Here is a 57,671-nt window from a genome sequence, read left to right as displayed (position 1 = left end):
AGGTTGATCGAAAGCGGCGCCGTTGGCATCAGCAAGGCGTGCAGGCTGGTGGTTCGATTGATGCAAACCAGCACAGCAGGCGGATCAACCGTCAAAGAGGTGATTGAAGTAGCAGCAATCCCTACCGGCCCGTCATCCCCCTTTGCCACCACGATCGAAACCGAAGCAGCCAAGCGCCGCATCGCTGCCCTAAACAAGACAGGGAGTTCCTCAGGGATTAAGGGGTAGCCATCAGCCACGCAGAAACTCGAGCGAATGGCGATTAAATTCTTCAGCCCGCTCTACCTGTACCCAGTGACCGACATGGTTGAAGGTCATCGTACGAACGTCACAACCTTGGTCAAGGAAATGGCGCGCTCCGCTTTCGGGACAAAATTCGTCCTGTAGTCCCCACATCACCAAAATGGGTTGCTTCAGTTCGCCGAGATGCGGGCCGAGATTGGGTGTACGCATCCGCGCCAAAACATCCTTGGGCTGGGTGCGCGCAACAGCGAAACGTTCCTCGACCAAGGCGTCTGGAATTTGGCTTGCAAAATTCGGGTGGACGAGGTTCGATACCAGCCGCTTCTGCTCCTCCAGATTGAAGTCAGGGCTACCAAAGCCGCTTACCATCTTCGCGATCCCGGGCATCGTGAAATAGCTCGCCTGCTCTTCGATGCAGCCAGGCGCCATCAGCACCAGTCGTTCGGTAAATTCGGGATGGTCGAGAGTCATCTGTATGGCAATGCCCCCACCCAGCGAATTGCCGACAAGGCTGGCCTTTTCAATGCCATGTGCGCGCAATGCCTCATAAACGGTGTCGGTAAAAAGTTGCAGCGTATAGTCGATGCCCTCCGGCTTCGACGAAGCGCCATAGCCGATCAGGTCTGGCAGGATAACGCGATATCCTGCCTCTACAAAGGCTGGCCAGTTACCCCTGAAATTGGATGCCCCGGAGGCTCCGGGGCCGCTGCCGTGCAAGAACACGACAACGGGCCCCTCCCCCGCATCGGCGATCCGGAGGTCGTAGCCCCCCGCTACTGAATAGGTCGCCAATGATAAATCGGTCATAGGGTTGCGGCTCTCACAAGAATGTGAATGAGGGCTCTTCGCCCAGAAGCGTACCGATCACATCAGCCGTCCGGTTCGCGGGATCAATGGCGACATGCGCCCGTCCGGCGTGCAGATCGAACCATGGCTGGATGATTTCTCTCGTCATATAGATGGCACGTCCGCCCAGCAGTTTGACAATATCGTCCACCAAGTCGGCGAGGCGGCGAACGACGTTGCTCGACTGATAGGTGAAGAAGGCTCGCTTCTGCATCGGGATCGGTTCGCCACGTTCGGCATAGCCCATCAATTCATCAAACGTCAGGCGCAGCGTAGTTTCCATCTCGCTCTTTTCCGAAATGGCCCGTGCCAATGCCGCATGCAGGATGGGGTCGGCCTTTGACGCCTTGCCGGTATTGGTAGAAACACGATCCTGCATGATCGCCATCCCGGCATTGATCGCCGCCTGCGCACCGCCAAAGGCTGCCGTCGAAACCGAGCGAGTGAAGACCTGCGCCCAAGGCAATGTGTAGAGCGGACCATCATTGGCTGCCTGCCCCGGATTTTGACACAGGAAACCGTCTACTGCGCGGTGGGTGCGATATTCGGGAACGAAAACATCATCAACGATGATGTCATGGCTTCCCGTGCCCTGAAGCCCAAACACATGCCAGGCATCTTCGCCAATGGTGTAGTCACTGCGCGGCAAAAGGAATGTGCGCATGTCGGGAGGACCGGATCCGGGTACATCATTCGGCCAAACCAGCGCTCCCAGCAACACCCATCCGCAATGCACTGAACCGGTTGAAAAACCCCAATGGCCCGAAAGCCGAAAACCGCCCTCAACCGTCTTCACCTGGCCAACCGGCTGATAGGTGGAGGCAACCAGCATAGAGGAATCTTCACCCCAGACTTCAGCTTGCGCTTCATCGTGAAACAGCGCCAATTCATAAGGATGGCAACCCAAAACGCCATACATCCAGCCAGTCGACATGCAGCCTTCCGCCAAGGCCTTCTGCACCTCGAAAAACACATTGGGGTGCATCTCGTAGCCCCCCCATCTTTTGGGCTGGAGGATACGGAAGAAACCGGCAGCCTTCATTTCGGCAATCGACTCTTTGGGCACGTTGCGTTCGCTGGTGCATTGCCGAGCCCGTTGCTTCAAAGTCGGAATCATTGCCTTGGCGCACGCGATCAATTCATCAGCTGTCGGCGCGACTCCAGAACGTTCCTGCATGGCTATGACGGAGGCCATCCGCTTTTCTCCCGCAAAAAGTCGACTCAAACCATATCGAGCTTCGACATTCGTAATTTTTTTTGCCATTCAATACGCAAATCGTCAATTGAAATCCGCTTTCGCTTTCGATACGAGTAAAAATGTCATGGCAGTTGTAATGAAATCGAGGATTGAGCTTTCGGGCAAAACCGCAATAGTGACCGGCGGCACACGGGGCCTTGGCCGCGACATTGCTGCACGCCTCGCCGAATCTGGTTGCAGTGTTTTTATATGCAGTCGCAACGCGCCTGAATCCTTGCCCGACGGGGTTACTTTTGAAAGTTGCGACATTCGCGACGCTGACCAGGCAAAGGCATTTGTGGACAAGGTCGCGGCTAAAACAGGTCGTATTGACATCCTCGTAAACAATGCAGGTGGTTCACCACCGCATGAGGCTTCCACAGCGTCGTCCCGATTCGCGGAAGCAATCGTCCGGCTAAATATGCTCGGCCCGCTCTATATGTCGCAAGCTGCCTATCCCTACATGGCCAAGGCCGGTTCGGGCAGTATCGTAAACATTGCCAGCGTTTCGGGTGCGCGCCCGTCCCCCGGCACAGCGATTTACGGCGCTGCAAAAGCCGGCCTCATAAATCTTACTCAAAGTCTCGCACAGGAATGGGGCAAGGAAGGAATTCGCGTCAACGCGATCATTGCCGGCCTGATGACGACCGAAAATGCGGAAGCAACTTATGGCGATGCGGAAGCGCAAGCCAAAGTGGGTGCATCGATGCCACTCGGGCGGATGGGTATCGGGGACGATCTTGCTGGTGCAGTGCTGTGGCTAGTTTCTGATCTTGCTCAATGGGTCAGCGGTGCCCGCCTGCAAGTCGACGGTGGCGGTGAACGTCCATATTTTCTTGATCTAGTGAAAGGAGCCTAAGCGATGGGGGTTAAGGCGCTTGGCTATGTGGTAATAGAAACTGCAAAGCCCGATAAATGGGATCATTTCCTGACACAGGTAGCAGGTGTGATGCGGGCAGCTGACGCTATCGATGGCGCAGCGCAGTATCGTATCGATCAGCGGCCATTCCGCTTCAGGATTGAGCATTCCAAACGCGATTGGTTCAAAGCCGCAGGTTATGAAGTGGCCGATGCTGCTGCACTAGAAAAACTTGCCGACCAGATCGCAGGCGCGGGGCGGAGCATTGAGCACTTCAGCGAAATAGATCGTGCATCGCGTGCGGTGACCAACGGTTTCCGTACCAACGACCCTGCCGGCAATGGACTTGAGTTTTACCATGGAGAATCACACACCGATGCACCCTTTGTATCGCCCATAGGTGTACCAGGCTTTGTGACTGGCGATATGGGCATGGGACATGCCGTATTCAGCGCACCTAATTTCGACGAAGTGCTGTCATTCTATCGCGATGTAGTGGGTTTCCACGAAACCGACATGCCGGCCTTCCATCTGATGGGACCAGAAGCGCCGCCCATGCATTTCGCTTTCCTCCATGCCGACAATGGCCGCCATCACAGCATAGCTTTTGGCGAGGGCCCCGTGCCGCCATCGGGCGCGGTGCACGTCATGCTCGAATATCCAAATCTGGTCGAAGTCGGCAAAGCGCATGATCGAATGAAACAATTTGGCTATGCAGAGTCAGCTTCGATCGGGCAGCATTTCAACGACGAAACTGTTGGCTTTTATGTGCAAACGCCATCGGGTTTCGATCTCGAAATCGGCTGCGACAGTCTGGTGATCGATCCAGCTAACTGGAACGTCACAAAACATGAGGGCATCAGCATTTGGGGCCATGAGTGGGCTTGGCAAAAGGCCATGAAAGAAACCCAAGCCGAGGCTGCAGAGTGATGCTCGATAAACGCATGACACCAGCAGAGATTGTCGGCGAGCTTCGCGACGGGATGACGCTGGGTATTGGCGGCTGGGGACCGCGGCGCAAGCCGATGGCTTTGGTGCGCGAAATCCTGCGATCTGACCTGAAGGATCTGACCATCGCAGCCTATGGCGGTGCCGATGTCGGCATGCTGTGCGCGGCGGGGAAGGTCAAGAAACTGGTTTTCGCTTTCGTTTCGCTCGACGCCATTCCGCTTGAGCCCTGGTTCCGAAAGGCCCGTGAAGCCGGGCAGATCGAGGTTCTCGAAGTCGATGAAGGCATGTTCCAATGGGGGCTGAAGGCCGCCGCATTTGGGCTGCCCTTCCTGCCGACCCGTGTCGGCCTTGGCACCGATCTGGCTGAGTTGGGCGATCTTAAAACAGTGCAATCGCCCTATGAAGGCGGCGAAACGCTTATCGCTATGCCTGCATTGAAACTCGATGCTGCCCTGCTTCACGTCAACCGTTCCGACTGGCGCGGCAATGTCCAGTTGTTCGGTGCTGACGTTTATTATGACGAATGGTTCGCCAAGGCAGCTGCGAAAACTTACGTCAGTTGCGAAGAATTGGTCGATAAGATGGAAGACCATTATCCCGAACAGGCACAGGCGAATGTCTTCGAACGCTGCTTTGTCTCCGGCGTGGTAGAAATCGCAGGCGGCGCGCATCCCAGCTCGATGCCTCCGCTCTATGGTCCAGACATGAAGGCGTTCAAGGCCTATGCCGACAGCGCACGCGAACCCGGCAACTGGGCCAAGGTGTCGGACCGTTTCGTCGGCGCGGATGAGGCCAGCTATCTTGCAAGTATCGGCGGAAAGGAAGCGGTCATGCAAACCCCGCTGGCGATTTACTGATGGTTACGCTCGCTGAACTCTGCATCGTCGCCTGCTCGGAAGCGTTTCGTGGCAATGGCGAAGTGATTGCCACAGGCGTTGGCCCTGTGCCGCGTCTTGCAGCCAGCTTAGCCAAACTGACGCATAGCCCCGAATTGATGATGACCGATGGCGAGGCCTATCTGGTTGAGGATCCGGTGCCGTTGGGGCCGCGCGGCTATGATGATCGCAAGGCGGCAGGTCACCTGCCTTTTTCGCGCTTCTTCGACAGTGCGGTGTGGACCGGTCGCCGCCATGCGATGGTTACGCCAACACAGATCGACCGTTTCGGGCAGATCAACTTGTCGCAGCTGGGAGGCACGCACAAACATCCCAAGACGCAGATGCTGGGCGTGCGCGGCTTTCCGGGCAACACCATCTACCATCCCAACAGCTTCTTCTTCCCGGCGCACGGCCCGCGCGTGTTTGTTGAGGGCGAAGTCGATATGGTCTCGGGTGTCGGCTATAACCCGGCCAAGCGCATCGCAGGTGGCAATTATACGGGCGTCGACCTGCGGCTGATCGTCACCAATTTGTGCGTCATGGATTTTGGCGGCCGGGGCAATGCGGTACGTGTTGTCTCGCTGCATCCGGGCGTGACGTTCGATGAGGTGCAGGCGGCAACAGGCTTCGCTCTCGAAAAGGGCGAACTGGCAGAAACGGCCATGCCGACCGACGAACAGCTCGCTATCATCAACCGGCTTGACCCGCACAACATCCGTGGCAGCGTGATCAAGGATAATCCGCCAGCAAAGAGGAGTGCGGCATGAGCGATCTGGTTGAACCTAAAAAGGTTGAGATCACCTACGAAACCAACGAACCGATCCAGTATGAAGTGGTCGACGGTGTCGCATGGATCATGATGAACCGGCCATCGTTCAACAATGCCCAAAATGGCCAGATGACCTATGCGCTCGATGATGCATTCCAGCGCGCAGTCAACGACGATGCGGTTCGGGCAATTGTGCTGGGCGGAAATGGCAAGCATTTCTCGGCCGGCCACGATATCGGCACACCGGGGCGCGATCTTCACAAGGAATTCGAAAACCGCCTGATGATCCCGCCGCACACCAACAAGCCGGCGGCCGAACTGCTCTATACCCGCGAACAGGAACAGTATCTGGGCATGTGCCGCCGCTGGCGTGATGTTCCCAAGCCGACTATCGCGATGGTGCAGGGTGCATGTATTGCAGGCGGGCTGATGCTGGCGTGGATTTGCGATCTGATTGTCGCCAGCGAGGATGCCTTTTTCCAAGATCCCGTGGTGCCGTTGATGGGCATTCCGGGCGTCGAATATTTCGCCCACGCCTATGAACTGCCTCCACGGGTGGCAAAGGAATTCCTGCTGCTCGGCGAACGCATGCCTGCCGCACGCGCCGAACGCTTTGGCATGGTCAACAAGGTGGTGCCGCGCGACCAACTGAAAGAAGCGACCGCGGCATGGGCTAATAAGTTGGCGGGTGGCTCGCGCCTCGGCAACTGGCTGACCAAACAAGCGGTCAATCATGTCGAGGAACTGCGCGGCAAACGCAGCGCTATGGACGCCGTTTTCCACATGCACCATTTTGCCCACGCGCAGAACGATCTTGTCACCGGCGATTCAATCGGCGGTGTCAGCGGCAAATCGGCCGCTGCAGCGAACAAAAAAGCGGGATAGTTTCTGTTGCTCAAAACCCCGCTCACCGAGGCACTTGGCTGCCGCGTACCCGTTATCCAGACCGCGATGGGCTGGATCGCGACGCCGCAGCTTGTGGCGGCAACCAGCAATGCGGGCGCGTTTGGATTTCTGGCAGCAGCGGTAATGTCGCCGAAGGAAACGGCGGAGGAAATTGCCAAACTGCGCGACATGACGCCGCATCCCTTTGGGGTGAATTTCCATAGTTTCCAGCCGGGCGCGGCGGAAATTGTCGAGATTATCCTCGCCAACAAGGATCGCGTCCGTGCAGTCAGTTTCGGGCGTGGCCCCGATGCCAAGATGATCGGCCGGTTCAAGGATGCGGGCATCCTCTGTATCCCCACCGTCGGCGCGGTAAAGCATGCGCAGAAAATGGCCGAGTTGGGCTGCGACATGGTGACCGTGCAGGGCGGCGAAGGCGGCGGACATACCGGTAGCGTGCCGACCACTGTGCTGCTGCCGCAGGTGCTGGACGCAGTTAAGATTCCGGTCGTGGCGGCGGGCGGCTTTGCCGACGGGCGCGGACTGGCGGCGGCGCTGGCCTATGGCGCGTGCGGCATTGCGATGGGGACACGCTTCATGATGACGTCGGACAGCCCCGTCCCCACCGGCCCCAAATCCGCTTATGTCAAGGCGGGCACGGGCGACATTATTGTTTCGACCAAGGTAGACGGCATCCCGCAGCGGATGATCCTCAATCCTTTGCTCAAACGCATCGAAGGATCGGGCAAGACTGCAATGTGGGCGCGCGCCATCGAAGCGGGGCTGGAAATGAAACGGCAGACGGGCATGGGCTGGGGCGATGTTCTGCGCACCGCCAAGGGCATGACCAGCCATGGCGAAATGCCACTGGCGCAAGCAATGATGGCCGCAGCCGCGCCGATGATGATCCAACGCGCGGTTGTTTCGGGCGACGCAGAAAATGGCCTGATGGCAACCGGCATGGTCGCCGGCCGACTGACTGACCTGCCAAGCTGCCAGCAACTGGTCGATAGCATCATGGCCGAAGCCGAAGTCCGGCTTTCGGCGCTAACCGTATATAAGGCTTGAGGAGCAACCCATGCCCATCACCTGCACGATCAAAGACAAGATCGCCGAAATCGTCTTCGACGTTCCGCCCGTCAACGCCTTTGATAGCGACACGTGGATGTCGATCCCGCAGATTATCACAGAGGCGGGCCGCAACCCGGAGGTCAATTGCATCCTCATTCGCGCAGAGGGCCGCGGCTTTTGCGGCGGCGTTGATATCAAGGAAATGCAGGCGCATCCGGAACGGATCACCATCCTCAACCGTGGCAATTATCTGACCTTCAAGGCAATCCGTGATGCCGAGGTGCCAGTGGTCAGCGCGGTGCACAAATTCGTTATAGGCGGCGGCATCGGAATTTGCGGCGCGTCGGACACGATCATCGCAGCCGACGATGCCTATTTCAGCCTGCCCGAGGTTGATCGTGGCGCGATGGGCGGAGCATCACATCTCTCGCGCATGCTGCCTTTGCACAAAGTGCGCGCTGCTTTTTTCACCGGCGGGAACATCCCCGCCGAGGAGGCCTATCGCCCCGGGGCCGGCGAAAAGATTGTGCCGCGTGCGGATCTGGAAGCCGAAGCCCGCGCATTCTGTGCAGTCATTGCATCCAAGTCGCGCAAAGCGCTCGTCATTGCGAAGGAAGCCTTAAACGGCCTCGAACCGCGCGATGTCGATCGCGGCTATCGCTGGGAACAGGGCTTCACCCTCGAAATGTATATGCACGAAGACAGCCAGAAATCGCGCGACGCCTTTGTAGAAACAGGCAAAGCGGCCGAATTCTAATGCATCTCCATTACACCCCAGAACAGGAGGCTTTCCGTGCCGAGGTGCGAGCGTGGATGGAGGCGCATGTTCCCAAGGAACCGCTGGTCACGCTGGAATGCAAGGAAGGCTTTGACCAGCATGTCGAGTGGGAACGCACCCTTGCCAGCGGCAATTGGGGCATGGTCACCTGGCCCGAGGCCTATGGCGGGCGCGGGCTCGACCTGATCCAGTGGCTGATTTTCGAGGAAGAATATTTCCGCGCAGGCGGACCCAATCGCGCCAACCAGAATGGTATCTTCTTGCTTGGCCCGACAATCATGGAATTCGGCACTGAGGAGCAGAAGAAGCGTTTTCTGACCCCCATGGCTAAGGGCGAAGTCATCTGGGCGCAGGCCTGGTCCGAACCCGGTGCGGGCAGCGACATGGCGGCAATTTCGTCGAAGGCCATTCGGGATGGTGACCATTATGTCATCACCGGACAGAAGACCTGGAGCAGCCGTGCGGCCTTTGCCGATTGGGGCTTTGGCATTTTCCGCACCGACCCCGAAAGCAAGCGGCACAAGGGGCTGACCTTCATCCTGTTCGATCTTAACACGCCCGGCATCACCCGCCGCCCGATCCGGCAGCTGCACGGCGATACCGGCTTTGCAGAACTGTTCTTCGACGAGGTTCGCGTACCGGTGGAAAACTGTCTCGCCGGTGAAGGCGAAGGCTGGAATGTCGCGATGGCGACCGCCGGCTTTGAACGCGGCTTGATGCTGCGATCTCCCGGCCGGTTTCAGGTGACGGCGAAGCGGCTGGTCGAGCTGTACCGCAAGCATGAGGCAGAAGCCGCACCCTCCGCACGCGAAGCGGTGCTGCAGGCTTGGATGGCTGCGCAGGCCTATGCCTATAACACCTATGCCGTTGCCGCGAAGATCATGGCGGGCGGCAAGATCGGCGCCGAAGCAAGCCTCAACAAGATTTTCTGGTCAGAGCTTGATCGATCGATGCACCGCACCGCGATGCAATTGCTGGGTGCGCATGCGGAATTGAAACGCTTCGATAATGGCAGCGTCAACCAATGGCTTGAGGGCTATATCTTCTCGCTCTCGGGACCGATCTACGCAGGCTCGAACGAGGTACAGCGCAACATCACGGCGGAGCGGTTGCTCGGCCTGCCAAGGGTGGGAGCAGGCTGATGGATTTCCGTTTCACCGAAGATCAATTGACCCTGACCGAGAGCGTCCGCGATTATCTTGCCGGAACGCACGGACCCGAAGTGCTGCGGCGCCTGGATGCCGCCACAGAACAAGGAAACGCGCCGCGCGATCCCGCGATCTGGCAGGGCTTGGTCGATATGGGGCTGACTGCGCTTCTGGTGCCAGAAGAGCATGGTGGCCTTGGACTTGGTCTTGTTGATGCGGCCTTGATTGCTGCGGAATGCGGGCGCGCCTGTCTGGCCGAACCGCTGGTCGATACGGCCTTTGTGGGTGTGCCGTGGCTGCTCGCACAGGGCAAGTCCGACCAACTGGCAGCTATTGCGGCTGGCGAGGTGAAGTTACCGCTGCCCCATGCGATCAACCCATGGACCGCCGATGGTGAGGGTGCGGCTGTGCAAAGCGTCGATCCGCTACGCGTGCTCACCCAAGGTAGCGGCCCCGATGATCCGCACCTTTTAAATCTTGGCGCTTTAATGAGCACCGCCCAATTGGTCGGTCTGGCCGACGCGATGCTTGCCCAAGCAACCGAATATGCCAAAATCCGCACCCAGTTTGGCCAACCCATTGGCGCTTTTCAGGCGATCAAGCATCAGCTTGCGAGCTGTGCGGTCGCGATTGAATTCGCCAAGCCCGTCGTCTGGCGCGCTGCTGCGGCGATGCAGGATGGTATCGCATCCGCACCGATCCATGTCAGCCATGCCAAGGTCGCCGCAACCGATGCCGCGATGCAGACCGCCGAAACCGCGATCCAGGTGCATGGTGCGATGGGCTATACCTACGAGGTCGATCTCCATTTCTGGATGAAACGCAGCTGGGCGCTTGCCGGTGCATGGGGATCGCGTGCTTTCCACTTGAAACGGGTTGATGAGGCGGTGCTGAGCGGCACGCTGGAGATTGGCCCGCAATCCACTTTTGCATAAGGAATAGAAATGGCTGAAGCCTATATTATCGATGCAGTACGAACTCCGATAGGACGCAAGAAGGGTAGCCTCGCAGAAATCCACCCTGCCGATCTGGGCGCGGCTCCAATTAAGGCGCTGGTCGAACGAACCGGAATTGACGCAGGCGCCGTCGACGATGTCGTTTGGGGCTGCTGCGATACCATCGGGCCGCAAGCAGGTGATATCGGGCGCACCGTCTGGCTCGTCGCTGGACTGCCGCAACATGTGCCGGGGACAACGATTGACCGGCAATGTGGATCCAGCCAACAGGCCGTGCATTTCGCGGCACAGGGTGTGATGTCAGGTACACAGGATCTGGTTGTCGCGGGTGGTTCGCAGGCGATGAATGCGATTCCCATTTCGGCAGCGATGCTTGCGGCGGAACCTTATGGCTTTTCCAACCCGTTCAACACCTCACCCGGATGGGTTGCACGCTATGGCGATGGTATCCTTAACCAGATCAATTCGGCCGAGATGATCGCCAACAAATGGGGCATCAGTCGCGAAGCGATGGAGGAATTCGCCCTCGCCTCGCATCAACGCGCACAGGCCGCTTGGGACAATGGCTGGTTCGACCGGGAAGTTTCGCCGCTTGCTGGCCTTGAGAAAGACGAAACGATCCGCCCCCAGACTACGCTCGAAGGGTTGGCTTCTTTGAAGACTGTGCAGGAAGGTGGCGTCATTACGGCGGGTGTCGCCAGCCAGAACTGCGATGGCGCCGCCGCGCTGCTGATCGCCAGCGAGCAGGCGGTGAAGGACCACGGCCTGAAGCCGCGCGCCCGCATCCACCACATCTCGGTCCGCGCCGACGATCCGGTCTGGATGTTGACCGCCCCGATCCCCGCCACCCAGCACGCGCTGAAGAAGGCCGGGATGACCGTGGCCGACATCGACCTGTTCGAATGCAACGAGGCCTTCGCCTCGGTCCCGCTGGCCTGGATGAAGGAACTCGGCATTCCGCACGAGAAGGTCAATGTGCGCGGCGGGGCCATCGCGCTCGGCCATCCGCTCGGCGGCACCGGGGCGCGGCTGATGACGACGCTGCTCAATGCGCTGGAGGCTACCGGCGGCCGCTATGGCCTGCAGACCATGTGCGAAGGCGGCGGCCAGGCCAACGTCACGATTATCGAGAGGCTGTAATGGGTATCTGCGAAGGACGGACCGTCATCATCACCGGCGCCGCGCGCGGCCTGGGCCGGGCCTATGCCCTGGCTTTTTCTGCCGAGGGCGCCAACGTGGTGGTCAACGACATTGGTACTTCGCTGAACGGCGAAGGGCGCGACACCTCGGCGGCTGACGCGGTGGTGGAAGAGATCCGCGCCGCCGGGGGCCAGGCGATCGCCAACTACGAGGACATCACCGACTGGGACGCGGCCAAGCGGATCGTCGATGCCGCGCTCGACGCCTTCGGCGACCTGCACGTGGTGGTGAACAATGCCGGGATCGTGCGCGACCGGATGTTCGTTTCCGCCACACTGGAGGAATGGGACGCGACCATGCATGTCCACCTGCGTGGGCATTTCTGCCTGTCGCGCCATGCGGTCAACTATTGGCGCGAAAAGCAGAAGGGCGGGGCCAATCCCGATGCCCGGATCATCAACACTTCGTCCGGTGCAGGGCTGCAGGGCAGCATCGCCCAGGCCGCCTATTCGACCGCCAAGGGCGGGATCGCCGCGCTGACGCTGGTCCAGGCGGCAGAGCTGGGCCGCTATGGCGTTACGGCCAACGCCCTCGCCCCTTCGGCCCGCACCCGGATGACCGAGCAGGCCTTCGCCGACAAGATGGCGACCGAAGGCCAGGCCTTCGACGTGATGGACCCGGCCAATATCGCCCCGACCGTGGTCTGGCTGGGCAGCGCCGAGAGCGCCGACGTGACCGGCTGCGTCTTCGAACTCGAAGGCGGCAAGATCATGCTGGAAGATGGCTGGCGCGAAGGTCCGGTGGTGGACAAGGGCGCGCAGTGGGCCCCGGCCGAAGTCGGCCCGGTGGTGGAGCAACTGCTGGCGCAGCGCGTCCCGCCGCGTAAGGTCTGGGGGACCGCATAATGGAATTCGTCTTCACCGAAGAACAGGCGATGATCGGCGAGACGGCCCGCGCCTTCTTTGCCGAAAACGCGACGAGCGAGCGCACCCGCAAGGCCATGGCCGCCACGGGGCAAGACGCCGGGATCGACCGCGAGCTGTGGACCGCCTTCTGCCAGGAACTGGGCCTGTCCGGCATCGGCATCCCGGAAAGCGCGGGCGGAGCGGGCCTTGGCCTGGTCGAGCTGGCGATCATTGCCGAAGCGGCCGGCGCCCAGGTCGCTGCACTGCCGATGCTCGGCTCGCTCGCCCTCTCGGCCCAGGCGCTTGCCGCCGGGGGCAGCGCCGAGCAGCAGGCGGCACATCTGCCCGGCCTGCTCTCGGGCGCAGTCATCGCCGGTTACGTCCACGATGCGGGCATCACGGCAAATGGCTCCAGCCTGACCGGCAGCGCAGGTTTTGCGGCCCATGGCAGTTCGGCGCAGCTTTTCGTCGTGACCAGCAACACAGGGGCATGGCTGGTTCCGGCCGATGCACCGTGCGTGACGGTCACGCCGCTGACGACCATGGACCAGACCCGGCCCTATGCCCGCGTAACGCTGGCGGCCGCGCAGGGTGAGCCGCTGGCCGATCCCGCCGCCGCGATTGCCGCCGCGCACCGCGCCGGGTTCGTCGCGGTTGCCGCCGAGGCGCTGGGCGGGGCCCAGGCTGCGCTTGATCGCACGGTGGCCTATGCCCGCGAGCGCGTGCAGTTCGGGCGGCCGATCGGTTCGTTCCAGGCCTACAAGCACCGCCTGGCCGACCTGATGATCGAGATCGAGCAGGCCCGCTCGGCGGTCTACTGGGCGGCCTGCGCGGTGGATGAGGGTTCGGAGGAGGCTGCGCTTGCAGTCCATGCCGCCAAGAGCTTTGCCGCCGACACCTTCTTCCTGTGCGCCGGGAACATGATCCAGCTGCACGGCGGGATCGGCTTCACCTGGGAACACGATGCCCACCTCTATTTCAAGCGCGCCCGCGCGATCCAGTCGATGCTGGGCAGCGGCGAATGGCACCGCGAGCAGGTGGCCACGATGATCCTGGGAGAAGTGGCATGAAGCTGGGTTTCTCGGCTGCGGATGAACTGTTCCGCCAGGAATGCGCCGATTGGCTCAATGCCGAGATGGCCGGCGAGTTCCGTGACATCAAGGGCATCACCAAGCTGACCGCCAGCCCCGAACGCCGCAAGGAATGGGAACAGCGGCTGGGTGAGGCCAAGTGGGGCTGCATCGGCTGGCCGGAACAATGGGGCGGACGCAACGCCACCCTCGCGCAGCAGGTGATCTTTGCCGAGGAATACGCCCGCGCGGGCGTGCCGGGCCGGGTCAATCACATCGGCATCGAACTGGCCGGGCCGACCATCCTGGCCTTCGGCAGTGAAGAGCAGAAGCGCCGCTTCCTGCCCGATATCGCCGCCGGCAAGACGATCTTCTGCCAGGGTTTTTCCGAGCCCGGCGCTGGATCGGACCTCGCCTCGGTGCGCACCAAGGGGCGGCTGGAGAACGGGGCGTGGATCGTCAACGGCCAGAAAATCTGGACCAGCCTGGCGCACATTTCCGACTGGATCTTCGTCGTCACCCGCACCGAGGAGGGATCGAAAGGCCCCAAGGGCCTGACTTTCCTGATGATGGAAATCGACCAGCCAGGGATCGAGATCCGCGGCATCAAGCAGATCAACGGCGATGCCGAATTCAACGAGACCTTCTTCACCGATGCGCGCTGCCCGGCCGACAGCATGATCGGCGCGGTGGGCGATGGCTGGAAGATCGCGATGGGCCTGCTGGCCTTCGAACGCGGGGTTTCCACCCTGGGCCAGCAGATGGCCTTCCGCAACGAGCTGGACGAGCTGATCGCCGCTGCCAAGGCCAACAGTGCGGCCAGCAACCCGCTGATCCGCCAGCGGATCGCCAAGGCGGAAATCGGCCTGCGGCTGATGCGTTACGGCGCGCTGCGGATGCTGTCGAACACCGATCATTCGAAGATCGACGGGGCTGCCCTCACCTACAAGATCCAGTGGGCGACCTGGCGCCGCAATCTGGGCGAACTGGCGATGGACGTGCTGGGCCAGGCGGGCGAAGTGACCGAGGGCAGCGAGTACGAGTGGGATACCCTCCCTAACCTGTTTCTCTACAGCCGCGCCGACACGATCTATGGCGGAACCAACCAGATCCAGCGCAACCTGATTGCCGAACGCGGCCTGGGCCTGCCGCGCGAACCGCGGGGTGACGTGTAATGGCTGCTCCAATCCCGCCCTATCCGCAGGGCCGCAACCTGCTGACCGGCAAGACCGTGGTGGTGACTGCTGCCGCTGGCACCGGCATCGGCTTTTCCGCCGCCAAGCGCGCGGTGGAAGAAGGCGCGACCGTCCTGATGAGCGACTTTCACGAGCGGCGGCTGGGTGAAGCAGCCGACCGGATTGCCGCCGAGTGTGGGCAGCGCCCCGCCACCTTCGTCTGCGACGTGACCAGCCAGGACCAGGTCGATGCGCTCCATGCAGCGGCCCTGGCCGAGCTGGGCCATGTCGACGTGCTGATCAACAATGCGGGCCTTGGCGGCGAAGTCGACGTGGTCGACATGAGCGATGAGCAGTGGTTCCGCGTGCTCGACGTGACGCTCAACTCGGTGTTCCGGATGAGCCGGGCCTTCCTGCCGGCGATGTATGCCCGCAAGGCGGGGGTGATCGTCAACAATGCCTCGGTTCTGGGCTGGCGCGCCCAGAAGGGGCAGGCGCACTATGCGGCGGCCAAGGCCGGGGTGATGGCCTTCACCCGCTGTTCGGCGGTCGAGGCGGCCGAGCATGGCGTGCGGATCAACGCCGTTGCCCCCAGCATCGCGATGCATGCCTTCCTCGCCAAGGTAACCACCGACGAACTGCTGGCCGAACTGTCGAGCCGCGAAGCCTTCGGTCGGCCCGCCGAGGTCTGGGAAGTGGCCAACGTGATGATCTTCCTCGCCTCCGACCTGTCCTCCTACATGACCGGCGAAGTCGTCTCGGTCTCCAGCCAGCGGGCCTGACCATGGCGAAGATCTACCACTCCCCACGCGACCTGATCGGCCAGGAAGGGACGCGGCTTGGCCCGACCGAATGGCTAACCATCGATCAGGATCGGGTCAACGGATTTGCTGACGTCACCGGCGATCATCAATGGATCCATGTCAATGTCGAACGCGCCAAAGACGGCCCCTTTGGCGGCACGATCGCGCACGGTTATCTGACGATGAGCCTTGTCAATTTCTTCCTGCCGCAGTTGATAGAGGTGCGCGGATTCGCCCATGCGGTGAATGTCGGTGCCGACAGGCTGCGCTTCCTGGCACCCGTGAAAGTTGGCAGCCGCATTCGCGGTGTCGGCGAGATTGTGGGCGTTGAAGAAGTAAAGGGCGCGATCCAGTCGGTCGTACGCGTCACCGTCGAGATCGAAGGCAGCGAAAAACCTGCCTGCGTCGTCGATACCATCAGCCGCTATTTTCCGGAGACCTGACCATGCCCACCACCGAACAGAAACTCGCCGCCGTCCACGGCTATGTCGATGCCTTTGTCAAAGGCGATGCCGAAGCCGTGGTGGCGCTGTTCGATGCAAATGCCACCGTTGAGGATCCGGTAGGCACACCCATTAAGCGAGGACATGATGAAATTCGCGCCTTTTATGCAGGTTCGATGGCGACTGGCGCAAAGCTCGAACTATATGGCACGCCGCGTTGCGCAGCTGACTATGTGGCGTTCGATTTCGCGGTCAAGCTCGAATGGCAGGGACAGAAAACGGTGATCGATGTGATCGATACTTTCCGCCTGAACGATGAAGGCAAAATTATCGAGATGCGCGCCTATTGGGGGCCGGAGAATATGAAGGCCGGATGATGCTGTCTCCCCTGCCCCCGACAATCCCGCACGCCGCCGAGGCCGCCGCAAAGGCGTGGCCCGATGCGCCTGCAGTGATCGAGGGCGATCTGGCACTGAGTTTTGCCGAACTCTGGAAGAAATGCCGGGCTGCCGCTTCTGCATTGATCGCCCGCGGTATCGGGCCGGCCGACAGAATCGCGATCTGGGCGCCCAACCGGTATGAATGGATTGTGGCAGCGGTAGCGACCATGTCGGTCGGTGCCGCTGTTGTCACACTCAATACGAGGCTTAAAGGCCGCGAAGCCGGAGATATTTTGCGGCGGACCAAGGCGCGTATCCTGTTCACGGTGAACGATTTTATCGGCATCGATTACCGCGCGCTAATCGCTGATGAAGATTTGCCAAACCTATCCGAGACAATCCTGTTCGATGATGGATTTACCGCTTTTCTGGCGAGCGGAAAGGGTGCTGCTGACGCCGCAGTCGATGCGGCGCTTGCCACGATAAATGCGGACACGATTTCCGACATCCTCTTCACCAGTGGCACGACTGGCAGCCCGAAGGGCGTGTTGATGACACATGGCCGCGTGTTGCCGCAATGCGCGGTATGGATCGGCAATACAGGGCTATCCTTTGGCGAACGCTATCTGATCGCCAACCCCTTCTTCCACAGCTTTGGCATGAAGGTCGGCTGGGTCGCCTGCTTGCTATCGGGTGCGGTCGCCGTGCCAATGGCACAGTTCGAGGTGCACGAGGCCATTGATCTGATCGAACGGCTGAAGATCAACTTCCTGCCCGGCCCGCCGACCATCTTTCAGATGCTGCTGACCGAACGTGACAAGCAGGTTTTCGACACATCCTCGCTGCGTGGCGGAACCACTGGTGCCGCTACCGTACCGCCCGTGCTCGTCGACCGTATTCGCACGGAACTCGGCATCCGCGATATCATCACCGCCTATGGCATGACCGAATGCGTTAACATCACCGGCTGTCGGCCTGGTGACCCGGTCGAGTTAATCGCGCAAACCTGTGGTGCAGCGATACCGGGCAACGAAGTCATTATTGCCAACGATGAGGGCAAAGAAGTTTTGCGCGGCGAAACGGGGGAGATATTGGTGCGCGGTCAGGGCGTGATGCTCGGCTATCTCGACGACCCCGAAGCGACCGCCGAAGCCATTGATGACAATGGCTGGCTGCACACCGGCGATGTCGGCACGATGGACGAGAATGGCTATGTCCGGATCACAGACCGAAAGAAAGACCTGTTCATTTCAGGCGGGTTCAACGTCTATCCGGCTGAAGTTGAAAAGCTGCTGTCCGCCCATCCCGCAATCGCGATGGTCGCAGTTATCGGTATCCCCGACGAGCGCATGGGAGAGGTTGGCCGGGCATTTGTCGTACAACGCCCCGGCGCAAACGTTACAGAGTCCGAACTCGCAACATGGAGCCGAGAGAATATGGCAAACTATAAGATTCCGCGCAGTTTTGTGCTGGTCGAAGACCTGCCCAGAAATGCTTCGGGCAAAGTCCTCAAGACTGAATTGCGGACTCTTTAAACTGCTGTCGCGCCGCCATCGATGACCATCGCGTGGCCGGTTACAAAGCTAGCTTCGGCCGAGCAGAGCCATAGCACTGCGCTAGCAATTTCCTCCGGTTTACCCATCCGCCCCATCGGCGTCATGCCGTCCAGCACCTTGCGCATGTCGGGATTGGCGGCGAGCGGTGCGGTCATTCCCGTTTCGACTACACCGGGACAAACGGCATTGACACGAATTCCCTGCTGCGCCCAGCGGAGAGCACCATGCCGGGTCAACCCGACCACCCCATGCTTGGTCGCGACATAGCCCGGTTGTGCGCCATTGCCGACGAGGCCGTTGATCGAAGCGGTGTTGACGATTGCGCCCTTCCCAGCCTTTAACATCACCTCTGACTCTTCGCGCATACATAGCATGACGCCCGTCAGGTTGATGCTGACACTTCTTGCCCAGATTTCATCTTCATATTCGTTCGCCATCATCGAATTGATGCCAGCATTATTATGGGCAAAATCGAGACCGCCAAATTCGGAAACTGCGCGCGCCACCAGCGCCTTCACTTCACCGCCATTGGACACATCGCATTTCTGGAACACTGCCGCTCCACCTGCAGCTTTTATCATATCTACGGTTTCGTTGCCGCTGGTCTCGTTAACATCCGAAACCACCACCCGAGCACCCGATGTTGCAAAACCCAATGCTGCCGCACGGCCAATACCGCTGCCCGCGCCGGTAACCAATGCCACTTTTCCATCGAATCCATAGTGCATCGTGCGCCCTTCCTTGATTTGCGTAATTTTTTGCATAGAGTGTTACGCAATTCGCGGTCAAGGACGTTATCTTACATGCACGACATTTTATTCACTCCCTTCAAACTAGGAGCGCTCGAGCTCGAAAACCGCATCATCATGGCGCCTATGACGCGCGATCGTGCCGGTCCAGGCGATGTGCCGACCGATCTTATGGTGGAATATTACCGGCAACGGGCCAGCGCAGGGCTTATCGTCACCGAAGGTGTCCAGCCTTCCCTCGAAGGCAAGGGCTATTGGCGCACCCCCGGTATCTATTCGCAGGAACAGATCGACGGATGGGCTAAGGTCGCCAATGCGGTCCATAACGAGGGCGGAAAGATTGTGATGCAGCTGATGCATGTCGGCCGCGTTGTTGTCTCCACCAACCGCGGCTATGATGCAGACATCATCGCACCATCCGCAATCGCCTGCCCTGACAAGGTACCAGGCCCTGATGGTGTACCTGCCGCATGCGGTGCGCCCCGCGCGATGACGCAGGAAGACATATTTCGCGTTGCCGAAGAGTTCGCAATTGCCGCCAGCAACGCGCGCGCCGCAGGTATCGACGGAGTCGAACTGCATTGCGCCAGCGGCTATCTGGTCAACCAATTTCTGAACGCGGCCAGTAACAAGCGCGACGATGCCTTTGGCGGGTCGCCTCAAAATCGTGTTGCCTTTGCGGAACTTCTGCTCGGTCGCATGGCCGACAGCATCGGCGCCGACCGTGTAGGCTTCAGGATTTCACCCGGCAATCCGTACAACGGCATGGATCCGAGGGATCCAGAGCCTGTGTTTGCCGCCTTGCTTCGCGCGGCAGACAGCATCGGCAATCCGCGCACGGGAACAGGCTTGGCCTATGTCCATGTGATCGACATGGGCTTGGAGCATCTCGATACCTTGGCAATGATCCGGAAGAATTGGTCCGGCCCAATTATAGCAAACAATAACCTCTCCGCCGAAAGCGCGCGCTTATTGCTGACGGAGGAGCGCGCAGAAGCAGTATCGTTTGGGCGAGCGTTCATTGCAAATCCGGATCTGCCAGCAAGACTAAGAACAGAAATGGCGCTTGCTAAGACCAACTATGTATATCTCTACACCGGCGAGGAGCAGGGTTACACAGATTATCCGCAGCTTATGAGCTGAACCGATACTCAAATCCGCTGACACAGCCCGTGGTGCCAGAAGCCATTTGGACAGCGAAACCGATGTCGCAGATCTCGATAAAAGGGTCAGGGCCTATATCGCCTCCGTGCAGGCCAAGGCCTTTCCGCTGCTACGCAGCATCTATGCCAAATCGGTCGATGAAAAGGCCTGAGAGTTCGATGTCGATGTCGAGGCGCGCGGCAAGGCCAACCGCACCTTGCGTCTTACCGGCCACTGGTTTGTGAACAACCGCAACATCAAGGGCATCATGGACGAAATCCATGAAGATGTACTCGCCATGCGCTTCGATCGGGTCGAGTTCAGGGCCCACAAATATGACGATATCACCTGGTTCGACATCAAGCCCCTGCCTGATACTGAACTTGCAACCTTCAGACATAACCGCTGGACCCCGATTGCTGAATGAACGCGTGACGACACGGCGTTTCCTCTACCTGCGCGGCACGCGCCCCCTTGACCGCGATGCGGATATTGTCGCTGGCAAGCGCGGGCGGGGATACTTTATCAGCAGTCGCACGAACGCGGCTGCGCACTTTTGCAAAATTGGACATGATGTTGCTCCGTTTAACAAACCCAACAGCTCCGGATGACACACGGCCGGATCGAGCTCAGCTCGAAACAGGACATTATCTCCGGGCTGCTGCTTCGATGTCAGGAAGACAAAATGCTGCTGCCGCTGTGCACCTCTTGGGCAAAAAGCGGAGGCGCGCTGAGCTGATATTCCAGCTTCCGCAGGATTGCATCTATCATATTGAATTAATGTAATAATTAGCGAAGGAACGCATGCTGCGCCACTTTCAAATTGATTCATCCATGGCGACTAGCGGGCACAGTCCCCTGTTGGCCGCCTTCACCTTCCGGTGAACTTTGCCGGGCGCTTCTCCATGAAGCTGGCAATACCTTCCTTGAAATCAGCGCTCTGGAATAAGGGCAGCAACTGGAGATACACATGCTGCACATGGGTGTCGAAAGTCTCCTCCATGCCCATACGCATAAGCCGCTTTGCGCCCTGCACCGCCAATGGTGCATTATTGGCAATCTCGGTCGCCAACTCCCGTGCGCGCGCCGCGACTTGATCTCTCGACACCACTTCATTTACCAACCGCTCCTTAAGGCAATCGTCTGCAGACAATGTACGACCAGTGAAGATAATCTCAGCTGCTTTCGCCCAGCCGAGCATGCGTGGCAGGAACCAGGTTCCACCGGATTCGGGTAGCACACCCCTTTTGACAAATGCGGCGGCCAATTTGGCATCATCCGCCATCACGCGGATATCGCAGCCCAACGCCAGGTCCATGCCATAGCCGGCGGCCGATCCATTGAGGGCTGCGATCACGGGCTTGTCCAGCGCGTGCAGCACTGTCGGTGGCGTATTCCGAAGGTCGATCGTGGCTCCAAAGGTCGCGGACGACGATCCGATCCCCTCACCCTTCTGCGCCGCACCCAAGTCCAGACCGGCGCAAAAAGCGCGGCCCGTGCCGGTCAATATGATGACGCGAACGTCACGATCCGACCCGGCCTGCACCAACAGGCGAGTCAGTTCATCGAGCATCGGGCCAGAAATGGTATTCATGCGCTCTGGCCGGTTCAGCGTCAGCGTTGCGATACCATCCGACACATCATAGCTGACGTCTTCGCTCATTTTTCTCTCCTCATTCTTTCACTGCCACTCAATATGCGGCAGCATCCCTGTTTCGCAGCATGCAAGATAGTTGCGTAGCGAAACGATATGTGGATGCAATAGTGCTACAGTATGTCTGTAACGGTTCCTGCTCAGTCAATGAGCGTGGTTGTCGTATTTTCGTAACATGGTCGAAGCATAGCTGTTATTGGTATTTTGGGAGGCAGCTTTGACAGGCAGGAAGGTAATCGAGGGCGACTCCGGCATGTCCCATTCCCGATTCTTCAACCGTGAACTCAGCTGGTTGCAGTTCAACCGTCGCGTGCTTGAAGAAGCATCCAATCGCAGCCACCCTTTGCTGGAGAGATTACGCTTCCTGTCAATTTCGGGCAGCAACCTCGACGAATTTTTCATGGTTCGAGTTGCTGGTCTGCGTGGTCAGCAAATCCGGAAGATCGAAGAACTGTCCGTCGACGGCATGACCGCGAGTGAACAACTTGAGGCCGTGACCCTCGAGGCAAATGACTTGATGGCTGACCAGCAAAAATTGTGGCAGCAACTACGCAAGCAACTGGCGAAAGAGGGAATTTCTGTAATCGACCCGAGCGAGATCGGAAAAAAAGCCGAGATGGCCGTCGAGCAACATTTCCGCGAACAGATTCTGCCCGTTCTTACACCGCAGGTACTCGACCCTGGCCACCCCTTTCCTTTCATCCCCAATCTCGGACTAAGCGTAATTTTCGAGATGCGGCGGCAGCATGACAAGGAATTGGTGCGGCAGTTGATCATGATACCCTCGGCCCTACCCCGCTTCATCCGCGTGCCCGGCTCACGTCGGCGCTTTGTGCCTATTGAAGAATTGATCAAATCCTATGTCGGCCTGCTGTTCCCAGATCATAAATTGCTGGCGGCAGGCGCGTTTCGCATCCTTCGTGACAGCGACATAGAGGTTGAGGAAGAAGCCGAAGATCTTGTCCGCTATTTCCGCAGCGCGATCAAAAGGCGCCGACGCGGCCGGGTCATAAGGTTGAAAATGCAACGCGGGCTGCCGTCACGCATTCAGAAACTGATCCGGCACGCCCTTGGTGGCGAGGAATCGATCGTAACCGAAACAATCGGTTTTCTGGGCATTGGCGATCTGGCTCAACTGGTTGAGGAAGACCGAAAGGCCCTAAAGTTCAAACCCTATACACCGCGATTTCCGGAACGCATTTTGGAACAGGATGGCGATTGCTTCGCCGCAATCCGCCAGAAAGACATTGTCGTCCACCACCCCTATGAAAGTTTCGACGTCGTGCTCGCCTTCCTACAGCAGGCGGCGGCTGATCCCGACGTTCTTGCGATCAAACAGACCCTGTATCGCGCAGGCAAGCAATCTGCGGTGATCCGCGCTCTCTGCGATGCCGCAGAGGCTGGAAAATCTGTGACTGCTGTTGTCGAACTCAAAGCCCGTTTCGATGAAGAGCAGAATCTGATGTGGGCCTCGCAGCTTGAAAATTCGGGCGTGCAGGTAATCTACGGCTTCGTCGACATGAAGACTCACGCGAAAATTTCGATGGTGGTCCGACGGGAGAATGGCGGCATCAAGACCTACTGCCATTTTGGCACAGGCAACTACCATCCGATCACGGCGCGGATTTACACCGACCTCAGTTTCTTCACCGCCGACCCCCGGCTGGGTCGCGATGCCGGACAGATTTTCAATTTCGTGACCGGTTATGTCGAACCGCATAACCTCGAAATGCTGTCCATGAGCCCGCTTGGCATGCGCGAACGCATAATGGAATTGGTGGACGCCGAGATCGCTTTCGCCCGCAACGGCCAGCCCGCGTCGCTTTGGGCCAAACTGAACTCACTTGTCGATCCACAGATCATCGAAAAGCTGTATGAAGCCAGCGAGGCTGGCGTCGAAATTGATCTGGTTGTGCGCGGCATTTGTTGCCTGCGCCCCGGTGTCAAAGGAATGTCATCGCGAATTCGGGTCAAATCGATCGTTGGCCGCTTCCTCGAGCACAGCCGGATATGGGCATTCGGCAATGGTCAGGAAATGCCCAATCCCGGGGCGCGCGTGTATATTTCCTCAGCCGACTGGATGAGCCGCAATTTTGACCGGCGGGTCGAATATATGTTGCCGATCGAAAACCCGACGGTGCACGACCAGATCCTTGATCAGGTGATGGTCGCCAATCTGATCGACAATGAACAAAGCTGGAAACTGATGCCGTCTGGCGAATATGTGCGGCTGAAACCGGAAGGCCGCCGTTTCAATCTCCACCAATATTTCATGACCAATCCTTCACTGTCCGGTCGTGGCGGCGCCTTGGCCCAACGCAACGACGTGCCGAAGCTGGACCTCGTTCGCCAGTAAGCCTATTCGCCGAACATGATCCAATCCCCTCGCGCCGTCATCGACATCGGCTCAAACGCGATCCGTCTGGTCGTCTATGGCGGTCCCGCCCGCGCACCCATGCCCATCTACAACGAAAAGGCGCGTGTGGCGCTCGGGGAAAGTGTCGCAAAAAGCGGAGAGATAGCGCCCGAAACCATGAAGCAGGCTATCGCCGCCCTGCAACGGTTTGATGCACTGACCGTTGCGATGAATGTCGGTGAGCGTCATGTCGTCGCGACTGAAGCCACCCGACAAGCCAAAAATGGTGGCGAATTTCTGCTTCGGGCCGCCAAGGCAGGCGTGCCCATCGACCTCATCACAGGGGAGGAAGAAGCGCGTGCATCCGCATTGGGCGTCGTTTGCGATATGCCATGGGCAACTGGATATGTCGCTGATCAGGGTGGCGGCAGCCTCGAACTGGCCAAGGTGGAAAATGGCGAGCCGCAGCAACCGCTTTCCATGCCATTCGGCACAATACCGCTCTCCAAGAGCCCCGACTGCAGCCCCAAATCCATAGCGCGCGATATTGAAGAGAGGATCGAAGAGACCGACGGATTTGAGATCCGCAAAAATCTTCCCCTGCATCTTGTTGGTGGGGCATGGCGGACACTCGCCCAATTGCATATGCACGCAACCGGTTACCCGCTGACGATTTTGTCCAACTATTCGATGCCGCTGGATGCAGGCAAGACGCTCGCTGAATTGGTCGCAAATCGATCGGCAATGGAGCAATCGGGTGTCGTTTCGAACGCACGCTTACCATTCATGTCGACAGCCTATTCGACCATGGAGGCACTGATACGTGTCTTTGAGCCGTCCGAAATTATTGTCAGCGTGTATGGACTCCGCGAAGGCCTGCTTTTCGACCGCCTGTCGAGCGAGCAACGAAACGAAGATCCCTTGATCGCTGCTGCCCGGCATGAAGGCGCGCGCTTATCCAGATTTGCCTATCATGGAGACCGGATTGCGCACTGGATCGCACCCATATTCGTGCATGATCCGCAACCGCTGCACCGGCTCCGCAAAGCGGTGTGCCTGCTCGCCGACAGTGCATGGAACAGCCACCCTGAATATCGCGCAGAACATGCCGCCGAACTTGCGCTTGAGGGAAATTGGCCCGGTGTTACTGCGTCGGATCGCGCCGTTATGGCAGCCGGGCTCTATGCAGCCTATGGCGGCAAGAAAACACGACCACCTTTATTGTCCCTGCTCGCAACCGATGACCTGCTCGACCGCGCAACGCTGTGGGGGCTTGCAGTCCGGCTAGCCCAGCGCCTCGATGGTGGAACAGGCATTGGTCTGGAGGGCGTTGCGCTGAAGCAGGAGAGCAAAAACCTGAATCTACAATTCGAGCTGGAATTTGCCCATCTGGATTCACCCACGGTGCGGCGGCGTCTCAAACAGTTGAACGATATCTTTGTCGGGAAATCAAGTTAGTTCAAAATAGGACATTTCTGCATTCAACCCGCCACAGACATGCAAGATTCTTAATGTTAGCGTAGCCAGGGTCAGCCCATGTGGGCGGAGGATATAAATGGCAGTCATTGCGATTTTCAGCCCCAAAGGTGGCGTCGGCAAGTCAACCATGGCGGTAAACCTTGCTTGGTGTTCAGCGACAATCAGTAATAAGCGCACTTTGCTATGGGAACTCGATCCGCAACGCGGTGCGGCCTATTTGCTGGGTGAGGATGAGCCACTAGGAAAGCAGGCCTTCTCTATCTTTTCAAAGGACCGATCGGCGAAGTCACTGATTACCGCGACTGAGGTAGAGGGACTTGATCTGCTGCCAGCAGACAACAGCATAATCGAACTCGATTCCTATTTCAGCCAATTGGGCAAGAAACGTCGGCTCGCAAAAATCGCGGAAGAACTGCAAAGCGAATATCAGATCATCATCCTCGACTGTCCGCCAGTCATGAACGAAGTCGCGCGACAGATCATGCGCGCCGCCGATCTGATCATTGTGCCTCTCTCCCCCTCTCCCCTGGCTAGACGTTCACTTGATCTGGTTCGGCTGGAGCTATCAAGAATCGTCAAAGCTCATGCGGCAATCCTGCCCGTCTTCTCGATGATCGATCGCAGGCGATCCCTGCACCGTGACGCTTGCGCAGCCCAACCCGACTGGCCGATCATTCCCATGTCGAGCGCGATCGAGCAGGTTGCTGTCCGCCGTGCCCCCATAGGTGCATTTCAGCGAAGCTGCCCGGCGTCGGTCGCCTTCATGAATCTGTGGAAGGGTATCGAGGCAAAGTTGAAGACACTGGCCTGACCTTCGTGTCGTTGGATTGTGGTCGCACACGCCAACCATTTTCAGCGAACCCAAAAGAGTCACGATTCTGTCATTTGAAGGTTGCAGTTAGGATTTAACTCAGACCTGCGGATTTTATGCCATGACCGGATCGAAGACAGTTCTGTTCACTTCACAGAACCCTTCGCTGTTTGTCGAATTGCAACGGGCGAGGCCAAATATTGCACTGGTTGCCATTGGATCAACCGTGCCTGCACTGGAATCGGGCGGTGATATCTGGTGCTTTGTCGATTTCATTCTGCCAGAAATTTCCGGGCTGGAAATGTGCAGACGGTTGCGCGCCGATCCGGTCACACAGAAATCTACCATCACGATGGTTTTCGATCAGGCCGACAAGGATATGCTGGTGCGAGCCATGCAGGCCGGCGCTGACGATTATGTCGTCGGGCTGTTGTCGCCTGAAGAGGTGTTACGGCGTATCGAGCATGGTGCATTGCATGTCATGCCCTCTGACACTGCTGAAAGGATCGAATTAGGCGACGTGGTGGTTGAACCGCAAGCCTATCGGGTGAAATATAAGGGACAGCGCGTCAATCTGGCCCCGAATGAATTCCAGCTGCTGCTGCATTTCGCGCATAGCCCCGACAAGGTTTTTTCGCGCGAAGATCTGATCCAGCTCTCGGGCAAACCGCTCGATGAGATTGAAAGCCGAACGGTTGATGTTTGGATTGGGCGCCTGCGCCGGGCGTTCAAAAAAGTCGGCGCGCCCGAGGTAATCCGCACGGTCCGTCCTATCGGCTATGTGTTTGAGATACCCTGAACTGCGGCTTGAAACAAAGCCGCAACCAAATTGTCCCTGTACCGTCATCACCCGGCCCCCTTCGCGTAACAGTCCGCGGTTAAAAGCACAGCGTCCCAGCCAACACAGGGAGCGCGGACTTTGCTACGAAATGCTGCCACCGATCTGATTATCGACAAAGCAACGACGATTGCACCGCCTGACTGGATCAACCACCCCGAACCCCGCAGTTTCAGGCCAAAGAGCAAATACCGCACCATCTGGATCTCAGACATCCATCTGGGCACCAAAGGCTGCAATGCCGAACTGCTGCTTGATTTCCTCCATTCGGTCGAGTGTGAAACACTCTATCTGGTGGGTGACATCATCGACGGCTGGCGGCTGAAAAAGGGCTGGTATTGGCCTGATAGCCATAATGAAATCGTCCGCCGCATCCTGAAAATCGCGCACAAAGGAACACGCGTCGTATTCATCGTCGGCAATCATGACGAAATGTTGCGCGACTATGCCGGTTTCAGCTTTGGCGGCATCACGCTCGCGCAGGAAGCCATCCACGAAACGGCGGACGGCAAACGCCTGCTGATCACGCATGGTGATGCGTTTGACGGTGTCGTACTCTACGCTCGCTGGCTCGCCTTTCTGGGCGATCAGGCCTACACGCTGATGCTGCGCGCCAATGTCTGGCTGAACGCGATCCGCAAGCGACTGGGCATGCCTTATTGGTCGCTATCTTCTTATTTGAAGAAGCGCGTCAAAAATGCGGTGCAATATGTTTGTGCCTTCGAAGATGCCGTTGCCCGCGAAGCCGCCGAGCGTGGCGTCGATGGGGTCGTTTGCGGCCACATCCATTGCGCAGAGATCCGGCAAATTGGCGATGTGACTTATTATAATGATGGCGATTGGGTCGAAAGCTGCACAGCGCTGGTCGAGGCATCCGATGGCACCATGTCGATCCTCGACTGGTCCGAAACGCACCGTGCCAGGGCAAAACAGCTACAAATGCAGGCCGTGGCATGAGGATCGCTATCGCCACCGATGCCTGGTTTCCGCAAACCAATGGCGTCGTGCGCAGCCTTGCGACCACCATTTCGATCCTGCAGCGCCGGGGCTATGAAATTGAGCTGATCTCCCCCGACCAGTTCATCACTTTACCCACGCCGGGTTATAGCGAAATCCGCTTGGCTGTTGCGCCGCGATTTGGCGTCCGCCGCACGCTTCGCCGCTATCAGCCGGACATTGTCCACATCGTCACCGAAGGGCCAATCGGCTGGGCTGCACGTTCGTGGTGTATCGCCAACAATGTACCCTTCACCACCGCCTTTCATACCCGTTTTCCGGATTATGCAGCCGTGCGGACAGGCCTGTCCCCCGACCGTTTCTGGCCGATCATGCGGCGCTTTCACAAGCCTTCAAAGGGCGTACTGGTTTCGACCTATCGGTTGATGGATGAGCTTGCGCAGCGCGGTATCAGCCAGACCAAATTATGGTCGAGGGGCATCGACCGCGAATTGTTCCATCCTGATCACAAACCGCTGCAAGAGTTGGCGCACCTGCCACGACCGCTTTTGCTTTATGTGGGCAGGGTAGCGGTAGAGAAGAATATTGGAACGTTTCTCGGCGCTGCCGTCGCGGGCACCAAGGTCATCGTCGGCGACGGCCCTGCGCTTGCCGAGTTGCGCGACCAGTTTCCGGATGCGTATTTCTTAGGCGCGCTGCACGGCGAAAAACTCGCGCGCGCTTATTGCAGCGCCGATGTCTTCGTCTTCCCCAGCCTGACTGACACATTCGGACTCGTCTTAATTGAAGCTTTGGCCTGTGGCGTGCCAGTCGCTGCCTTCCCGGTACAGGGACCGATCGACATATTGGGACCATCATCGCGAGGTATCTATAACCAGATAGATCAGGCCGCAGGGGCGCTGGATGTCTCGCTGTCTGCCGCCATCGTCAAGGCACAGAGCGCGTCGCGGCGGGCCGCTGCAGAGCTGGGAGCAAGTTTTGACTGGGAAAAATGCTGTGACCAGTTCGTCGATGCCCTGCACGATGCGATGGTTTCGGGTGCGGAAGCCACAGCCGAACTTCAAACGGGGTGATGGCTAGAGCCGGACGAAGACCAAAATGACCGTCGCAGCGGCCAGAAGCGAACCGAATGGCAGTTGCTGCATCGACTGCTTTCTGAACGTCAGGAACAGCGCGAATGCAATGCCAAGCGTTGATGCTATGAGGATCAGCAGCGGCAAATCATATGGCGACAGCCAAAGTGCAAGCGCTGCGAACAATTTCGGATCTCCAGCGCCCATCCCCTCCTTGTGCCGGACCGCGCGAAACAAGCGTCGCAGGCCTTCGAGCAAGGCAAATGCAAATGCGGCTGCGAACAAGCGCATGATCAGTTCGGCACCGCCCGACGTCAAGCCGCCCAGTAGTAAGCCGCACAGCGCTAGAGCGATCACTAAGCGGTCGGGCAACCATAAATAGCGTGCATCGAGCAATGCCAACGGTAAGAGCAGAAGAAACAATAGCGCGCACGCGGCTGCGATCTCCAACGGCAAATGGTAGAAGGCCAACCCGCACAGGATCGCGCCCACCCACTCCGCAATTGCCTGCACCGGGTCTATCGCGGCTTTGCAATATCGGCACCGTCCTCGCAGGAACAGGTAAGACAGCAACGGCAGAAGGTCATACCAAGCCAGTTGCCGTTGACAGCTATCACATCGCGAACGCCCACCGACGGTAGGCTCCCCTGATGGCCAGCGCAGCACCAGAACGCCGATATAACTACCGATGATCGCGCCAACGAAAGTGGCCAGTACCACGAGCGTCGGCGGTCCCACTGACGCGATGGGCTGCAATAGGCTGCTTGGCTCTACCAGAACCGGCCCTTGCCTGATTTGCGGTAGCCGCCTGCGATAGGCGCAAATCCCGCCAGCGAAAGCATCGGCGCAATCTCCGCGTTGGGCTGTTGCAGTTGCACCGCCGCGCGGTAGCGACCGTCAGCCGATATGCGCAACTCCACCCGTTCCATCGCCGACGCACTGGCCAGCGGCAGCAACAGGTCGCCTGCCTCACACCGCACCCGACCCATCAATCCCGCGTCGACACCAAGCGCCGCAAACAAAGGACCCTCGGGCTTTAGCCGAACGCTGCCACTGGCCGTGCGGCATTTCCCGGCTGAATAGAACGCAGATACATTATCAAATTCAAGTTGCGCGACGGGGAAACCGGGCAGGATTTCGGCAACCGGTACGCTGCCATTCCACTCTTCGGCAGAAACACCGCCGAGCCCTTTGAAGACTGTACCCCGAAAGCCGGGTAGCCCAGCAGTGGCCGGCTGCTCGAACCAGAAACCGACTTGGCCGAAGAATAGTCCCAGCGGTTGAATACCGGCGTCCAAAGTGCCGATGCCGAGCTTGCCCAGTTGCACATCATAGATCCGGCCCGACCAGATTGTTCCGTCTGCTCCGGAAGCTGCCACCATTGATTTTTCCGGCACCGCTAAGTCGACAACCCAGCGCAGAGGCATGAAGGCAATTGCCGCAATGGCGAACAATATGGCCGCCGCATAATAAAAACGCCGTGACGGCCTCATTGCCCGCCCCTCGCTAGCGTAGCGTTGACCGAAACCGTGCCCGCGCTCCCCGCCTTTACTTCAATCTGCTCGGCGACGATGCCTGCCATCTCCAACTCGGCAAGCCATTTCATCAAGGCAGCAGGCCGGGCCTGCGCCATTGAAATACTTACGCGACCATTGCCTGCGGCATCGGCTTTTTCGAGGGTGAAGCCCGCCCCGGTTGCGCGCTGGTTTACCACCTGCTCCAGCGGCCCAGACTTATCAGCAACCACTGATCCAGCCTGTTTCTGGCTCGCCTGTGCCACCATCGCCTCTATCGTCACCCGCCGTTCGAGCGCCTCGCGATACTCCACCCGCTTTTCGTGGATCGCGTTGGTCAGCGGGAAATATACGCCATAGATCGCCACCAAAAGCGCAGACAAGGTAGCCGCCACGCCGACCAGTATTTTCTCACGCAGCGACAGGCCGTCAAACCAGTTGGACAGTTTCTCGCTCATGGCGCCCTCACCGTGATAGCCACCGCGGTAATGCCATTGGCTTCCTGTCGCGGCGTTGCTGTCACCTTATAGCCTTGCCGTTGCAGGTCGAGCAGCAACCGGTTGACCGGATCAACCGTTGCTGCCGTCACTGTGGCCGACAGCAGCTTGTCCGAACCAAAGCGCAGATCGCGCAGACTGGCTCCCTCGGCTTGCTGCAACGAACGCCACAAGGCTGATGCCGGAATGGTGAAAGCCCGTTGTCCACCACCGCGCGAGCTGAGCATTTGTTCAATTTTAACAGAAGCCTCTGCAGCACTGTTGATACCCGGTACAATCTTACGCGCCGCGATCAATGCCCTTTCGTCTTCCCGTGCGATAGCGCGGTCGACCTTGAACCATGTCATCAGCGCCAACAGCAAACTGCAGAGCAATCCGAAAGCGACGATGGCTGCGGCAAGCTTTAGCTTGTTTCGATCCAGCCCGACGCGGGCGCTCTTTTTCGCGAACAAGCCCGAACGCAAATCGAGCGGCGGTTCGGAAATTGCGGCACGCAGATATCCGGCAAATTCGGCTTGGCTGATTTCGCAAACCTTTCGTTCGCCGGATAGCAAAGCGGTCAAAGCTGGTTCATCAGGAAATATGTACGACCCCGAGCGCAATGCAATCGCCCCGCCCAAATTGGCACGGGCAATCTGATCAGCGTCGTCAGGGAGAACCAACCCGAGTGGCCAGACAAGATCGGGATCAATGCCGCCGACCTTCAGCCGATCCAGCCCGCGTGCGAAGAGGATGCTATCCATGCTCCCCGAAACCACCGCGCCATTACGCTCTTGCGCCGCAACATGGAGTGCAGCGGCGTTGATCGAAGCCGAAGCGGCATCCAGTCGCGCTGCCGCCTCAGCCTGCCGCGACGCCAGCCCGTCATATGCATGCCAGCGGATCACAACATGTTCGGGCGCAACAAGCGCAATTATTGGTAGGGCTTCGTCATCGTCAAAAGGCGGTTCGGCAGGAATCAAGCCATCCTGGGTCAGCGACCAGATTTGCAGCGCCGTGGCCTGATGGTCCGGGAACAGCACGATATGGGCAAGCAGGCTCATCCAGCCTCTCCCCAGCTGCGCCAAAGGGCCCGCACCGGTGTGTCGGTGGCTTGCAGCAGTGCGTTACTCTCAAGCTCTATTGCCTCGGCCGAAACCCGGCTTTGCAAGAAAAACCAGTTGCTTGTCACACCCACCTGACCCTGAATATTTGCGGGGATTTCCGCCGCTGCCAATTGTGGCATTGCCCAGAATTTGATTGCGCTGCCATAGCCACCTGCCGGGCGGATAGCGAGCAAAGCCTTGGCCTGTGCTGGCGAAATTTTGCCATCGAGCAGCGCCGAAAACAGAATCGCGCGATCCGGCGCCAATGTGTTGGCGTTGAGCTTGACAGGCTCGGCCACAGGCAAGGCGCAAATCCATGGGCGCAGCCGGGCATAATAGGTCGGCGTCATCCCGCGCACCGCCTTCAACTCGCCCCGATCGATGAACAACCGGTTTGCCGCCAAATAGGGTGCGGATTGTCCGCTATAAAAGCTGTCCTCTGCCCCCGAAGGCAGCGCGTTGGTATCGCTGTCGAGCCAGTCGGCTGTGGACTCGGTGATGACGACCGCATCGTTGGAGGCTATACCGAGCAGATCCATCAGCTTGGTGAATTGCTGCATCCCCAACGGGCTGGCGGAAAATGCGCCTTCCTTGCCTGAAACCAGGCTGTTGAGATTGAAGCAATTCTGCCCGTCACTCAGCTTTACCGTTGCCTGTCCGCTATCGACCGGAACGGGTATTTCGCGATCAAGCCAGTTGCCGTCATTGGTCAATTGCGCTGCATCGCGCTGCAACAGATCCTCTATACGCGCAGTCGCAATCCCCTCCGCCGCAAGGCTGTAAGCGCGGGCTTGCGCCATTGCTGCGCCGTTTACCGCTAAGCGCGTCGACAGGCGCAGCCGGTCGAGCGCGGTCGCGGAAATGACCGCCATGACGGCAACAAGCAGAAGAACCGTCAAAAGGGCGGCCCCGCGTTCGTTTGCGGGAGCTTTAAATGGCTTGGCCACTGGCGGCCTCCTCATCTTCACTTTTGACCTGGTCATTTCCCGCACCGACCAGATACAGCATGCGGTAGTTTCTGCCGTCTTGCGTGGTCAGCAATATTTCCAGCGCGCGCGGCAATGTGTCCGCATCGACCGCTGTCCAATCGTTACGCCAGCCGCCATTAGGCTCGCGAAGACGCACGGTCGCTTGCCGCAAGCCCTCAATCAAAACGGCATCACTGCCACTGCGCGAACCATCAGCGTGGCTCGCCGCACTACGAATAAGCCTGCTGCCGTCTAAGTGGTAAGCAATACGCGCGAGCGAAGGCTGGGTCGTGACTGCGTCCGGTGCAACCCCGATCCGGCTGAATGTGAAGAGTCTCCCGTCACCCGTTTCAAAGGCCGGACGTGTCGACCCGCCTTCAAGCCGCGCTGGGCGAGGCACCGCCTGCGCGAGATCGGCTTCGATCAGGTTCGAGAGCCGGCTGAGCGTCGCCCGTTCACCCAGCCTGTCGCGCAGCTGTATCTGGCTGTCTGCCGTGCTTCTCAGCAAGGTCACACCCGCGGCCGAAATCAGCCCGAAAACAAAAAGGGCAACGAGCATTTCGACAAGCGTGAAGCCGTTGCGGACAGCGGTACGGGAATCAGCCATCGACGTCATGGCCGCTGCTTCGCGACGGTTAAGAGAGCACGCCCGCCCGATTGACCGCTGACCAATATGTCGATCCGCACAAACCGGTCGTCACCGGTCTGTTTGGCCGTCTGCTTCCAGATGAATTCCTGCCCGCCATTGTTCTCGCTGCCCTGGCTTTCACCCAGTGCGGGCATGGCAGGATCGGAGATGATTTCAACCGCCCGATTGCGCGCCACCTGCCACGCCAGTTCGTGCGCAATCACATCCCCACCCGTCCGCAACGAAAAAGCGGACAGCTTTATCAGCGCCAGCGCCGCGAGGCTGAAGACAGCCAGCGCGACGACCACTTCAATCAGCGTGAAGCCATTTTGTGCAGGGCGGTCAGCGCGCAACGGCCACCTCCCCCGATGCGCTGATCGAGACAAGGCTGCTGCCTTCGCCATTGGTCAGTTCGATTATTGCTGACGAGGACGGAAGGCCCGAAGCATCGAACAGGATGCGGTTCTGCGCAGCACCCAATATGCGTGTGCCGTTGTCAAAATTGCGGTCCTTGAAAGCAGCATCCGGATGCGCCCGCCACTGCCCGTCGAAACGCTGTTCAAAGCCATAACCCGAAGCGCGGGTCCATATGGCAATAGGGCGCGCCTGCATGACCGCCTCATCGCGCGCTGCCGCTATCCGCGCCGCCAAACGCTCTGCATCGTTGCGCACCGTGCTGTCGCTGCTGGGCAGCATTAGCACCACGGCCGCCGAAGCGAGGCCGAGCAGAAAGATCACCACCAGCATTTCGACCAGCGTGAAACCGTTCGGCGCAGGTCTTTGCTCAGTCGGAATAGATGTCGGCATTTTCATTATCGCCACCAGGCGCGCCATCGGCGCCGAGCGAATAGACATCAAACGCCCCGTTGCGGCCCGGATTTGCATATTGATAAGGGCGCCCCCAAGGATCGGTAGGCAATTTCTTGATATAGCCGGGACGTGCCGAGGAACCTGCAGCTACCGGTGGGGTCACCAAGGCCTGCAGCCCCTCGCTCGCCGACGGATAGGTCATATTGTCGAGACGATAGCTCTCCATTGCCTGTGCCAGCGTCGAGACGTCTGCCTTGGCCTTGGCAACCATCGCCTTGTCCTGATTGGGCAGCACGTTGATGACGACCACAGTTGTCACAAGCCCAAGGATGAATAGCGTGACCAGCATTTCGGTCAGCGTGAAGCCGTTGGCCTTCGCCTTCGGACGACGCCCTTTTCGGAAGCGCAGGTCAGGAAGCATCAGGTCGGTAAAAAGGTTCCAGAGAAGTTTGCGTGAAATCATGGTCATAGCCCCGCAAGATTTTGCAGTTGGAGGATAGGCAATAGGATCGACAGGATGATGACGGCGACAATGCCGCCCATCGCCACGATGATCAGCGGTTCGAGCAGCGACAGCGCGGTCGTGGTGAAATTGTCAAATTCGCGTTCGAGATAGTCTGCGGCGCGCTCGAGCATCAGTTCGAGTTGCCCCGAGCCTTCGCCGCTGGCCGTCAGGTAAACAAGCAACGGTGGAAAGACGCCGGCGGTGCGCATTGCACCCGAAAGGCTGCCGCCGGTGCGCACCTGTTCGATCATCTGGTCGTTCGCGACACGCAGCGCGCGGTTGCCGACGGTGTCGCGCGTCAGGCGCAAGCCATCGAGTAGCGGCAGGCGGCTCGACACCATGGTCGACAATGTTCGCGCCAGCCGTGCCGCATTGAGATCCCGGATAAGGCGGCCGATAAATGGCAGGCGCAGCAGGAAGCTGTCGAACCGCAAACGGATATCTTCGCGACGCAATGCGGCAGTAGCCGTGACGGCGGCGACTGCAATCAGCAGCAGGATGGCCCACCAGTAGCTGGCAAGGAAAGACGAGAGGCCGATGACGATGCGCGTGATCGTCGGCAGTTGCTGGTTCACATCGTCAAACTGTTCAACCACGCGCGGGACGACCGAAATCATCAGCCCGGATACGACGAGCAGCGCCACGAGCGTCAATATGATCGGATAGGCGAGTGCCGAGAGCAGCTTGCTGTTGATTGCTGCGCGACGCTCGAGCAGGTTTGCAAGCCGCAACAGGATTTCAGGAAGCGCGCCGGAGCTTTCCCCCGCCGAAACCATCGCGCGGTACATCGGTGGAAAACTCGTGTCTTCACGCCGCATAGCCTCCGATAGTCTTTGGCCTTCCACAATGCCTGCATGGACATTGCCCAATATGGTCCGTGCCGATTGGGATTCGGTTTGTAGGCTTGCGGTACGTAGCGCTTCTTCCAGCGGAGAGACTTGTACCAGCGACGACAGCTGGCGCGTGAAAAGAGTGAGTTGCTTCAGCCGAAGTTTCGGGGCTCGCTGGAGGAACTTGGGCAAGCCTGCCGATAGTGTTGGTTTTGTGGCCGCTGGTTCGACGGCGACGACATGCAGCCGCTGCCGCGCCAACCGTTCGCGCACCGCCTGATCGTTGGCGGCAGCGATGCGTCCGCGTTTCTCGCGGCCTTCCACATCGATCGCACGCCATGCAAAATCAGGCATCAGCCGTCGCCTCCGAACGCATGATGCGCACGGCCTCTTCCGCGGTCGTCTCTCCATCACGGACAAGGCGGCGGGCGGCGGCGGCCAGGTTCGGGCTGTTGGCAAAAACATGGCGTGCAATGATAGCTTCATCGCCGCCATTGCCGATATAGCGACGGACGGTATCGTCGACCTTGATCGCCTCAAACACGCCGATGCGGCCCTGATAGCCTGTATGTCCACATTTATCGCAGCCAACGGGCTTGTGGATCACACTGCCTGCATCCAGCCCCAGCAGCGCTGCCGCGCCCGCTTCTGCCTGCACAGGTTCGCGGCAATCAGGGCACAGCCGTCGCACCAGACGTTGGGCAATCACAGCGCGCAGCGTAGAGGCAAGCAGGAAGGGTTCGATCTTGAAATCGCGCATGCGGGTGATGGCACCGATCGCGTCATTGGTGTGCACCGTCGACAGCACCAGATGACCGGTCAGCGCAGCTTGTACCGCGATCTCAGCTGTCTCCCGGTCGCGGATTTCGCCGACCATCACCACATCGGGGTCTTGACGCAGGATGGCGCGAAGCCCTGCCGCAAATGTCATACCTACCTTGGCATTGACCTGCGTCTGGCCGACGCCTTCGAAAGCATATTCGACCGGGTCTTCAACGGTCAGGATGTTGCGCTTGCCATCGTTCAACTGCTTCAGGCAGGCATAGAGGGTGGTTGTCTTGCCCGAACCGGTAGGGCCGGTGACAAGGATGATCCCATTGGGTTCGGCCAGCGCAGCGGCAATCACAGCGCGCGCATTATTCGACATGCCGAGCAGATCAAGCGAGATGAAGGCATTGTCCTTATCAAGGATACGCAGCACCACCCGTTCGCCCGCCCGGCTGGGCAAGGTCGATACGCGAACATCAACCTGCTTGCCACCGAGTGTCAGGCTGATGCGGCCATCCTGTGGCACCCGCCGTTCGGCTATATCAAGCCGCGCCATCACCTTGATGCGGCTGACGACAACAGGCGCAACATGCGGCGGCATGCGCAGCCGTTCCTGCAACACACCATCCTGTCGCATGCGCACGACTAGTCCGGTTTCATAAGGCTCGATATGGATATCGGACACACCCTGCCGGATCGCCTCGGCAATGATGCCGTTGATCAGGCGGATGACTGGCGCGTCATCAGCGCTATCGAGCAGATCGTCTGCACTTGGTAGGCTCGAGACCAGCAGGTCATCATCGGCGTTGCCCGCCTCGATTGATCCCGCCATTGCCGCAGCGGTTCCATCCATCGCATAATGGTCAGAAAGATGACGATCGAACTCGGCAGGCTCCGCAATCTCGACATCGAACGGCATTGCAAGATAACGGCGGACTTCAAGCAGGTCAGCGGGATCGGCCCCTGCCCGCATCGCAACTTGAAGGCGCCCTTCCTCGCTTTTCAAAAGGACGACGCCGCGCGATTTGGCAAAGGCATAAGGCAGGTCGAGCGGTATTGCGCCGGTATCTGGCTGAAGTTCGGCATCCGCTCCGCGCCCGATCTTCATGGCTTGACCTCGGCTTCGGGTAAAGGCTGGATTTCGCCATCGGCAGGCCGTGTGCGATCAGCCGAGGCGCCGACCAGCGTGTCACCCGGCGCCAGCGTTGGCGCGACCGGGATGGGCGCGCCCATATAGTCGCGGAACAGTTGGTCGATCGAAGGCTCAAGGTCTGGATTGCGATCGAGTTGCAGCCCGCGCACATAATCATAGCGGCGTGCTGTATGGACATCACCGTCGGCCCGGCTGCGGATGATCGTAGGCCGGATAAACACCGTCAGGTTGGTCTTCCGCCTTGTGCGGCTCTTCGATTTGAACAATTCTCCGAGCAAGGGAATGTCCGAGAGTAGCGGGATTTTCTCGATCGTCCGGCGTTCATCATCATTGAGCAAGCCGCCAATGGCCAAAATCTGCCCGTCACCAACGGTCAGCGTGGTTTCAAATTCGCGCTTGTTGAAGATCAGGTCGGATGATCGGTTGGAAACCGGACCAGCAACGCTCGACACCTCCTGTTTGACGAACAGCTTCACTTCACCCTGATGGTTGACCTGCGGCATCACTTCCAGTTTGATGCCTACTTCCTTGCGTTGCACGGTGCGGAACGCATTGTCGAAATTGTCCGATAACGCCTCACCGGTGGTAATCGGTACATCCTGCCCGACGAGGAACTTCGCCTTCTGGTTATTCAGCGTCACGATATGCGGCGTCGCAAGAATATTGGATTCGGTGTCGTTCTGGACAGCGTTGATGATCGTCCCGAAAATTGCATCTGCACCGATATCGAGCGCGAAGCCGCCAAAGCCGCCGGTTGCATTCAGGATCGACTGCGCCGCCGCCTGCTGCAGACTGTCGCCCAGCGGGCTGCGCGAAGTGGTGGTCGTTACATTGCCGTTCACCGTCGTCGTTTGGGTCGCTAGTTCTTCTGCCGCAATCGCACCACCGATAGTCAAAATGCTCGGCACTGCGTTTGAATAGTTGGTGGCTGCGAAAGGCGCATCCTTGCCGCCGATCAGAAATTGCACGCCCAGCCTCTTTGCGGCGTCATTGCCAATTTCGACAACAATTGCCTCGACCAATACCTGCTGTGGGCGGGAGTCGAGCTGACGGATCAGCCCGCCCAGCATCTTCTGCATATCCGGGCTGGCCGCAATGATGATCGCATTGGTGCCTTCATAGCGGCTGACGACAATCTTGCCGCGGCCGCCCAACGCACTCGCCGTGCCAGTCACAGAAACCGGAGCCGAAGCAGCGGCGGGCGCAGACCCTTCCCCGGAAGAAGCCCCGTTGGCTTGTGCCGGTTGCGCAGCCGGAATAGTCGAAGTCGCACTCTCCCCAATCAGCGACTGGATCGTCGGCAGCAGCGTTTCGGCATTGGCATATTCGAGCTGATAGACGCGGATTTCGGATCCGGATTCCGCCCGCTTGTCGAGCTCTTTTGCCATAGAGGCAAATCTAGAAACCGAAGTAGGATCGCCGCGTAAAGCAATGGCATTGCTCGAATCTATCGGCACAACAGTAACAGGCGGGCGGGCTCCTTCTCCCGCGACGCCCTGCCCCGCCAGCCCTTGCAGCGCGCTTGCGATCTCACGTGCTCCGGCATTGTCGAGCGCGACAATCTGCGTTGCCGCGCTGTCGCGATCGATCTGGCGGACGAGGTCGCGGATGCGGCGGATATTGTCGGCATAGTCCGCCACGACCAGGCTGTTGGCGTTGCGGTTGGCGGTAATCGATCCCTCGCGACTGATTAGCGGGCGCAGGGTTTCAACCGCAGCTGGTGCATCGATCGAGCGCAACCGGAACACTTCGGTGACAAACTGACTGGCAGGCGCGGACGCTGAACCAACCCGGGTCGGTTGCGTTGCGGCACCATCGGCCTGCTGGACACGATAGCCACCCCCACGCAGCGGAATGGCAACAAGCCCATTGGCGCGAAGCGTCGAGAGGAATACTTCAAAATATTCAGATCGGCTGAGCGAACGGTCGGTCACAACCGAAACCTTCCCCTGCACACGGCTATCGACGATGAAAGTCTGGCCGGTGACGCGCGCGGCGTCCTGAACGAAGGCACGGATATCCGCATCACGTACATTCAGGATATGCTGCGCCTGCAGCGGAGTCGACGCCAGCAGCGTTGCGAGCGACAGGGCGAGGAAAGGCTTCTTCATCATTGTTCCAGAATGAGGGCGACTGGCAATTTTTGCGCGCCGCGTTCAATTTCGAGAGTGAGGCGGGCACCGGGCCGCAGTTGCGCAGCGAGTTCGGCGGCCGCGGCAACTGGCCGGCCATTGACCGAGGTAATCACATCACCCTTTTGCAACCCCGCTGCGGAGAGCATTGTCCCGTCATCCTTGGCCGATACGACTAGGCCGGTCACCTTGCCTCCTTCGTTGCGGGGATTGAGGCCGATGGACTGCTGCAGCGTCTGCGCGTTCAGTTTGGCCGCGGGTTCGCTGGTTGGCACGGGGGTTGGTGCTAGGGTGTCGGGCGTAACATTTTCGGCTGGCACCGACTGGTCGATATAGAGTTTTTCGAGAACGCCATTGTTACTGATAACCACATGATCGAACGCGACCGCGTGCAGCGTCGCGCCGGGCATGATTGTTTCACCCACCGACCAACTGTTCTGAACCCCATCTGCCCCCGCGATAATCGCGGACCCGCCGCCAGATGCTTCATTGGTGCGAATGCCAAACAAGGCCAGCGGTAAGGAGGTGACGACTTCCGAATCGGCAGAGACCTGTGCGGTGCGGAAAAAGGGATCAAAACCACCGAACAAAGCCGCCCGTTCAGCCGCGGGTACGACATTGACCGGGCTAGGCCGCCAATCACCAACCGGGGCAATCGGCGTGACCAGCACCCAGAACAACCGGGCAGCCTGAACTGCGGCAAAGATAAACGCCAGGCCCACAACAACATCGGTTGGCGTAACGCGACGTAACGCCAAAACCAAGCTGTCGACAGCCTTTTGCAGCAAAGCCCGTGTCATCGATTCTCCTGTACTGAGTCGGCGTTAGGCTGACCAGAAGACAGTTCGATGACTTTTGGGTTTCATTTTTATGACAGGCAAGCAGACGAAAGGCAGCCGGTGTGACGGCTGCCTTCCAATAAGCGATATTTAGAACTTCACTGTAACGCTGGCCGAATAGCTGGTCCCGACATCATAGCTGTTGATGTTGAGCACCGAGTCGCCCAGCCGTTGCTGTTCGCGATAATCGGTGCCGGTCAGATTACGACCTTCGAGTTTAAACTCCAGTTCCTTGCCTGCAATCTTCAGGCCCTGGCGCAAGATGAGGTCGAGGCGCAAACCCGGGCGCTCGATATAGTCGGGCGACAGGTTCGGGCCGCGATTGGTGGCGCGCGGGCTGGTGTAAGTAATCAGCAGCGACTGTTGCGACAGGCTCTCGGTATCCTCCAGGCTGAGCTGCAAGTTGACCAGATGCTTCGATTGCCCCGTCAGGCGCAATTTGCGGCTGGTATCAAAAACCGTCGATGCAGGCACCGAATTGGGCGCGCTCGAAAAGCTGACCGTCGTATCATTGGCACCGATTTTGATCTCGGAATCCGAATAGGTGTAGTTTGCTACCGCAGCGAGACGGCGGTTGAGCCAGAAATCACCACCCAAAGTTTCGAGCGGAAAATATTTCTGGGTTTCGATTTCCACACCGTACAACGTCGCTTTTGGCGCATTGGCAAAACTGGTGAAGAAGCTTGAACCGACCTGCACCGCGACGCTTTCAATCGGGTTGGTGATTTCCTTATAGAAGCCTGCGATCGAGAAGCGCTGGTCACGATCGAAATACCATTCGTACCGCGCCTCGACATTGGTCAGTTCGGAATCCCGCAAATACTGGTTGCCGAAGAAGGTGCGGCCGGAATCGGTATCGCGATAAGGTTGCGGCGCAAGTTCGCGGAACTGCGGGCGCGCAATGGTACGCGAACCGGCAAGGCGAAGCTGCATGTCTTCGGCAAAATTCCAGGTAATCGTCCCCGCAGGCAGGAAGTAATCATTGTTGAGGTCGGTGCGCGGCGCTGGCGTCAAGCCGAACAGCGCGGTCGGCTGAACAAACTGTTTGCCGTCTTCATAACGCACACCGGCATTAAGCGTCACGCCATCGATTGGTTCGATTTCGAGCATGGCATATCCGGCATGCACCCTAAGGCCAGCAGTAAAGGCCGCTGAACCAAGGCCACCTGTGGTTTCAGTCAGCAACACATTGTAGCTGTAGACGTTATAGTCGCTCAGAAGATAATCGATGCGCTGTTGTGTAACAGCCGGGTTGAGCGCCGAGGAAGGCTGGAACTGGAAATCGCGGCGGATGGAATCGCGGCTATTGTCATAATAGGCATAGCCCGCCGAAAGGGTCAGCGGATATTCAGTGGGCAGCTTATAGGCCACATCCGCGCCACCGGCCCAAACGGTATCTTCCAACTCGCTGAATGCGACAAAGGCATCCTGACCAGGCGAACGCAGGTCATTCACATAGTCCTGAAAGGCCTCGCTATAGACATAGCTGTACGACCGCTCATAGGGCGCGTCGCGCTGCGACTTGGCATAGGTGCCGCGCAGGTCGAGCGAGAGATCTCCAAACTGGAATTCGCCGATGATCTGGCTGTCAAACAACTGGCGTTCGAACCAGCTGGTGATGCCTGTCTGGATCGTTGCGTCGGGTCGAGTCGGGCTGGGTCCCACGGTATCAAAATTGTTGCCGAGGGCTACCCGCGCTTCTTTCAGAGTGTCGCGGATGAACAGATTGTTGAATCGGATCTTGTGCTCGCCAAATTGCAGGCCCAGGCCGATCATGCCGTTGAGGATGATACGGTTTTCAGTCGACAGATAGTCGAAATCGCGAGCGGGTTCGAGGAACGAGCTGCCATTGGCGGTCGATACGTTACCAAACTGCTGCATCCCGCTGCGCGTGCGCCAGTTGTTGTTGTAACCGGCAATGGCAATGACACCCAGATCGACAGCTCCCAATTCGAAGGTCTTGCCCATCGCGATATCGCCGCTGATGTTCGGCTGGATATCCAGATTGCGCTGGATCACATTGGTGCGCGAATTGCTGAGGCTGGCGGTGATTTCCTGCACATCGGCTACGCTGAACTGCGAGCCCGCTAAAATACGATTGCCGGTGGCCAGAGCGTTGGCAAAGGCTCCTTTGGGTGAGCGTTCCCCGCTGTCATAGCCGGTCCAGTCACCGCGACTCCCGAAATAGGTATAACCAACTTCGAACGTGGTTTCGGTATCACCGCCGATGCCGAAACCGACATCGAAAAAGCCTTCCGAGGGCGCATTTTTGGTGGTCAGGTTGATCACGCCGCCGCCAAATTCACCGGGATAGTCGGCGGAATAGCTTTTCTGCACGACCGTCGAGGCCAATATGCTGGTCGGGAAGAGATCGAGCGGAATAACGCGGCGCAGCGGCTCAGGCGAAGGCAGGGGCGAACCATTGAGCAGCGCCAGCGAATAGCGCTCACCCAGTCCGCGCACATAGACGAATTTGCCGCCGACAACCGAAAGGCCGGTGACGCGTTGCAGGGCACCTGCGACTTCGCCTTCACCCGTGCGCGCGATATCGGCAGCCGACAATACCGATACGACTTCAGGCGTCGCGCGGATCACATTGGGGATGTAGCGCCCCTGAACAACGATCTCCTGTCCTTCGCCGCTATTGGCACCCGGACCTGAAATTTCGACCTCTTCCTCTGCAGGCTGGGTCTCCTCAACTGCCGGAGCAGCCTCTTCCGCCGCCTCTGGCTGGGTGACATCCTGCGCAAGCGCCGCCGGAGCGACAAGAGCGGAAGTGAGCAGCAATGTGGTGCCGAATATGCGTTTCATGATCTTTGGGTGCCCTGATTATTTGGAAAAAGGGGCGGCGACATTCCGGCGCCGCCCCTTTGGGATTTGCGATGCGTTAGCTCAGCCTGCGGCGGGGATTTCAAGGCACGAGGCCTGACCCGGAAGGCCGCAAGCCCAACCCGACCACCAATTGGTCGTGCTGTCCCGAACCGCGCCGATATAGGCCCGGTTGATCAGGTAGCTGGCTAGACCGGCTGCTGCGAAGGGCGAGACCGCATTTTCGTTAGCACCATTGATGAAGGTACCCGAAAGCGTCGAGGTGCCATTGGCGGTGTTGTTGGTGCCGGCCGCGAAGATCGCCTGCACCTGTGCACCGGTAACGTCGGCATCATCAGGGAATGCGGTTGCGCAAGACATGAACACAGAGTTGAAGACCGGCGGACCGTCCTCATCCTGCGCAGCGTTTGCAGCCTGCACCGTCGACGCACCATCGATATCAATGCAACGCGGGCTGCCCGTCATGATGCCGTTGACGAACGAATAGTCGCCGCCACCACGGAGCAACAGGGTCGTATTGCGTCCAGTCTGGCCAATGAACGTGAAGTTGGAGAAGCGGACATCGGTTCGCGGCAGGCGGGTATCATTGCCCGACGAGTCGGCTTCGACGATATGGTCACCACCGTCGGTGCGCTGCAGCACGATGATATCCTGCAGGGCGGCCTTGAAGCCCGAGTCTACGTCGAGTGAGTCATCGTCATTGCCGGTCAGCACGAGGTTGCGACCGTTTACGCGTCCACCGAACCATTCGATGCCGTCGTCAGAGCTGTTGTGCACCTGGACATTTTCGAAGATCGTGCCAGCGCCCACGCCGGCCATGGTGATGCCGTTGAGTTCGTTGTTGGTATCCACACGGAAGCCCGGATAGCGAACCTGCAGATAACGGATGGTGCCGCTATTGTCGTTGGGCGACGCACCGCCGTAGATCGAACCGCTGGTGCCTTCGACCGGAGCGACGCAGCCCACGGTGCCGCCAGTGGCAGCAGCATCAGCGCAGTCTGCAATCGGCGCGCGGCCAAGGATAACGAGGCCACCCCATTCGCCGATGCTTGAAGCGGTTGACGTGCCCAACACGTTGTTGCGGCTGGTCATGACGACCGGACGGGTCGCAGAACCATCAACATTCAATTGCGAGCCGCGGTTGACGACCATGAAGTCAGCGCCCGATGCGCCGAAGATGGTCACGCCTGCGTCGATCGTGAGAACGCCCGACTGCGCGCCTGCGATCGGCGCATTGGGATCGGCACCCAAATCCTGGCCAACCTGCACCTTGCCATTGAGCGAGTAGATCGTGCCTGCAAGGTTCTGCAGGCGAAGTGCGCCGGTGATGGTGCCCGAAATCTGGCAGTTGCGGCGATTGGCAATGGTACCCGCATCGACGGTGCCCGAGGGGCAGCTGGCTGCTGGGCCTGTCGGCGGCGGAGGGGGCGGCGGCGGTGGCGGGGGCGCAACCACCGGCGGCGGCACAACTACGATGCTGCCATCGCCAGGCGACGCAATATCATCGGCACCACAGGCTGAAAGCAGGCCTGCTGCTGCCGTTGCATAAACTATCCCACGCAATTTCGGGTCTATCATTCTGATTCTCCGCAATAAACTTTACCCGGACGGGTCTTCGGACATGCGGGGTACGAATCAAAAGGGCCCCCACCGGTCTTCGGTGAAGGCCCCTAGAATATGGATGTGACTCTATTGTTCGATGTTGGAGACGGTTTCGTGAAACTTATGTTTCAAGACTGTTACATCTGCGTCAAAACCACCATCAAAAAGCGATCAGCAACCCTGCTGGCGACTATCTTTTCAGCGACTGCAGCGACAGCATCGCTGCCTTGCGCGAGTTCATGACCTTGCCGCTCGACAGCACGATATCGAAATGTTCCCGACAATTGGCTGCCGCCTCAAATGCCTGCTGCGCCTGTGTCACATTCCCCAAGCGCGCATGCGCACGCCCAAGATTGATCAGCCTTGCAGGATCATTGTGGGGCACACTCTTCGCAGACTGGATCTGGCGCAACGCGGTTTCATTGTCGTTTGCCATAAGCGCTTCAAAGCCCAGCGCACCGCGTTCGTAACCGATTTCTGCTGCGGGCGCCTCCGCCGATGCTCCGGATGCTGCGAAAACCATTGACGCCAATCCGATCAAAACCATTTTCATAGCGACTCTCCTATCCGCCATTTTGATGATTGTTACAGTATCATTACAGCGGGAGAGGAATGAAAGAAAAAAGCGTGATTTACGGCTAAAAAACCGCAGAAAACCTTACTATTTCATCTATACGACAACTATATGACATCTATTTGACTCCATCGCGTCAAAGGAGATGTTCATCCAGCAGGAATCGTGCTTCAGCCTCATTCAACCAATGTCGAATTTGACGCCCTGGGCGAGAGGCAACTCAGTGCTGTAGTTGATCGTATTGGTCGCCCGGCGCATATAGGCCTTCCAGGCATCAGAGCCGCTTTCGCGCCCGCCGCCAGTCTCTTTTTCGCCGCCAAAGGCTCCACCGATTTCTGCGCCAGAGGTGCCGATATTGACATTGGCGATGCCGCAATCGCTGCCTGCCGCAGACAGGAATAGTTCGCATTCACGCATGTCGAGCGAGAAGATAGACGAGGAGAGCCCGGCACCCACGCTGTTCTGCAGGGCGATGGCCTCTTCCAGCTCCGAATATCGAAACACATATAGAATGGGCGCAAATGTCTCGTACAGGCAGGGCCCGACATGCTCTGCCATTTCAACAATGGCCGGGCACACATAGACGCCGGGGCGGCCAATCCGTTCACCACCATGTATCCGTGCACCCATTGCCTCCGCTTCACCCAAGGCGGCTTGCATCCGATCGAAGGCAGCTGCATCAATCAGAGGACCAGCCAAATTGGCGATATCCAGCGGATCACCCACAGGGATGCTAGCCGCAGCGACTTTCAACTTGGCGACAAAATCATCGTAGATCGCATCGTGCACGAACAGACGACGCAGACTGGTGCAGCGCTGACCACTGGTGCCCACTGCCGAAAACAACACCCCACGCAATGCAAGGTCAAGATCGGCCTTGTCACTGACGATCGCGGCGTTGTTGCCTCCCAATTCGAGGATGGTCTTGGCAAATCGCGATGCTGCCACCTGCCCGACAGCACGGCCCATCGCGGTGCTGCCGGTAGCCGACACAAGTGCGATACGCGGATCCGCAACCAGCGCGGTGCCGGTGTCGCGCGAACCGATTACGACCCGGGAGAGGCCCTCGGGTGCATCTTCAAAATCCCGGAGCACGCTGTCGAGCAAGGCCTGAACCGCAAGCGCCGTCAGCGGCGTTTTCTCCGAAGGTTTCCACACGATGCTGTTGCCACACACCAGCGCCAGCGCCGCATTCCATGCCCATACCGCAACCGGAAAGTTGAAGGCGCTGATAATCAGCACCGGCCCCAGTGGGTGCCATTGTTCCATCATCCGGTGGCCGGGACGCTCGCTGGCGATGGTCAGGCCGTGGAGCTGGCGCGACAGGCCGACAGCAAAGTCGCAGATGTCGATCATCTCCTGCACTTCGCCCTCGCCTTCGCTGATGGGTTTACCGCATTCGATGGTGACGAGGCGAGCGAGGTCGGCCTTATGGGTGCGCAGGGCGTTGCCAAAGCAGCGGACGAGTTCGCCGCGGCGAGGTGCCGGGACAGTGCGCCATTTGAGGAACGCGGATTGGGCGCTGCTCAGGGCTAAGTCGATTTCGGCCGTAGTTGCTGTTGTGACTGAAGCGATCTCGCTGCCGTCGATCGGGGTGCAGACTGGAAGGTCACCGGTGGGGATGGTGCAACTTAACCGCGTTAACAAGCTTCCCACTTCAATGGATAAAACTGACATGACCTAATCCCACCTCGTTATTCCCGCGAAGGCGGGAATCCATCACCTGAAATGTCGGCACTACACAGCCGTCGCAGTAAACTGCAAGCTCTGGGGATGGATTGACGTCCCGTCACTTCGTTCCCCGCCTTCGCGGGAATGTCGAAGCCTTGTTTTGTAGGCAGGTGTTGCCCAAAATCACGAAACATCCTAAGCGCCCAACCAGTTTCAGGAGTTACGAATATGGCCGAAATGGCAGCCTTTGATTGGTCCGATCCCTTTTTCCTCGACGACCAGCTGACCGAAGAAGAACGCATGATCCGCGATGCCGCGCATGGCTTTGCGCAGGATGAGCTGCAGCCGCGCGTGATCAAGGCATTCCGCGAGGAGGTTGACGCACCCGAACTTTTCCCACTGATGGGTCACGCTGGTCTGCTCGGTGCGACCATTGACCCGGCCTATGGCGGCGCGGGCGCAAGCTATGTCGCTTACGGCCTGATTGCCCGCGAAATCGAACGCGTCGATTCGGGCTATCGTTCGATGGCCTCTGTGCAGTCGAGCCTCGTGATGCACCCGATCAACGCTTATGGCTCCGAAGAGCAGCGCCGCAAATATCTGCCCGGCCTCGCCGCGGGCAAGCTGATCGGCTGTTTCGGCCTGACCGAACCCGATGCGGGCAGCGATCCGGCCGGTATGCGCACCGTCGCGAAGAAGGTCGACGGCGGCTATGTGATCAACGGCAGCAAGACCTGGATATCGAATGCCCCCTTTGCCGACGTCTTTGTCGTTTGGGCCAAGAGCGAGGCGCATGGCGGCGGCATTCGCGGTTTCATCCTCGAAAAGGGCATGAAGGGTCTTTCCGCGCCCAAGATCGAGGGCAAGCTGAGCTTGCGTGCCTCGACCACCGGCATGATCATGATGGATAATGTCGAGGTTGGTGAAGACGCCCTGCTCCCCGAAGTGCAGGGCCTGAAAGGGCCGTTCGGTTGCCTCAACCGTGCACGCTATGGCATCAGCTGGGGCGCGCTGGGTGCCGCCGAATTCTGCATGCACGCAGCCCGTCAATATGGCCTCGACCGGCACCAGTTTGGGAAGCCGCTGGCTGCAAACCAGCTTTACCAGAAGAAGCTCGCCGACATGATGACCGACATCGCGCTCGGCCTGCAGGCCTCACTGCGCGTTGGCCGCCTGATGGACGAAGGCCGCTTTGCGCCGGACATGATCTCGATCGTCAAGCGCAACAATGTCGGCAAGGCTTTGGACATCGCCCGTCAGGCGCGCGACATGCATGGCGGCAACGGCATCAGCGAAGAATATCAGGTCATCCGCCACATGGTGAATCTGGAGACGGTCAACACCTATGAAGGTGCGCACGATGTGCACGCGCTGATTTTGGGACGCGCGATTACGGGGATTGCGGCTTTCTAAAAACCTCCCCTCCCGCTTGCGGGAGGGGAAACTACTACCGTCCCAACAAAGTCCTTGCCTGCCCGGCAATCTGCGCGAGCATGGCAGGCGTCGGCAGACCACCCCGGCGTGCGCGGTCGATCATCGAACGGAACATCGCCACCCGGTCGGTATGCTTGCCAATCCAAGCCGTCACAGCGTCGGCATCCATAGCCTTCTGTCGGCGCAGGAAATCGAGCCGCATCGCCTGGAAATCGCGCGCGAGGCCGGCGACCAACAAGCGTTCCCACGGATCCTTGGGGTCCATCTGCATCGCGCTGTTCTGGGCCCAGCCAAGGCCCAGGGCATCACCCAGCAGGACGAATGCTTTGGTCAGCGCTTTGGCATCCGCCTTGCGTTCGGTGGCAAGTGCGGCAAGGCCGATCGCGCCATCGAGTTGCGCGATGCGAACCAGCTTCGCCACCAGTTTGGCAGGCGCGCCGCCTACAGAGAGCTTTTCACCATAAGCTTCTGTTTGCGCAGTAACATCCGGCGTCAGCAATTCCTTGCGCGCCGCCGACAGCTCTTCGATCACCGGCGCGTAATCGGAGATTGCGGCGCCGACGCTGCGGCCTTCCTTACCATTGCGGATCATGTCCGCCATGTGCGCGCGGGTTTCGACCGCAACCTGTTGGAACAACATGATGCGCGTCGCTTCGGGAATTTTGGCTTCGTCAATTTCGGCCCATAACGCGGGCAGGTCAAACAGCCGTTCGGCTATTGCAAAGGCTTCGGTCACGACGCCCAACGTGCAACCTTCTTCCTCCGCCAGCTCGAACGGATGCAGCATGCCCATGCGGTTGATCATGCGATTGGCAAGTTTTGTAGCGATGATTTGCGGGCGCAAGCGATGCGACAGGATGGCGTCGCGATGTGCGTCGGCCATCGGTTTGGGGAACGCCGCTAGCAACTCTCCGTCCATCGCGCTGTCGCCAGCAAGCGGGCCGTCCTCCGCCGCGTCTTGCGCCGCAAGCTTCGCAGTCGAGAGCAAAACTGCAAGTTCAGGCCGGGTCAGGCCATGGCCTTCGGCTTCGCGGCGCAGATATTCATCATAACCCTCCAGCCCCTCGACCGCACGATCAAGGCGGCCCTGGCTTTCGAATATCTCCATCAAACGAACAACAGCTGGGAAACCCCCGGCCCCGCCGCTTTCGGCGATCGAAAGCGCCAGCGTCTGCATCCGGTTATCTTCGAGGACGAGATCCGCGACCTCATCAGTCATGCTGGCGAGCAATGTGTTGCGCGGTTCGATCTTCAACCTGCCAGCCGCCATTTCGGCGTTGAGCGCGATCTTGATGTTCACCTCATTATCCGAGCAATCGACGCCCGCGCTGTTGTCGATGAAGTCGGTGTTGATGCGCCCGCCCTTCAGGCCAAAGGCGATGCGCGCGGCTTGCGTCACGCCAAGGTTTGCACCTTCGCCGATCACCTTGGCGCGAAGATCCTGCGCATTGATGCGGATCGCATCGTTGGCGGGATCACCCACTTCGACATTGGCTTCGCTGGCGTACTTCAAATAGGTGCCGATTCCGCCGAACCAGATCAGCCCGACCTCCGCCTTGAGGATCGCCTTCATCAGCGCAGCCGGTTCCATCACGCCATCCTCGACACCCAGCAGGGCGCGAACTTCCGGCGAAAGCTTGATCTCTTTCTCGCTGCGCGCGAACACCCCGCCGCCCTTGGAAATCAGCTTGGCATCATAGTCAGCCCAGCTGGAACGCGGCAGGTTGAACAGCCGCTGCCGTTCCTTCCAGCTCGCCGCCGGATCGGGGTTGGGATCGAGGAAGATATGGCGGTGATCGAACGCGGCGACCAGCTTGATCGCTTTCGAAAGCAACATGCCGTTCCCGAACACATCGCCCGACATGTCGCCCACGCCGGCGACCGTCACCGGCTCCTTCTGCACATCGATGCCCATTTCGGCAAAGTGCCGCTGGACTGAAACCCAGCCGCCTTTGGCGGTGATCCCCATCGCCTTATGGTCATATCCAACCGAGCCACCCGACGCGAAAGCATCGCCCAGCCAGAATCCGCGTTCGAGCGCGATGGCATTGGCGACGTCGGAGAAGGTTGCGGTGCCCTTGTCGGCGGCGACCACGAAATAGGGATCGTCTCCATCGCGGATTACGACGCTGTCGGGGTGAACGACCTTATTATCGACCAGATTATCGGTGATCGACAGCAGGGTGCGGATGAAGATGCGATAGCTTTCGGTGCCCTCTGCCAGCCAGGCATCACGATCAACGCGCATATCGGGGAGGCGCTTGGGATAGAATCCACCCTTCGCGCCCGTAGGCACAATCACCGCATTTTTCACGCGCTGTGCCTTCATCAGGCCAAGGATTTCGGTGCGGAAATCGTCGCGCCGATCGGACCAGCGCAGCCCGCCACGTGCAACCGGCCCTGCGCGCAGGTGGATGCCCTCCACCCGCGGCGAATAAACAAAGATTTCGCGCCATGGCAGCGGCGCGGGCAATCCCGGCACCTTCGAGCTGTCCAGCTTGAACGCCAGCGCTTCTTTCGAAGCGGGCGCAAAGGCATTGGTCCTCAGCGTCGCCTTCACCACCGCCTGCATCAGGCGCAAGATACGATCTTCATCAGCAGCCGCAACCTTGGCGAGGCCAGCCTTGATTTCTTCGTCCAGTTTCACCGCAGCAGCCGCGCGGTCACCAGCGAAAGCGGGGTCGTGCAGCGCGGTGAACAACGATACAATCGCGCGTGCAATGCCGGCATTGTTGCCCAGCGCCGCAACGATGGTCGGAACACCATAGTTGAGGCCAGTCTGGCGCAGATAGCGGTGCCAGGCACGCAGCCAGACCACAGCCTGCGGTTCCAGCCCGGCAATCGTGATCAACTGGTTGAAGGCATCATTTTCTGCCTTGCCATCGATCACCTGGGTCAGCGCCGTTTCGATAACTTCCTTGCGCGCAAAGAGCGGCGCTGTTGCTGCGCCGCCACGCAAACCAAGATGAAAATCATGGATATGGGCAATCTCGCCCAACGCGGTCGGCACTTGCTCGATTACGTTGAAGCCAAAATTTTCCAGCACCGGAACGATGTCCGACAGCGGCATCGCGCCGCCTGCATTGTAGACCTTCAGGCTGAGCGTGCTGTCATCCTTGTCGGCATCGGCAATCAGGCGAGAGATGCGGCTATGATCGCGCTCCATCGCCAAAAGGCTGATCATGTCCTGCGCCGCCTCTCCAACCGGATAGGCAACGCGATGCGATTGCGGGAAGGCGGCGGCATAGCGCTCCATCAGGGCAGCTGCGCGCTTTTCGTCTGCTACGCGTGCCAGCTCCGCCTCTACGGCTGGTTCCCAGCCGCGGACCATCAACTGGAGGCGGCGGTCTAGTGCTGATTCGTCGATTTCAACGCTGCGATCTTCAAGGTCGAGCAGGTAACGCAGCAGCCCGATGCCGCCATCCTCAAGTCCGATCGACCAGCCAAGAACGCTCGCGCCCTTGGTTTCGGTCAGCATCGCCTCGATGGCACGACGCAGGCCGGTCGAGATTTCATCGCGCGGCAGCCAGACAAAGACAAACACATGCCGCCCCAATGCCGAGCGAACAGCGAGCAGCTTCGGACGCGGCCGATCGGTCAGCGACATCGCCGTCAGCGTTACGCGCTCCAGATCGGCGCGGCTAAACGACACCAGAAGATCATGCGGCAGCGAGGTGAGCGCGTGCGACATCGCCTTGCCCGCATGGCCCGACGGGTCAAAACCATATCGGGTGAGCAAATCGGAAAGCTGGGTGCGGAGCAGCGGAATACGCTCCGGCGGGGTTGCCAGTGCATTGCTGGTCCACAGACCACCGGTCACCCCCAGCCCCTTGATCTTGTCGCCATCGCGCACCGGCACGACCAATATGTCGAGCTGTACCGCGCGGTGCACCGTCGACACTCGGCTCGATTTGAGGATCAAAGGCGCCTGCCCGCCTTCCGCAAAAAAGCTGCGCGCACGGGTGACGCTTTCTTCGGAGAGCAGAGCTGTTTCGCTAGACCGCGCCAACCCCAGCCGTGCTTCACGCACACCATCCCCTATAATGCGTTCATGCGCCAGAACAGTCATTGCGCCATCCATGAACCAGCGCATGAGCGCTGCTCCCTCACCTTCGGGCAGGCTGTCGGCATCTTCGGACATCGCGCCCTGCATCTTGCGCCAGTCAGTCACCGCGCAGCGCACATCTTCCAGCACCGCAGCGAGGCTGTCGGCAAGCGCGCGCCGTTCCTTCGCATCGATGCGCGAGGTTTCGACATAGATGAAGCTTTCGCGCTTACCCGTCGATCCGCGCTTGTCGCTAAGCGCGGTGAGCGTGCCCGAGGCATCGCGCTCGACATCAACCACAGGATGGATCAGCCGCTCAATGGCGACATTGGCCGAAGCAAGAGCAGCCGCAACCGAATCCACAAGGAAAGGCATATCGTCATTAATTAGCGCCACACGCATCGCCAGTCGCCCGCTGGCATCGGCAAATGTATCAACCGCGATGTTGGACTTGCCGCTCGACCGATTGGCTGCTGTCGCCAGCATGAACTCAACCGCCTGAGCCTGCGCGTCCTTGCCAAATCCGTCAATCTCACCGGGCAAAGTGCGCGCCAATATCGCTGCCAGCAGGGGTTTCGCCAATTTGGGGTCGGCACTTGCCATGTCTAATCGCTCCGCGTCGTTTGAGGGCCTTTCGCCCCTTTTGATTTTCCTTGCCTATGCCCCCGATGGAACGACCAAACAACCAGATAGTTGCGTTTGAAACGAAATTTACGCTGCGGAAACGGATGCGCTTGCCGTGTCGTTACCGCTCGGTTACCACAGCCAAAGAACAGACCAAGATTAAGGGGAAGCATAAATGGATCGCCGACTGACATGGTACATCCTTGCCGGGATGATCCTGGGCGTGGTTGTCGGCTATGCCGTTCATATCGGCATAGCGCAGGACAATGTCTGGTTCGAATATGCGACCAAGACGTTCAAGCTGCTGTCGGACATATTCCTCAACCTGATCAAGCTGCTCGTCGCGCCCTTGATCCTGTCGACGATCGTAGTCGGGATTGCGCATATGGGGGACAGTTCGGCGCTCGGCCGTATCGGTTTCCGCGCGATCAGCTGGTTCATTATCGCCAGCTTCATATCGATCGGCCTCGGCCTGTTGATGGTCAATGTCTTCCAGCCCGGCGTTGGTGCGCCGGTGGATACAGTCGCCGCAGCGGCGCAGAATATCGGCGAGGTGAAGAAGCTCGATTTCTGGGAATTCATCCTGTCGATCTTCCCTAAAAACGCGTTCGAGGCGATGGCGACCAACAACATCCTTCAGATATTGGTGTTTTCACTTTTCGCAGGCGTCGCGCTGTCGGCGCTAGGCGAAAAGGGTGCGCCATTGGTCCGCGGGGCCGATGCGCTCGCCGAAATGATGTTGCAGATCACCCATTATGTGATGCGTTTTGCTCCGTTCGCCGTCTTTGGCGCGCTGGCCAAGGTGGTGGCGACCAGTGGTCTCGCTATCCTCGGCACCTATCTGGAGCTGGTGGTTGAATTCTATCTGTCGCTGACAATCTTGTGGGCGATCCTTCTTTCGCTAGGTGCGATTTTCCTCGGCAAACGGATAGGGCCGCTGATCCGATATACCCGCGAGCCGATGCTGATCGCTTTCTCGACCGCCTCATCCGAAGCCGCCCTGCCCAAGCTATTCGAACAGCTTGATCGCTTTGGCGTGCCGCGCCGGATTTCGGGTTTCATGCTGCCGCTGGGCTATAGCTTCAACCTCGACGGCTCGATGATGTATATGAGCTTCGCGACCATCTTCATCGCGCAGGCCTATGGCATGGACCTGTCGATCGGCACACAGATCCTGATCCTGCTGACGCTGATGATTTCCTCCAAGGGCGTGGCCGCCGTGCCGCGCGCCTCGCTGGTCGTCATCACCGGCACGCTTGCCATGTTCGATTTGCCGGTCGAGGGCGTTGCCCTGATCCTCGCCATCGACCAGTTCCTCGACATGGGCCGCACCGCGACCAATGTTGTCGGCAATGCGGTTGCGACCTCTGTTATCACCAAATGGGAGGGCATGCTGGAGGTCGAGGAACCCGAATTCATCGAACCACCCCATGCCCCGTCGCACACTGTCGCGGGTGGCAAGGCCGGCCTGGAATTGGCCGAAGATATGGTCGAGGATCAGCGGACGAAATCTTAAAACACAACGTCGCCCCAGCGAAAGCTGGGGCCGCTGGAGGTTGTATCCTTCAAAGCTGACTAAACCGACTGCGGCCCCTGCCTGCGCAGGGGCGACGGATTAGATTTCCCGCAGAATATCGACCAACCGGTCCACATCCTGCGCATCCTGATAGATTCCGAAACCGATGCGCAGCACATCGCCGCGTACATCGGTGATGACATTATTTGCCTCCAGCTTGGCGTGCAAAGACGGTGCCCCTTGTCCGCGATAGGCGAGGAAGCGGGCATGTGGACCACTATCGTGCGGATTGAGCAATTCGAAACCTGCCATTGCATCCGCTTTAACAAAGCGAAGTTGCAACGCCTCCACATGCGCCGAAATGGCACCCGTCGTCAGGCCCTCCGCATCGAGCATCCGGCGCACGGCATTGAAGCGGTACAACCCCGAAGCGTCAAATGTGCTGCCGAGAAACCGCCCGCCATCCTGTGCATAGCCGACTGCGCCGGGCGGAAGCGCTAGGTCTTCAAATGCGGCATACCAGCCCGTTACCAACGGCCTCGGTGCGAACCCCGGCGGTGCGTGGAGGAAGCATATCCCTTCGCCCGCCATCGCATATTTGTACCCGCCGGAGACATAGAAGATGCGGTTGGCGACGGCAGACAAATCGGTCTCTTTCGCCATAAAGCCATGATAGCCATCAACCACCACCCACGGCCCGTCGGGCTTGGCCAGCGCTGCCAACCTTTCAAGTTCACTTATGATCGCGCCGGAGTTGAACAGCACCTGGCTCGCAAAAATCAGGTCGAACCCGCCGGCCTCCGCCGTGGCAACCAGTTCATCTGCAGGCGCATTGACCAACACCGCCTCCCCAGCCTCTACCCAGCGCGCCATCTGGCGGCGGAAGCTGTGGAACTCGCCATCGGTAGCGAGCACACGCACCGGTCGTTTCGAAATCGCGGAAAAAATGCGAACAAGGAAATCGTGCGTGTTGGGCGAAAAAGCGATGGTTGAGGGATCGGGCAGTTTCAGCTCACGGGCAATATGGCCCTGCGTTTCTTCCCACACCGGCCCCATGATGCGGCCCCATTTGAGATCGGCAAGCTGCGCGGCATCCTCCCAAGCCTCGACCTGCCCATCATAGCTGGCGTCTGGCCAGAGGTGGTGGCTGTGCGCAGCAAAATGCAGGCGGTCGGGATTGGCCGAAAGTGCGCGTGAGAAGAGGTGCTTGAAGCTCAAAGCTGCGTCCTCAGCGACCACAGCTCTGGAAAAGCGCGTTTTGCCAGAGTGGCTTGCAAATAGCTCACCCCCGCCGTGCCTCCGGTACCGCGCTTGCCGCCAATAACGCGTTCGACAGTAATCACGTGCTTGTGCCGCCAGGTGGCCATCGCATCGTCAAGATCGACCAGCTTCTCGGCGAGCTGGTACACTTCCCAATAGCGTTCCGGTTCGCGATAGACAGTCAGGAACGCAGTCTCGACCGCGGGGTTTGCAACATAAGGCTGGCTGAAATCACGACCCAGCACTTCGCCCGGTATCGGCAATCCGGCACGCGCCGCAGCGGCAAGGGCATCGTCCCAGATACTGGGCGTTTGCAAGGCCTCACGCATCGCCGCCTGTGCCTCCGGACGATCCTCCTGATATTTCAGGAAGCCGCCATCTTTCAGGCCCAGCATATATTCGACAGTGCGGAACTGGTCGGACTGGAAGCCTGAGCTTGGCCCCAACACATGGCGGAATCGGGTATAATCGGACGGCGTCATCGTTGAGAGAACATCCCAGCTTAGCGTCATAACCGCTTGAATTCGGCTGACCCTTGCCAGCGCCTTATAGGCCGGTACCAGCGCATCGGCCTGCACCTGCGCTTTCGCCAATTTCATTTCGCGAATGATCTGTTTCAGCCACAATTCCTTGGTCTGGTGGATGATGATGAACAGCATTTCATCATCCAGTTCGGATTGCGGATGCTGGCAGGCGAGCAGTTCGTCGAGCGCCAGATAGCGGGCATAAGTCATGTCGGTCATGGGCCACCGATACAGTTGCATTTGAAACTATGCCAGCCTTTGCGATTGGCTTTGCATTTTGGATAGACAAGCTATTGTCGCCAAAGGGAGAGGTTATATGAAATTGAAACGCCGCGATATGCTCGCAACGCTTGGGGTAGCACCGCTGTTGATGGGAGCGACGCCAACGCCCGTCACCATTTACCGTGCCAAGCGCATCATCACCATGGATCCAAAACTGCCGACCGCAATCTATGCAGCAGTGGCCGACGGAACGATTTTGGGCGTTTCAAACAACCTCGGCGCGCTCGAACCCTTTATCGGCAACCGGGAATTCAACATCGATACCCGCTTCGAAAATGCGGTGCTGATGCCGGGATTCATCGACCCCCATGTCCACCCGATGCAGTCCGCCGTGATGCTCAACCTGCCCTTTGTTGCTCCCGAAGATTGGGTGTTGCCGTCGCACACATATAAAGGCGCGCAGACGCCTGCGGCTTATCGCACACGAT

The 57,671-nt window shown here is 59.1% G+C and carries 53 protein-coding genes and 1 pseudogene (1 of these 54 running past the window's edge); 27 read left to right on the top strand and 27 right to left on the bottom strand.

Annotated features, from left to right (window positions below; translation table 11 throughout):
- The 3 genes in view from Q0239_RS11835 to Q0239_RS11825 are tightly spaced (at most 34 nt apart) and all read right to left on the bottom strand, a layout consistent with a single transcriptional unit that may run on beyond the window.
- A protein-coding gene (locus tag Q0239_RS11835) for a flavin reductase family protein (protein WP_298603041.1) crosses the window boundary here: on the bottom strand, nt 1-197 show its start. The gene continues 256 nt to the left of window position 1, outside the view; the window shows 197 of its 453 coding nt (coding positions 1-197); its start codon is at nt 195-197; the stop codon falls past the left edge of the window.
- Between the two features lie 34 nt (nt 198-231).
- Nucleotides 232-1,050 (bottom strand): alpha/beta hydrolase, encoded by an 819-nt coding sequence (locus tag Q0239_RS11830; protein WP_298603039.1) that lies wholly within the window; start codon nt 1,048-1,050, stop codon nt 232-234.
- Between the two features lie 13 nt (nt 1,051-1,063).
- Entirely contained in the window at nt 1,064-2,266 is a 1,203-nt protein-coding gene (locus Q0239_RS11825) for an acyl-CoA dehydrogenase family protein (RefSeq protein WP_367276094.1), read from the bottom strand.
- Between Q0239_RS11825 and Q0239_RS11820 the strand changes: the two genes are divergently transcribed.
- The 17 genes from Q0239_RS11820 to Q0239_RS11740 are packed head-to-tail and all read left to right on the top strand — an operon-like array spanning nt 2,211 to nt 18,072.
- Nucleotides 2,211-3,185, top strand: a complete 975-nt coding sequence (locus Q0239_RS11820) for an SDR family oxidoreductase (RefSeq protein WP_298603033.1) — start codon at nt 2,211-2,213, stop codon at nt 3,183-3,185. The genes Q0239_RS11825 and Q0239_RS11820 overlap by 56 nt on opposite strands.
- Nucleotides 3,186-3,188: 3 nt before the next feature.
- The gene (locus Q0239_RS11815; protein ID WP_298603030.1) at nt 3,189-4,115 is read left to right on the top strand and encodes a VOC family protein; all 927 of its coding nucleotides are present in this window, start codon (nt 3,189-3,191) and stop codon (nt 4,113-4,115) included.
- Nucleotides 4,115-4,993, top strand: a complete 879-nt coding sequence (locus tag Q0239_RS11810) for a CoA transferase subunit A (protein WP_298603079.1) — start codon at nt 4,115-4,117, stop codon at nt 4,991-4,993. Before Q0239_RS11815 ends, Q0239_RS11810 begins: the two co-directional genes overlap by 1 nt.
- Nucleotides 4,993-5,781: a ketoacid CoA transferase gene (locus Q0239_RS11805; protein ID WP_298603027.1), complete on the top strand. Its 789-nt coding sequence runs from the start codon at nt 4,993-4,995 to the stop codon at nt 5,779-5,781. Before Q0239_RS11810 ends, Q0239_RS11805 begins: the two co-directional genes overlap by 1 nt.
- Nucleotides 5,778-6,668 (top strand): enoyl-CoA hydratase, encoded by an 891-nt coding sequence (locus tag Q0239_RS11800; RefSeq protein WP_298603024.1) that lies wholly within the window; start codon nt 5,778-5,780, stop codon nt 6,666-6,668. Before Q0239_RS11805 ends, Q0239_RS11800 begins: the two co-directional genes overlap by 4 nt.
- Before the next feature lie 6 nt (nt 6,669-6,674).
- Nucleotides 6,675-7,736, top strand: coding sequence for a nitronate monooxygenase family protein (locus Q0239_RS11795; protein ID WP_298603021.1), 1,062 nt, complete (start codon nt 6,675-6,677; stop codon nt 7,734-7,736).
- A 10-nt stretch (nt 7,737-7,746) separates the two neighbouring features.
- Complete coding sequence (locus Q0239_RS11790) at nt 7,747-8,496, top strand: enoyl-CoA hydratase family protein (protein WP_298603019.1); 750 nt, start codon at nt 7,747-7,749, stop codon at nt 8,494-8,496.
- Nucleotides 8,496-9,659 (top strand): acyl-CoA dehydrogenase family protein, encoded by a 1,164-nt coding sequence (locus Q0239_RS11785; protein WP_298603016.1) that lies wholly within the window; start codon nt 8,496-8,498, stop codon nt 9,657-9,659. The genes Q0239_RS11790 and Q0239_RS11785 overlap by 1 nt, the downstream gene beginning before the upstream one ends.
- On the top strand, nt 9,659-10,600 hold the full coding sequence (locus tag Q0239_RS11780; protein WP_298603013.1) for an acyl-CoA dehydrogenase family protein: 942 nt from the start codon (nt 9,659-9,661) through the stop codon (nt 10,598-10,600). The genes Q0239_RS11785 and Q0239_RS11780 overlap by 1 nt, the downstream gene beginning before the upstream one ends.
- Before the next feature lie 9 nt (nt 10,601-10,609).
- Nucleotides 10,610-11,761: an acetyl-CoA C-acetyltransferase gene (locus Q0239_RS11775; RefSeq protein WP_298603010.1), complete on the top strand. Its 1,152-nt coding sequence runs from the start codon at nt 10,610-10,612 to the stop codon at nt 11,759-11,761.
- Nucleotides 11,761-12,666, top strand: a complete 906-nt coding sequence (locus Q0239_RS11770; protein ID WP_298603007.1) for an SDR family oxidoreductase — start codon at nt 11,761-11,763, stop codon at nt 12,664-12,666. The genes Q0239_RS11775 and Q0239_RS11770 overlap by 1 nt, the downstream gene beginning before the upstream one ends.
- On the top strand, nt 12,666-13,736 hold the full coding sequence (locus tag Q0239_RS11765) for an acyl-CoA dehydrogenase family protein (protein ID WP_298603004.1): 1,071 nt from the start codon (nt 12,666-12,668) through the stop codon (nt 13,734-13,736). Before Q0239_RS11770 ends, Q0239_RS11765 begins: the two co-directional genes overlap by 1 nt.
- Nucleotides 13,733-14,911 (top strand): acyl-CoA dehydrogenase family protein, encoded by a 1,179-nt coding sequence (locus tag Q0239_RS11760; protein WP_298603001.1) that lies wholly within the window; start codon nt 13,733-13,735, stop codon nt 14,909-14,911. Before Q0239_RS11765 ends, Q0239_RS11760 begins: the two co-directional genes overlap by 4 nt.
- A complete protein-coding gene (locus tag Q0239_RS11755; protein ID WP_298602998.1) occupies nt 14,911-15,693 on the top strand; it encodes an SDR family oxidoreductase in 783 nt (260 codons plus the stop codon). The genes Q0239_RS11760 and Q0239_RS11755 overlap by 1 nt, the downstream gene beginning before the upstream one ends.
- A 2-nt stretch (nt 15,694-15,695) precedes the next feature.
- Nucleotides 15,696-16,157 carry a MaoC family dehydratase gene (locus Q0239_RS11750; protein ID WP_298602995.1) on the top strand — a complete coding sequence of 154 codons (462 nt, stop codon included), beginning with the start codon at nt 15,696-15,698 and terminating at the stop codon, nt 16,155-16,157.
- Between the two features lie 2 nt (nt 16,158-16,159).
- Nucleotides 16,160-16,534: a nuclear transport factor 2 family protein gene (locus Q0239_RS11745; protein ID WP_298602992.1), complete on the top strand. Its 375-nt coding sequence runs from the start codon at nt 16,160-16,162 to the stop codon at nt 16,532-16,534.
- The gene (locus tag Q0239_RS11740) at nt 16,531-18,072 is read left to right on the top strand and encodes a FadD3 family acyl-CoA ligase (protein ID WP_298602989.1); all 1,542 of its coding nucleotides are present in this window, start codon (nt 16,531-16,533) and stop codon (nt 18,070-18,072) included. The genes Q0239_RS11745 and Q0239_RS11740 overlap by 4 nt, the downstream gene beginning before the upstream one ends.
- Here the strand turns inward: Q0239_RS11740 and Q0239_RS11735 are convergent.
- Nucleotides 18,069-18,857, bottom strand: coding sequence for a glucose 1-dehydrogenase (locus tag Q0239_RS11735; protein WP_298602986.1), 789 nt, complete (start codon nt 18,855-18,857; stop codon nt 18,069-18,071). The two genes, Q0239_RS11740 and Q0239_RS11735, sit on opposite strands and share 4 nt — an antisense overlap.
- Before the next feature lie 39 nt (nt 18,858-18,896).
- Here Q0239_RS11735 and Q0239_RS11730 point away from each other — a divergent pair, with 39 nt between their 5' ends.
- Nucleotides 18,897-19,985 carry an alkene reductase gene (locus tag Q0239_RS11730; RefSeq protein WP_298602983.1) on the top strand — a complete coding sequence of 363 codons (1,089 nt, stop codon included), beginning with the start codon at nt 18,897-18,899 and terminating at the stop codon, nt 19,983-19,985.
- Between the two features lie 130 nt (nt 19,986-20,115).
- On the opposite strand, the gene Q0239_RS11725 is transcribed toward Q0239_RS11730, so the two are convergent.
- From Q0239_RS11725 to Q0239_RS11715, 3 genes are all read right to left on the bottom strand, one after another.
- Complete coding sequence (locus Q0239_RS11725; protein WP_298602980.1) at nt 20,116-20,385, bottom strand: hypothetical protein; 270 nt, start codon at nt 20,383-20,385, stop codon at nt 20,116-20,118.
- A complete protein-coding gene (locus Q0239_RS11720; protein WP_298602978.1) occupies nt 20,378-20,557 on the bottom strand; it encodes a hypothetical protein in 180 nt (59 codons plus the stop codon). Before Q0239_RS11720 ends, Q0239_RS11725 begins: the two co-directional genes overlap by 8 nt.
- A 299-nt stretch (nt 20,558-20,856) precedes the next feature.
- Entirely contained in the window at nt 20,857-21,648 is a 792-nt protein-coding gene (locus Q0239_RS11715; RefSeq protein ID WP_298602975.1) for an enoyl-CoA hydratase/isomerase family protein, read from the bottom strand.
- A gap of 244 nt (nt 21,649-21,892) precedes the next feature.
- Here Q0239_RS11715 and Q0239_RS11710 point away from each other — a divergent pair, with 244 nt between their 5' ends.
- From Q0239_RS11710 to Q0239_RS11685, 6 genes are all read left to right on the top strand, one after another.
- Complete coding sequence (locus Q0239_RS11710; RefSeq protein WP_298602973.1) at nt 21,893-23,995, top strand: RNA degradosome polyphosphate kinase; 2,103 nt, start codon at nt 21,893-21,895, stop codon at nt 23,993-23,995.
- A 15-nt stretch (nt 23,996-24,010) separates the two neighbouring features.
- A complete protein-coding gene (locus Q0239_RS11705) occupies nt 24,011-25,453 on the top strand; it encodes a Ppx/GppA phosphatase family protein (protein ID WP_298602970.1) in 1,443 nt (480 codons plus the stop codon).
- 97 nt (nt 25,454-25,550) lie between these two features.
- Nucleotides 25,551-26,285, top strand: a complete 735-nt coding sequence (locus tag Q0239_RS11700; RefSeq protein ID WP_298602967.1) for a ParA family protein — start codon at nt 25,551-25,553, stop codon at nt 26,283-26,285.
- 121 nt (nt 26,286-26,406) lie between these two features.
- Nucleotides 26,407-27,084 (top strand): response regulator transcription factor, encoded by a 678-nt coding sequence (locus Q0239_RS11695; protein ID WP_298602964.1) that lies wholly within the window; start codon nt 26,407-26,409, stop codon nt 27,082-27,084.
- A gap of 120 nt (nt 27,085-27,204) precedes the next feature.
- Nucleotides 27,205-28,080 carry a UDP-2,3-diacylglucosamine diphosphatase gene (locus Q0239_RS11690; RefSeq protein ID WP_298602962.1) on the top strand — a complete coding sequence of 292 codons (876 nt, stop codon included), beginning with the start codon at nt 27,205-27,207 and terminating at the stop codon, nt 28,078-28,080.
- Nucleotides 28,077-29,153 carry a glycosyltransferase family 1 protein gene (locus Q0239_RS11685; RefSeq protein WP_298602959.1) on the top strand — a complete coding sequence of 359 codons (1,077 nt, stop codon included), beginning with the start codon at nt 28,077-28,079 and terminating at the stop codon, nt 29,151-29,153. The genes Q0239_RS11690 and Q0239_RS11685 overlap by 4 nt, the downstream gene beginning before the upstream one ends.
- Before the next feature lie 3 nt (nt 29,154-29,156).
- Here Q0239_RS11685 and Q0239_RS11680 read toward each other — a convergent pair whose 3' ends face one another.
- From Q0239_RS11680 to Q0239_RS11600, 17 genes are all read right to left on the bottom strand, one after another.
- Nucleotides 29,157-29,873, bottom strand: coding sequence for an A24 family peptidase (locus tag Q0239_RS11680; protein WP_298602956.1), 717 nt, complete (start codon nt 29,871-29,873; stop codon nt 29,157-29,159).
- A 50-nt stretch (nt 29,874-29,923) separates the two neighbouring features.
- Complete coding sequence (gene gspN / locus Q0239_RS11675) at nt 29,924-30,646, bottom strand: type II secretion system protein N (protein WP_298602953.1); 723 nt, start codon at nt 30,644-30,646, stop codon at nt 29,924-29,926.
- Entirely contained in the window at nt 30,643-31,125 is a 483-nt protein-coding gene (gene gspM, locus Q0239_RS11670) for a type II secretion system protein GspM (protein WP_298602950.1), read from the bottom strand. Before gspM ends, gspN begins: the two co-directional genes overlap by 4 nt.
- Entirely contained in the window at nt 31,122-32,207 is a 1,086-nt protein-coding gene (locus tag Q0239_RS11665) for a hypothetical protein (RefSeq protein WP_298602947.1), read from the bottom strand. The genes gspM and Q0239_RS11665 overlap by 4 nt, the downstream gene beginning before the upstream one ends.
- Entirely contained in the window at nt 32,204-33,196 is a 993-nt protein-coding gene (gspK, locus tag Q0239_RS11660) for a type II secretion system minor pseudopilin GspK (RefSeq protein ID WP_298602943.1), read from the bottom strand. Before gspK ends, Q0239_RS11665 begins: the two co-directional genes overlap by 4 nt.
- Nucleotides 33,180-33,824: a type II secretion system minor pseudopilin GspJ gene (gene gspJ, locus Q0239_RS11655; RefSeq protein WP_298602940.1), complete on the bottom strand. Its 645-nt coding sequence runs from the start codon at nt 33,822-33,824 to the stop codon at nt 33,180-33,182. The genes gspK and gspJ overlap by 17 nt, the downstream gene beginning before the upstream one ends.
- A gap of 5 nt (nt 33,825-33,829) precedes the next feature.
- Complete coding sequence (gspI, locus tag Q0239_RS11650) at nt 33,830-34,198, bottom strand: type II secretion system minor pseudopilin GspI (protein ID WP_298602938.1); 369 nt, start codon at nt 34,196-34,198, stop codon at nt 33,830-33,832.
- A complete protein-coding gene (locus tag Q0239_RS11645; RefSeq protein ID WP_298602935.1) occupies nt 34,188-34,652 on the bottom strand; it encodes a GspH/FimT family pseudopilin in 465 nt (154 codons plus the stop codon). The genes gspI and Q0239_RS11645 overlap by 11 nt, the downstream gene beginning before the upstream one ends.
- A complete protein-coding gene (gene gspG / locus Q0239_RS11640; RefSeq protein WP_298603076.1) occupies nt 34,630-35,076 on the bottom strand; it encodes a type II secretion system major pseudopilin GspG in 447 nt (148 codons plus the stop codon). The genes Q0239_RS11645 and gspG overlap by 23 nt, the downstream gene beginning before the upstream one ends.
- A gap of 44 nt (nt 35,077-35,120) precedes the next feature.
- Nucleotides 35,121-36,344 (bottom strand): type II secretion system inner membrane protein GspF, encoded by a 1,224-nt coding sequence (gene gspF, locus Q0239_RS11635; RefSeq protein WP_298602932.1) that lies wholly within the window; start codon nt 36,342-36,344, stop codon nt 35,121-35,123.
- Nucleotides 36,337-37,866 carry a type II secretion system ATPase GspE gene (gene gspE, locus Q0239_RS11630; protein ID WP_298602931.1) on the bottom strand — a complete coding sequence of 510 codons (1,530 nt, stop codon included), beginning with the start codon at nt 37,864-37,866 and terminating at the stop codon, nt 36,337-36,339. The genes gspF and gspE overlap by 8 nt, the downstream gene beginning before the upstream one ends.
- A complete protein-coding gene (gene gspD, locus Q0239_RS11625) occupies nt 37,863-40,022 on the bottom strand; it encodes a type II secretion system secretin GspD (protein ID WP_298603073.1) in 2,160 nt (719 codons plus the stop codon). The genes gspE and gspD overlap by 4 nt, the downstream gene beginning before the upstream one ends.
- A complete protein-coding gene (locus tag Q0239_RS11620) occupies nt 40,022-40,843 on the bottom strand; it encodes a type II secretion system protein N (protein WP_298602929.1) in 822 nt (273 codons plus the stop codon). The genes gspD and Q0239_RS11620 overlap by 1 nt, the downstream gene beginning before the upstream one ends.
- Before the next feature lie 129 nt (nt 40,844-40,972).
- A complete protein-coding gene (locus Q0239_RS11615) occupies nt 40,973-43,693 on the bottom strand; it encodes a TonB-dependent receptor (RefSeq protein ID WP_298602926.1) in 2,721 nt (906 codons plus the stop codon).
- Between the two features lie 81 nt (nt 43,694-43,774).
- Nucleotides 43,775-45,289, bottom strand: a complete 1,515-nt coding sequence (locus Q0239_RS11610) for a hypothetical protein (protein ID WP_298602923.1) — start codon at nt 45,287-45,289, stop codon at nt 43,775-43,777.
- A gap of 214 nt (nt 45,290-45,503) precedes the next feature.
- Nucleotides 45,504-45,866: a hypothetical protein gene (locus Q0239_RS11605; protein ID WP_298602920.1), complete on the bottom strand. Its 363-nt coding sequence runs from the start codon at nt 45,864-45,866 to the stop codon at nt 45,504-45,506.
- A 201-nt stretch (nt 45,867-46,067) separates the two neighbouring features.
- A complete protein-coding gene (locus Q0239_RS11600; RefSeq protein ID WP_298602918.1) occupies nt 46,068-47,564 on the bottom strand; it encodes an aldehyde dehydrogenase family protein in 1,497 nt (498 codons plus the stop codon).
- A 231-nt stretch (nt 47,565-47,795) separates the two neighbouring features.
- Between Q0239_RS11600 and Q0239_RS11595 the strand changes: the two genes are divergently transcribed.
- The gene (locus tag Q0239_RS11595; protein WP_298603070.1) at nt 47,796-48,971 is read left to right on the top strand and encodes an acyl-CoA dehydrogenase; all 1,176 of its coding nucleotides are present in this window, start codon (nt 47,796-47,798) and stop codon (nt 48,969-48,971) included.
- Nucleotides 48,972-49,005: 34 nt separating this feature from the next.
- Here Q0239_RS11595 and Q0239_RS11590 read toward each other — a convergent pair whose 3' ends face one another.
- Nucleotides 49,006-53,640, bottom strand: a complete 4,635-nt coding sequence (locus Q0239_RS11590) for an NAD-glutamate dehydrogenase domain-containing protein (RefSeq protein ID WP_298602915.1) — start codon at nt 53,638-53,640, stop codon at nt 49,006-49,008.
- A 196-nt stretch (nt 53,641-53,836) separates the two neighbouring features.
- On the opposite strand from Q0239_RS11590, the gene Q0239_RS11585 reads away from it, so the two are divergent.
- Nucleotides 53,837-55,177 carry a dicarboxylate/amino acid:cation symporter gene (locus Q0239_RS11585; protein WP_298602913.1) on the top strand — a complete coding sequence of 447 codons (1,341 nt, stop codon included), beginning with the start codon at nt 53,837-53,839 and terminating at the stop codon, nt 55,175-55,177.
- A 99-nt stretch (nt 55,178-55,276) separates the two neighbouring features.
- Here the strand turns inward: Q0239_RS11585 and Q0239_RS11580 are convergent, their stop codons facing one another.
- Both Q0239_RS11580 and Q0239_RS11575 read right to left on the bottom strand, forming a co-directional pair.
- Nucleotides 55,277-56,395 (bottom strand): class V aminotransferase, encoded by a 1,119-nt coding sequence (locus Q0239_RS11580; protein ID WP_298602911.1) that lies wholly within the window; start codon nt 56,393-56,395, stop codon nt 55,277-55,279.
- Nucleotides 56,392-57,180: a tryptophan 2,3-dioxygenase gene (locus tag Q0239_RS11575; RefSeq protein WP_298602909.1), complete on the bottom strand. Its 789-nt coding sequence runs from the start codon at nt 57,178-57,180 to the stop codon at nt 56,392-56,394. Before Q0239_RS11575 ends, Q0239_RS11580 begins: the two co-directional genes overlap by 4 nt.
- A 97-nt stretch (nt 57,181-57,277) precedes the next feature.
- On the opposite strand from Q0239_RS11575, the pseudogene Q0239_RS11570 reads away from it, so the two are divergent.
- A pseudogene (locus tag Q0239_RS11570) lies at nt 57,278-57,671 on the top strand (hypothetical protein); the annotation flags it as partial.

This window comes from uncultured Sphingorhabdus sp., from assembly GCF_937872355.1.
Taxonomy (GTDB): domain Bacteria; phylum Pseudomonadota; class Alphaproteobacteria; order Sphingomonadales; family Sphingomonadaceae; genus Sphingorhabdus_B.
Note: the sequence above shows the minus strand (reverse complement) of the source record. Positions and strands in the feature narration are given on the sequence as shown.

What these genes read in the sequence shown, in the direction of transcription:
- Q0239_RS11615 (WP_298602926.1), bottom strand. Translation starts at nt 43,693, where the DNA reads ATGAAACGCATATTCGGCACCACATTGCTGCTCACTTCCGCTCTTGTC.
- Q0239_RS11715 (WP_298602975.1), bottom strand. Translation starts at nt 21,648, where the DNA reads ATGAGCGAAGACGTCAGCTATGATGTGTCGGATGGTATCGCAACGCTG.
- Q0239_RS11755 (WP_298602998.1), top strand. Translation starts at nt 14,911, where the DNA reads ATGGCTGCTCCAATCCCGCCCTATCCGCAGGGCCGCAACCTGCTGACC.
- Q0239_RS11775 (WP_298603010.1), top strand. Translation starts at nt 10,610, where the DNA reads ATGGCTGAAGCCTATATTATCGATGCAGTACGAACTCCGATAGGACGC.
- Q0239_RS11760 (WP_298603001.1), top strand. Translation starts at nt 13,733, where the DNA reads ATGAAGCTGGGTTTCTCGGCTGCGGATGAACTGTTCCGCCAGGAATGC.
- Q0239_RS11740 (WP_298602989.1), top strand. Translation starts at nt 16,531, where the DNA reads ATGATGCTGTCTCCCCTGCCCCCGACAATCCCGCACGCCGCCGAGGCC.
- Q0239_RS11780 (WP_298603013.1), top strand. Translation starts at nt 9,659, where the DNA reads ATGGATTTCCGTTTCACCGAAGATCAATTGACCCTGACCGAGAGCGTC.
- Q0239_RS11605 (WP_298602920.1), bottom strand. Translation starts at nt 45,866, where the DNA reads ATGAAAATGGTTTTGATCGGATTGGCGTCAATGGTTTTCGCAGCATCC.
- Q0239_RS11815 (WP_298603030.1), top strand. Translation starts at nt 3,189, where the DNA reads ATGGGGGTTAAGGCGCTTGGCTATGTGGTAATAGAAACTGCAAAGCCC.
- Q0239_RS11575 (WP_298602909.1), bottom strand. Translation starts at nt 57,180, where the DNA reads ATGACCGACATGACTTATGCCCGCTATCTGGCGCTCGACGAACTGCTC.
- gspG (WP_298603076.1), bottom strand. Translation starts at nt 35,076, where the DNA reads ATGCTTCCTGACCTGCGCTTCCGAAAAGGGCGTCGTCCGAAGGCGAAG.
- gspN (WP_298602953.1), bottom strand. Translation starts at nt 30,646, where the DNA reads ATGAGGCCGTCACGGCGTTTTTATTATGCGGCGGCCATATTGTTCGCC.
- Q0239_RS11735 (WP_298602986.1), bottom strand. Translation starts at nt 18,857, where the DNA reads ATGCAAAAAATTACGCAAATCAAGGAAGGGCGCACGATGCACTATGGA.
- Q0239_RS11695 (WP_298602964.1), top strand. Translation starts at nt 26,407, where the DNA reads ATGACCGGATCGAAGACAGTTCTGTTCACTTCACAGAACCCTTCGCTG.
- Q0239_RS11665 (WP_298602947.1), bottom strand. Translation starts at nt 32,207, where the DNA reads ATGAGCCTGCTTGCCCATATCGTGCTGTTCCCGGACCATCAGGCCACG.
- Q0239_RS11810 (WP_298603079.1), top strand. Translation starts at nt 4,115, where the DNA reads ATGCTCGATAAACGCATGACACCAGCAGAGATTGTCGGCGAGCTTCGC.
- Q0239_RS11620 (WP_298602929.1), bottom strand. Translation starts at nt 40,843, where the DNA reads ATGACACGGGCTTTGCTGCAAAAGGCTGTCGACAGCTTGGTTTTGGCG.
- Q0239_RS11785 (WP_298603016.1), top strand. Translation starts at nt 8,496, where the DNA reads ATGCATCTCCATTACACCCCAGAACAGGAGGCTTTCCGTGCCGAGGTG.
- Q0239_RS11805 (WP_298603027.1), top strand. Translation starts at nt 4,993, where the DNA reads ATGGTTACGCTCGCTGAACTCTGCATCGTCGCCTGCTCGGAAGCGTTT.
- Q0239_RS11770 (WP_298603007.1), top strand. Translation starts at nt 11,761, where the DNA reads ATGGGTATCTGCGAAGGACGGACCGTCATCATCACCGGCGCCGCGCGC.
- Q0239_RS11730 (WP_298602983.1), top strand. Translation starts at nt 18,897, where the DNA reads ATGCACGACATTTTATTCACTCCCTTCAAACTAGGAGCGCTCGAGCTC.
- Q0239_RS11700 (WP_298602967.1), top strand. Translation starts at nt 25,551, where the DNA reads ATGGCAGTCATTGCGATTTTCAGCCCCAAAGGTGGCGTCGGCAAGTCA.
- Q0239_RS11710 (WP_298602973.1), top strand. Translation starts at nt 21,893, where the DNA reads ATGTCCCATTCCCGATTCTTCAACCGTGAACTCAGCTGGTTGCAGTTC.
- gspF (WP_298602932.1), bottom strand. Translation starts at nt 36,344, where the DNA reads ATGCCTGATTTTGCATGGCGTGCGATCGATGTGGAAGGCCGCGAGAAA.
- Q0239_RS11595 (WP_298603070.1), top strand. Translation starts at nt 47,796, where the DNA reads ATGGCAGCCTTTGATTGGTCCGATCCCTTTTTCCTCGACGACCAGCTG.
- Q0239_RS11705 (WP_298602970.1), top strand. Translation starts at nt 24,011, where the DNA reads ATGATCCAATCCCCTCGCGCCGTCATCGACATCGGCTCAAACGCGATC.
- Q0239_RS11745 (WP_298602992.1), top strand. Translation starts at nt 16,160, where the DNA reads ATGCCCACCACCGAACAGAAACTCGCCGCCGTCCACGGCTATGTCGAT.
- Q0239_RS11725 (WP_298602980.1), bottom strand. Translation starts at nt 20,385, where the DNA reads ATGTCTGAAGGTTGCAAGTTCAGTATCAGGCAGGGGCTTGATGTCGAA.
- Q0239_RS11825 (WP_367276094.1), bottom strand. Translation starts at nt 2,266, where the DNA reads ATGCAGGAACGTTCTGGAGTCGCGCCGACAGCTGATGAATTGATCGCG.
- gspE (WP_298602931.1), bottom strand. Translation starts at nt 37,866, where the DNA reads ATGAAGATCGGGCGCGGAGCGGATGCCGAACTTCAGCCAGATACCGGC.
- Q0239_RS11830 (WP_298603039.1), bottom strand. Translation starts at nt 1,050, where the DNA reads ATGACCGATTTATCATTGGCGACCTATTCAGTAGCGGGGGGCTACGAC.
- Q0239_RS11720 (WP_298602978.1), bottom strand. Translation starts at nt 20,557, where the DNA reads ATGTCCAATTTTGCAAAAGTGCGCAGCCGCGTTCGTGCGACTGCTGAT.
- Q0239_RS11750 (WP_298602995.1), top strand. Translation starts at nt 15,696, where the DNA reads ATGGCGAAGATCTACCACTCCCCACGCGACCTGATCGGCCAGGAAGGG.
- gspJ (WP_298602940.1), bottom strand. Translation starts at nt 33,824, where the DNA reads ATGGCTGATTCCCGTACCGCTGTCCGCAACGGCTTCACGCTTGTCGAA.
- Q0239_RS11800 (WP_298603024.1), top strand. Translation starts at nt 5,778, where the DNA reads ATGAGCGATCTGGTTGAACCTAAAAAGGTTGAGATCACCTACGAAACC.
- Q0239_RS11585 (WP_298602913.1), top strand. Translation starts at nt 53,837, where the DNA reads ATGGATCGCCGACTGACATGGTACATCCTTGCCGGGATGATCCTGGGC.
- Q0239_RS11765 (WP_298603004.1), top strand. Translation starts at nt 12,666, where the DNA reads ATGGAATTCGTCTTCACCGAAGAACAGGCGATGATCGGCGAGACGGCC.
- Q0239_RS11610 (WP_298602923.1), bottom strand. Translation starts at nt 45,289, where the DNA reads ATGATAGACCCGAAATTGCGTGGGATAGTTTATGCAACGGCAGCAGCA.
- gspD (WP_298603073.1), bottom strand. Translation starts at nt 40,022, where the DNA reads ATGAAGAAGCCTTTCCTCGCCCTGTCGCTCGCAACGCTGCTGGCGTCG.
- Q0239_RS11600 (WP_298602918.1), bottom strand. Translation starts at nt 47,564, where the DNA reads ATGTCAGTTTTATCCATTGAAGTGGGAAGCTTGTTAACGCGGTTAAGT.
- gspM (WP_298602950.1), bottom strand. Translation starts at nt 31,125, where the DNA reads ATGAGCGAGAAACTGTCCAACTGGTTTGACGGCCTGTCGCTGCGTGAG.
- Q0239_RS11790 (WP_298603019.1), top strand. Translation starts at nt 7,747, where the DNA reads ATGCCCATCACCTGCACGATCAAAGACAAGATCGCCGAAATCGTCTTC.
- Q0239_RS11685 (WP_298602959.1), top strand. Translation starts at nt 28,077, where the DNA reads ATGAGGATCGCTATCGCCACCGATGCCTGGTTTCCGCAAACCAATGGC.
- Q0239_RS11645 (WP_298602935.1), bottom strand. Translation starts at nt 34,652, where the DNA reads ATGCCGACATCTATTCCGACTGAGCAAAGACCTGCGCCGAACGGTTTC.
- Q0239_RS11590 (WP_298602915.1), bottom strand. Translation starts at nt 53,640, where the DNA reads ATGGCAAGTGCCGACCCCAAATTGGCGAAACCCCTGCTGGCAGCGATA.